We start from the raw sequence: 57671 nt of genomic DNA, 5'->3' as shown, positions 1-57671 counted from the left end.
TCAGCGTCTAATTTCTTGACTTCCTCATCAGTTGGATGATAATTTTCATACTTAAAATTTTGGTGTGTCTTCGCATCCTCAAGTAAGCCTAAGATTTCATTAGTAGACTTTTCTAATTCCTCGCCATCAAGCTTAGCTAATTGGTCGTCTTTTAGCTTAGCCTTAGAATCTTTTATTATTTTATCAATTTTTTCAAATTCTTCTTTAGATTCTTCTGTAGTATTTTTATCTACATTATCCCTTAATACCTTTTCAGCATTGAGGATTTTAGCCTTAAAGTTATACAAATTTGATTGAGAACTTTTTATGAGATTTTGACTTGCATCATGTAATTTCTCAGAAATATCCTTTAAGTCCGAATCAGAGACCGAATTTTTGCCAATATATTCCTTTGCCAAGTCAACAACTTTATATATCTCATCTTTGTATTCTTTGCTGGCTAGACGATATAGGTTTGTATTCTTATATTTTTCATAATCTGCAATACTAGCCTTAATGCGATCAGAAGGTGATATAACTTTGCTATAATCACTTTCATCTGCCCTAGCCTCGCTCACCATGGACCCACTTCCTACTTGGCCCGACACTGGGCTTAGGATTAGGCCTAGGGTCAGAAGGCTTGCAATTAATTTTTTGTTCATAAATCTCTCCCCACAGGCATAGCCTGTTAGTGTAATTATAATATATTTAGGGTGAAATGTCAATAAAGACCTAAATTTCAATACTTACAGCCCGTCAACGAACCTGCTCAAGGCTCGCTTGCTCCTTACTATCAAAGCCTCCTGGTCCACAAGCATCCTCTCAAGTTTGCCCCTCACCTTTGCAATAGTCTTTGGAGAATACTCCATCAACTGCCTACAAGACTTCACAGTAGTCTCAGACTCGCTAATAGCATCCTCAAGCTTCTTAATCACATCTGCGTACTTTTCTCTCTTGTAATACCTGCGCAAAGCCCTCGCCTTATCAAGCTTCTCCTTGCGTTTTGTCATCTGGCCATACAAAGAATCAGTCACCTTGCTAAGATCAGGCAAAAGCACCAAATCAGAAATAGCATTCACATACTCCCTCAAAAGCGAATCATACACAGCCTTATCCTTACCCTTCTTCATCACAAAATGCTTCTTAAGATATAAGTAAAGATCGTTGGCATTATTCTTACGGATATTAAAACCATCAAGCTTGGCACCATTAGCAAAATAAACACCCAACATAGGCTGCTCCAAAGAAGGAGTCACATTATCCACAAACTCATCAAGCTTAGAAGAAACCTTAAGCAAATTCTCCATAACAGCCTTATCATGAGGCACAAAATTGCCACGCTCATCAATATAAGCCTTAGAAGACTGGCTCGCCTTATCAAAAACCTCACCAAAACCCTTATACTCATACTCAAGCTTGTCAATTTCCTTATCAAGCTCCTTAATCCTAGCATCAACGCCAGCATCCGCCGCAAAAGCAAAAGAAGGAGCAATCAAAGAAAAACTTAAAACAAGAGAAAAAACCTTAAACTTCATAACCATAACAAATCCTTTCCGTTATACAATATAATCAACTATTTGTTAGTAATACTATACCATTTAGATTTTTTTATCCGAGATAAATTATCATCTTTTTTTGGTCTATCCGAGATAGAATATCTATCTTATAATTTTTTTCAGTCATCTACATAACTGCTCCGTTCAAAGGGGGAGCCCCAAGGGACCTTCCGCAGGGTCCCTCATCGGGCTCCCCCTTGCACCCCCTCACCGTTACACCCCCGAGCGGCCCCTTAGCGGGGTGCGAATAATGTAGCTTGCCTTTTCGGCAAGCTTCTTTTTTATGGAGAATGGCTTCGTATTAGTTGTTGTATATTCTAACTGATTTCTAATCGTCGGGTTGCTAAAAACTGATAACTCGCTTACGCTCAAACAATCAGTTTTCTTAACGCAACCCTTGATTAGAAATCTTTGCTCGACAAAGTGGAGATTTTTTCTCGAGGTTTCAGTGCAGCAAGGCTCGTTTGGCTTTCGCCAAACATTGCTAGATGAGTATTATGTTTTAGATTCAAGTATAACAAGATTCCTATACTATAATTATTTTATACACATTGCCAGAGGCTTCTCCACTTCGGTCGAAGCGAGGGGACGAGGTCTCTTAACTCCCACAGCACCATTCCGAGGAACATCGTGACGAGGAATCTCATAACTTAAGGATATTCATATACGAAGAAGTTTTTAATCTTAAGACCTTGTCTTTTAAAATCCCAAGCATCCGTTAAGAAAATTGCACTGACAGCTCTTTACAATTAGAAATGCAGTAACTACTGTGAACTAATATTCAAAAGCAAGTCAAAAGTCAGACTAGATTGCAATTTTTAGGAGGCTTGGGATTTTAAAAAGTCAGAAAAATACGTAAACAAAAACGAAGTCGCAAACCCTACAAAAAGAAGATTTCCGAAGGAAATCTTCCTGTTTCGCACTCCGCTAAGGAGCAGTCAGGGGTGTAGCGTAAGGGGGTCTTAGGGGGAACCAGTGAGGGGGCATCTGCCGCCCCCTTGGGTTCCCCCTATTAACGGAGGGGTCATGTAAATGACCTAGAACATTTTAAGATAAAATACATTTTAGAAAAAAAGAAAATAATTAAGTTTTAGTGGAATAAAAAAACCTCCCTTTATCAAAAGGAAGGTTTTTGTCAAGTGAGTACCCGGGTATTTTATTTTTTGGTTGGACCTAAGAGTGCACTCTTAATTTGGTCCTTCCTTTAGAGTCTGTGATTAGTCTCTTTTGCTTGCTGCGTATGCAACTGAAGCTGCTGCTAGGATACCAGCAACGCCTGCGATGCCAGCGATACCAGTTTTAGCGTTTTTGCCTGCTTTTCTAGCTGGTTTGTTTTCTTCTGGTTTCTTTTCTTCTGGTTTCTTTTCTTCTTCAACAGCTGGTTGTTCTTTTTCGTTTTCTTTGATTGTGTTGTTGATGTCAGAAGCTGATTCTTTGTTTTCTTTTGTAAGAGCTTCAAGATCTTCTACTTTTACATCATCTTCAGCAGCGTATGCTGTAGCGATGAAAGCCATTTTCTTTTCTACTTTTGCAAGAGCTGCTTCACCTTTTGTGATAGCTGCTTTAGCTTTAACGATTTGAGCTTCAAGTTTAGCTTTTACTTTAGCAACTGATTTTGGAGCGTTTTGAAGTAGGAATTCAGCTGATTTAACTGCTGCTTTGTTGTCATCGATAGATGCTTTAAGAGCTTTAACAGCTTCTGCTACTGATTTTTTAGCATCTGTTTTACCATCTTTAACAACGATTTTTGATCCTTCAATTGTAACAACTTTGTTTACAAGTTCTGCTGCTGTTTTTAAATCATCCATTGTATCTTTGAATTTTTTAGAAAGTACAGCTTCTTTATCAAGAGCTTCGCCGTATGCTTTGTATGCTAATCTTAATTCTTGGTTAGCATGATCAAGGTCAACGAAAGCTTGAGCTTTAGGACCTAATTTGTTTTTGTCAAGATCTGGAGCATTTTCAGCTTCTTTTCTCTTAGCTTCACCTAATTTTGTAAGAGCTTCATCTAATGCTTTTACTGCTTCATCATAAGCTTTTTTAGCTGTATCAACATCAGATTGTTGTTTTGTACCTTTTTTAAATCCATCTTGAGCATCAGCATAATCTTTTATTGCTTTTGCTGCTTTAGCTTTTAAGCCATTATCTCCATCAAGTTTAGCTTGAATGACATCAGATGTTTCTGATCCAGAACCTGGTTTATCTTCATCAAGGTCTTTGTATTTCTTTTCTGCTTTTTCTTGAGCTTTTTTAGCTGCTTCGTATCTTTCTTTAGCTGCTGCTGATTTCTTTCTAGCATCTTCTCTTTGTGCGAAGTATTTTTGAGCTTCTGCTAATCTTTCATTGTAGTTAACTTCTACTAATTTTGTTCCGTGTTCTGATGCTACTGCTGGAGCAACTGCACCAAGACCTAGAGCTAGTGCTAGAGCACCTGCTGCTAATTTATTCATTTTCATAATTATAATTCTCCTTTGAATTTCTTTGAAATTTGTTTTGTACTTAGTGTACTCACTTTACATTTATAATCTTACAATAGTTTCTCCACATTGTCAACACATTTATGCAATTTGTAAATATTTCTAAATTTTCAGCAAATATATCTACAATTTTTCTACACAATTCATTTCTCTTTCCACACCAGGTGTGGAGTCCTTTTGTGAAGGCCCCTGCCCCCTCCCTCACCATTTTTATTTTGTTTTGGGTGGGATTAAAAGTTTTTTTTAAATGGGATTTTGTAAGATTACACTTATTATACTATTACTTTTTTTCTTATCCAAGATAAGTTATTTTCTTTTTTTCAATCCGAGATTTAATGGTAGTAAAAACTTTGAAATTAAAGTTTTTACGGTTTTCAAAATTTCTCAAGGTGCAAAGCACCGCAGCAGAAATTTTTGAAAAACCTTATGTAATTTTTTACAAGCGATGCGACGAATAGGAGCATTGATTGTAAAAAGATTACGTTCCTTAGCCTTTCAATCCGAGATTGAATTATCTTTCTTTATAATATAAATATTTTTTTGATTTTTAAAAGTATTATTCTACTTACAGTTGAATCTCCGTAATCGGGAGGGACGCTAAGGGACCTTCCGTATGGTCCCTCAACGCTTCCCTCCCGAACCCTCCCTTTCCTTACACCCCCAGACGGCTCCTTAGCGGAGGGCGAATAAAGAAGCTTGCCTTTTCGGCAAGCTTTTTTGTGTAGAGAGAACATCCTTGTATTAGTTGGTGTAACTCCCCACTGATTTCTAATCTGCGAAGCCCTAAAAATCGCAAACTCGCTTCGCTCAGACAAGCGATTTTCTTAACGGGCTTCTTGATTAGAAATCTTTACCCGACAGAGTGGAGATTTTTTCTCGAGGTTTCAGTGCAGCAAGGCTCGTTTGGCTTTCGCCAAACATTGCTAAATGGGAGTTATTTTTTTGATTTAAGTGTTACTAGACACCTAAACCATATTTATTTTATAAAGGTGACAAGAGATTTCTCCACTCGCTTCGCTCGGTCGAAACGAGGGATCTCATAACTTAAGGTTATGTATGTACGGAGAATTAAAAACTTAAGACCTTGTATTTTTGTAAATGAAGGAGGCGTTAAAAAAATTTGATTGTTTGAGCGTTAGCGAGTTATCAAATTTTAGCCGACTGAATGTCAAAAAAGTTAGAAGCTAGTCCAACTTGAACGAAGGCACCTCTATATTAATAGTTTGCCGAAGGCAAACACATTGTCCCCCGAGAGGGGTCGCCCGGAGGGTGTAACGGAATGGGGGTGTAAGGGGGAAACAGATGAGGGAACGTGCGAAACGTTCCCTAGGGTTTCCCCCTTGGAACGAAGATTCAACTGTAAGTGGAATAATACTTTTATTTATAAAGAAACACTTATCATATAAAGATGGATTCAACTGTAAATAAAATAGTCATTATAGATATAAAATAATTATTTAATAATAAAGAAAAGATTGTTTCGTCTCGGACGAAATTAAAAAAAAGATATGTTATCTCGGATAACCCTCTTTTCGTAAATACGCCATAACATATCTCATGCTGGATTCTCTTTCTAGGGTTTTTACTAGGATTTCTTCTAGGTGGAGGGCTTTGGCTAGGTTTCGGTTTTGGATTAGGGATTTGTTGTTGCTTAGGGTCTGGATTTCTTCGCCTGAGACTAGGACTATGGTGGTGTCTTTGATTTTGCTGACGTATTTGACGTTGATAAAGGCTCGGTTGTTTTCTGCGAAGGGGGTGTTTCTGATTTTGAATGGGAAAAATACCTGGTTGGCGTCTATGACGTAGGGGATGTTACGGTAGATTTGGTAGGTCGCCTTGATTTTCTTGTCCATCTGCTTTTTGCTCTTGCCTTTTTCCTCGTAGAGGTTTTTTAGGAAGAGGGCCGGCGTTCTCTGATCCAAGATTGATTCGTCTTCCTTGTAGATGCGTGAATATATTCCCTTGCCCTTAACTTGTTCGGGCATGATTGCAATTATATCTGTGAACATACTTTCTCCTTTCATGTCTATTTGGACTTTTAATGTACTTGTATTGTACATCGAAAACAAAATCCTGGCAAGGGTTTTGAAGAAATTTTGCTAAAAGCCTTTTAGGCTTTTTGATCACAAGGCTAAAATATTTTTAGCAAAGACCTTATTCCATCATTTTTCTCAATTTTTTGAGTGCTAGAGAGTGTCTATTTCTCACAGTTTTTGATGAAAGGCCTATGAGCTCGGCGATTTTTTTGTCGGAGAGTCTTTCCCAATATTTCAATTTGATGATTACTACATCCTTCCTATCAAGCTTTTTAATATTAGCATACAAGTCCTTGTAGGCTTCTTTGGTGAAAAAATCATCCTCGATGTCATCATCGCTTATCAAATTATCCACGAGACTTTGTCCCTTCTCGGTCACTATGTCAAGGGAAGTAGGTCGAGGCTTCTTCGCCTTGTCCCAAAAATAGTAATTAAGCCTGTGCTTCAAATGGTTGCCAAAGGTGCCCTTATCCTCATCATAGGAGACAATCGCCTCTACTAAGACCATCTTAGCCTCATCAATAGCTTCTTCTCTCTCAAAAGCGTCAAATCTTCTAACAGTGGCAAGGATCAAAGGCATATAATCCCCCATAATCCTCTCTGCTTTGTTTATATTAATCATAAAAATATCCTCATTTCATAAAATTCATCTCGAGACTAAATCAATGATAATATAAAATTTTAAAAAAGTTTAATTGGCTAAAAGGGTCTTAATAATAAAAATTCCTTTCAATCCGAGATTGAATCATCCTTTCTTTTTGTTAATCCGAGATTAACTGTATCATCTATATTTTCTCAGTCATTTACATGACTGCTCCGTTCTAAGGGGGAAACCCTAGGGAACGTTTCGTCGCTCTCGGCCGCTAGGGCAGGCTGTTCCCTCATCTGTTTCCCCCTTACACCCCCGGCAAGCCCGTCGGCTCGTGGAGACTTACACCCTCCGGGCGACCGAAAACCCGTTTGCTTCGCAAACTTCTCCGTGCTCCCGCACTACGTTTTCGGCATAAAAGCCCCAAATCAAGGGGCTTTTATGTCCTCTCGGGGGATATTGTGTTTGCCTTCGGCAAACTATTAATATAGGGGTGCCTTCGTTCAAGTTGGACTAGCTTCTAACTTTTTTGACATTCAGTCGGCTAAAATTTGATAACTCGCTATCGCTCAAACAATCAAATTTCTTAACGCCTCCTTCATTTACAAAAATTTTTGGTCTTGTGTTTTTTTAACTCTTCGTATATACATATTTCTAAGTTATGAGATTCCTCGTCACGATGTTCCTCGGAATGACGCTGTGGTAGTTAAGAGACCTCGTCCCCTCGCTTCGACCGAAGTGGAGAAGCCTCTTGCCATGTATATAAAATAATTATCGTATAGGAGTCTTGTCACACTTAAATCAAAAAAATAACTCTCATCTAGCAATGTTTGGCAAAGCCAAACATTGCTGGATATAAATTTAAATTGACTTTAACTTTTTTATAATCTGATATGATATAATATAATTGTCTCCTAACAAAGGAGGTGATTTTAATGGAGATATTCCAATATCTTTTGGGAAATTTATTTTTCCCCTTACTGGTTGCGATTATAGTGATATATATCGAAAAATATTTAGAAAATGATTGCAAAGGTAAGTAAACAAAAAGACGGTAGCTGCAACTACCGTCTTTTTTGATTCTAATTGAGAATCTTCCAATATCTCTATCTTGGTTTGTCCAAGAGCTTTTTTTGAGGTGGCTTCTCTTGTTATCATTATATGTTTTTTTCCTTGTTTTACAAGTATTTTATTTTTTCTATATTATCTATTTATTAGTAAAAAATAAACAAACACAATTACTGCTAATATTATTCTATAAATCCCGAAGGGTATAAAATCGTGTTTTTTTACGTAGGCTAGGAATTGTTTGATTACTATGAAGGCTACTATGAATGATAGGATCATGCCTAGTAGGATTAGTGTCCATTCTGTTCCGGTGAAGTCTCCTAGGTTTTTTATTAGTTTTAGTAGGGTTGCTCCTAGCATGGTTGGGATGGCTAGGAAGAAGGAGAATTCTGCTGCGGCGGGTCTACTTAGGCCTAGGATCATGGCTCCTATGATGGTGGCGGCAGACCTTGATGTGCCTGGGACCATGGCTAGGCATTGGAAGAGGCCTATCATTATGATTGTGGTGTAGGGTACGTCTTTTAGGCTGTCGTATTTGATGGTTTTGTTTTTCTTTTCGATGAAAATTATGATGATACCCCAAAGTAGGAGCATGGCTGCTACTGTGATGGGGTTAAAGAGGTAGGCGTCGATTAGGTCATCGAAGAGGAGGCCTAGGACCATGGCTGGGAGGACACCTACTATGACTTTTAGCCACAAGTTGATGGTGGTTTTGTCTGGATGGGTGGCTAGGTAGTAGGCTTTGGATTGGGCGTTTAGGTCTTTGTATTTCTTTGGGAGTTCTTGTTTGGATTTTGCCCAAGGGTTTAGTTTTTCAAAGTAGATGACTACTACTGATAGGATGGCTCCTAGCTGGATGATGACGTTGAAGGCGTTGGAGAAGCCTTCTGGTTCGAGTTTTACAAATTGGTTGACTAGGATGAGGTGGCCGGTGGATGAGACTGGCAAAAATTCTGTGATGCCTTCTACTAGGGATAGGATTAGGACTTTGATTAGGTTGATTATCATTGAAATTCCTCCATGAATGTGTGGTGTTCACCTTTTATTTGATAGGCTAGGACCATGTCGCAGTTGACATTTTCCGAGCTGCGTAGTATTGACATTTCAACATTTGGGTTGTCTTTTTTTAGGTCTGCTATGAGGTCTTTGACTTTTTTTCTGGTGTGGGATTCGCTTGATTTGGTGACTGTGCAGGCACAGTCTAGTGCCTTTAGCTCTGCGAAGTCTCTCCACCTGATGATGTCTTCTTCTCTCAGATAGTAGAGGGGTCTTATGAGGAGCATGTCGTCAAAGTTTTGAGCAGTGAGTTTTGGCTTCATGGTTTTGTAGTTGCCGGCGTAGAGGACGTTTATCATGATGGTTTCGATGACGTCGTTTAGGTGGTGGCCTAGGGCTAGTTTATTGCAGCCGAGTTCTTTTGCCTTGGCATAGAGAAAGCCTCTTCTCATCCTCGCACAGAGGTAGCAAGGATTGCCCCCATCGGCAAGTGTTTCTGATATGTCAAAGACTCTTGAGTCGTAGATTTTACCTGGGATTTGTAGGTAGGCTAGGTTTTTCTTTAGGAGCTCTAGGTTTTCCTCATCATAGCCCGGATCCATTGAGAGGTATTCGACATCAAAGTCTACCGGTCCATGTTTGTGGAGCTCTTCTATGAGTTTGGCTAGGATTAGTGAATCTTTGCCTCCAGATATAGCGACTCCTACCCTATCGCCTTCTTCAATTAACTTAAATTCTTTGATGGCCTTGATGAAGGGAGACCAGATTTCTTTCCTGTATTTTTTTATGAGGGATTTTTCGATTTCTTTTATGTCTGTCATAGTATTACTTTCCTTGATGGTTCATATCTTTTGGATACTTCGAGTTTGATGTCCTTGTCTGTGTCAAGTCCCAAGCTTTTTAGGTAGGTCTCAACTGTGATTAAGGAGAGTGCCTCGGTGTTGTTGGTGGTGGATAAATGGGATAGGAAGACCGATTCTCCCCTGCCTTCGAGGGCGTCGCCTAAGATTTCTGCTGCCTGATCATTTGACAAGTGGCCCATCTTGCCCATGACTCTGAGTTTTAGGTTGTAGGGATAGGGACCCATTTTTAGGGCTTCGAGGTCGTGGTTGGCCTCTAGGTAGTAGATGTCAGAGCCTTGGATTTGGTAGGCAATTTTGTCGTCTATCATGCCTGTATCTGTGAGGAGGGTGATTTTCTTATTGCCCAAGTAAAGCACAAAACCTACCGGCTCATTGGCATCATGGTAGGTTGAAATGGGATAGATATCCATTGATTTGAAATTTAAAAACTCGTTGGATTTGAATTCTCCTATGAGCTCTTCGCTAAAATTTTTTGTTGTGGGAAGGATGGCCTTCCATGTGCCCCTGTTGGCAAAGAGTGGGATTTTAAATCTCTTGGCTAGGACTGCTGCTCCCTTGGCGTGGTCGGCGTGTTCGTGGGTTAAAAATATACCGTCAAGCTTAGTGGCAGATTCGCCTACACTTTCGAGGAGCCTTTCGATTTGCCTGCCAGAAAAGCCGGCGTCTACCAAGATTTTTGTCCCGTCGTGTTCGATAAAAACTGAATTTCCGGAAGATCCTGATGATAAAACTACAAACTTAGTCATTAAAGTAGTCTTTCAAAAAATTTGCGATTGATGGCTCGTCATTGGATCCTATGACATAATCAGCAGCTTCCTTGGTCATAGTCCTCGCATTGCCCATGGCTACGCCCACGCCTACAGCCTTGATGGATTTTAGGTCGTTGGCACCATCGCCGAAGTACATGATTTCTTCCATCTTTATGCTGAATAGGTCTGCCAGCTCCGATAGGGTCTCGGACTTGCCTGCCGACTTGTTCAAAATTTCTATTATGGTTTTTTCATTTCTCATGTACTTATAGGAGTCTTTGAATTCTTCCTTGTGTCGGTCTTCAAAGTCATTTAGGGTGTCAAAATCGCTGTCAAAGCTCACTCTGGCGAGATCGTCATGGATGTCGGCTAGGCTTTCGTACCTGAGCCATGGCATCTTCATTAGGCCCTGGTCATAGCGGAAGTGTTTGTTGGGGGTTTTGGCTTTGTTGTAGAGGATATCTCTAGTGTGGATGGTGAGGTCAATCTTGTCATTATCAAGTTTGGCTGCGATTTTCTCTACATCTGCTGGGCTGAGGGTCTTTTTGATGATGGCCTTGCCTGTGGCGTTTTGTCTGACAAAGGCACCTGTGCAGGTAATCGAATAATCATCAAAGTCCATAAGGCCCAGACCTTCTCTTATCCAATAAAATCCATTGAAATTCCTGCCTGTGCAGAGGACTATCTTGATGCCTCTTGCCTTAAGGTCGGTTATTATTTTTTTTGTTTCTTCTAGGACCCTGCCGTCTTTGGTGATTATGGTCCCGTCTATATCAAATGCTATTAATTTTATATCTTTTTTCATCATTACCACTTTCTTTTTCTTCTCTCAAACTCCTATTATTTTACTAGAATATAGGTGGGGATTCAATCGTTAAGGCAAGTAAAAAACCACCCCGGCTGAGGTGGTGGCTATAAGAAGGTAGCTCTTTTTTTATGCAAAAATTTATGGACTCTTGTTTATGAGGTTTCTCCTCCATTTGGTTGTCGTAAGGGCGAAGTTGTTCTCGCATTTATGAGGTTTCTCCTCCCTTTGGTTGTTGCAAGGGCGAAGTTGTTCTCGCATTTATGGGTTTTCTCCTACCTTTGGTTGTCGCAAGGGCGAAGTTATTCTCGCATTTATGAGGTTTCTCCTCCCTTTGGTCGTCGAAAGGGCGCGTAGGTTCGGTCGTCGAAAGGCGATGTGGGGTCGCTTGGGGTGGGTGGAGATTTTCCTAGCATATTTTCCTTGTTAGTTTTTATAACCTATTTGATTTCAGCCTTGACTGCTCTGGCAACAGCTTCTGCCACACCTGCTTCAAAGGCGCCCGGAATTACATAATCAGCTGATAATTTTTCCTCGCTTACAAGACCTGCTAGGGCCTTGGCTGCGGCAAGTTTCATGGAATCTGTGATTTCCTTGGCGTGAGCATCAAGAGCACCCCTAAAGATGCCCGGGAAGGCTAGGACGTTGTTGATTTGGTTTGGATAATCTGACCTGCCTGTGGCTACAACCTTGGCTCCTGCCTCTTTGGCAAGGGCTGGGTCTATCTCTGGGACTGGGTTTGCCATGGCAAAGACTATTGGGTCGGCTGCCATGTTTTTGATGTCATTTTCATCAATTACACCTGGGGCAGACACTCCGATAAAGACATCACAACCCTTGATGGCTTCCTTGAGGCTTCCAACGAGGTTGTCTTTGTTAGTAATCTTTGCAAGCTCGGCCTTGACTGGGTTTGAGCCTTCTAGGTGGGTCTTATTGATTGTGCCTTTGGAGTCACAAGCGATTATATTTTTCACTCCCAAATCCAAAAGGAGTTTAGTAATAGAATAGCCTGCTGCACCTGCACCTGAAATCAAAACCTTGATGTCTGCGACATTTTTATTTACGATTTTTAGGGCATTTATCAAAGCTGCCACTGTCACTATGGCTGTGCCATGTTGGTCGTCGTGGAACACTGGAATATCAAGGATTTCCTTAAGTTTATTTTCTATATAAACGCACCTAGGGGATGAAATATCCTCGAGATTTATACCTCCGAAAGTAGGGGCAATATTTTTAACAGTCTCGATAATTTCGTCAGCATCTTGGGTATCAAGGACAATTGGCACTGCATTTACATCGCCAAATTCTTTGAAAAGCACAGCCTTACCTTCCATAACTGGCAAGCCAGCCTTTGGCCCGATATTGCCAAGACCAAGGACAGCTGATCCGTCAGAGACAACTGCGATTGTGTTGGCCTTTGAGGTGTAGACATAGGCCTTCTTCTCGTCTTCGTGGATTTTCCTGCAAGGCTCTGCCACGCCAGGTGTGTAGGCGTAGGTTAGGTCTTCCGCATTTTCGACCTTCGCCTTCACTTCTGTGGCAACCTTGCCCTGCCATTGTTCGTGTTTTTTGAGTGCTATTTCGTAAACGTCCATAAATATTCCTCTCTTTATAAAATCCTTTTCATAGTCTAATTATAACATAGAAAGGTCAAAAATAATATCAAATTGTAAGGAGTTTCCAAAATTTCAAACAAAAACTCCCTTGCTATTGAAGGGAGCTTGTCTAGTTAAAAATAAACATAGAAACTATAGAAAATATGATTATAAGGGCTGTAAGAATCATAATAACTTTACCTGCGGGTCTTCCGATATTTATTGTATAGCCAACTCCAATTCTTTTTGGCACAAAAATTGCTGGGTCATCGGGATTATTGTAAAAACCAGCTCCCAAAATCCAATACTTGTCATCTTCCTCAAAGGAAAAGTCTTCCATCTTATCAAGTCTTGAACCGTCAGTGCCGACCTTGATGCCAAGGTATATCACGCCTCCGATTGACAATATGATTGTAATAATGGTTAGGATATATAAAGGAAGGTTAGTATTTTTTAGGGCTAGGAAATTAACTCCGACTTCAAAAAGTAAGGTCATGACAAAGGCATTTATGCCTATGTAATAGGTCCAAATCTTCTTGGCTTTTCTATTATTCGCCAAAGATTTTTCTGGATTTTCCTTTGAAATTCTTGGTCTAACCTTGATAACCATGAGGTTTATATAATAAAACATGGCAAGGCTAGCAAGGCTTATGAGACTTGGATAAAAGACATTAAGGTAGGTTTTATCACCCATCCTTGTGACCTTGCCCTCAAAATCAGTCTGCATAATGATTTGATTTCCAATTTTATCGTAATTTATAAACAAAAATAGGCTTACCAATATTATTAGTAAAAGGGATGCTCCGTAGAATATGGCCATTATTTTCCTTAAGTCTGCCTTGCCTTCATTGTTGTCGATAACGATGATTTTCCTCTTATCTTGGCTAAGTCCCTTGGTCATGTTTTTTAAATTCTTGTTATAAATAATAAGTGGTAGGGAAAGAAGACCTAGACTTATAAAAAAGAAAAGTGTCAAAAATCCCACTGATTTTGTGACATAAGACAAAAAATATTGACCAAGACCTAGGAAAATGGTCATTGTTAGGGCCATTATCTTATAATCTATTAAAATTTGCTTCATGGTTTCTGTCTCTGTCACATCTTTTGGGACTGATACTCCAAGTGTGTAGCCTTTTTTAGAAAAAGTCTGAACAAAGACCTGAATTATACCAACCAGTATAAGGACAAATGTATAATTTATTGCGATAAATCTTGCTTCAGTCATTTTTATTCTCCCATTTTTTATTGATATGATTTATAAAGTCTTCCTTCTTTAGACCCTTTAACTTGCAAATGGCAAGCAAGTAGTCTAGTTCGCCAGAAATTTTGTCGGCGTCAAAGTCCTTCATGGCGTTTTTTTCCTCGCTAATGAGGCTGCCGTACCTGCGATCCATAGTAAGAACCCCATCGGCTTCCAAAAGCTTGTAGGCCTTGTTGACAGTGTGGAGGTTGATTCCGATGTTTTCCGCCATCTCCCTCACAGAAGGTAGTTTGTCACCTGGATTTATTTGGCCATTGGCGAGGCCGATTATAATTCCCCTTCTGATTTGCTCATAGATTGGCAAGTCAGATTTAAAATCAATTTCTAAAAACATAAGTCCTCCTTTGTCCTATGCGTTATATATATTATATAACAGATAAAACGATTTGTAAAGAAGCTCGCGAATTTTTTTATAGAATCTTTTTATGAGGGGAGTTTATTAGGAATTTTTCATTTCTGAGTTATAATATTTTTGAGGTGAAAATATGAAATTAGGAATAATCGGTGCAGGAGCTGTTGGTTTTGCAGTTGGCTACACAGCCGCAAGAATGGGCATAGCTTCTGACATAAAATACAATGATATTATCGAAGAAAGGGCCAAGGCCCAAGCCATGGATATTGAGGATGCGTCAAGCTTTTACCCACACTATGTAAAAATGAGCTGGGGATCCTACAAGGATATGGCAGATAGGGACATAATCGTCACAGCCACAGGCAGTCTTGATGGCGTGCGTGACAGACTTGAAGAATACGAGATGTTCAAAGACGCCACAGAAGCCTATGTTAAGGAAATTGTAAAAGCAGGTTTTAAGGGCATCTTTATAGTTGTGGGCAATCCTTGCGACCTCATGGCAGACTTGGTCTACAGGGCAAGTGGTTTTCCAAAAGAAAGGGTCATCGGATCTGGTACTGCCCTTGATACTACAAGGCTTAATACCACCTTATGCAAGCTTTTAGAAATTGACCCAGCAGATGTGAGGGGAGTTGTACTTGGTGAACATGGCGAAAGCCAATTTGTTGCCTGGTCAAATATCTTTATCAACAACCTAACCTTTGAGGAATATCTAAAACAAAACCCAGCAAGCTTTTCAAGAGATGACGTGGAAAACCTCGTAAGAGAAAGGGCTTGGAGGGTAATAGACGGCAAGGGCCACACCCAATGTGGGATAGGAAACACAGTCTGCTCCATGATTGACGCCATAGTCAACGACAGAAAAAAAGTCATCCTTGTAGCCACCCTTATGGAAGGCATGTACGGTCTTGATGATATCTACCTATCCACCCCATGTGTCCTAGGCAAAGACGGCATGGAAAAGGCAATCGAGCTTAAACTAAATGAAGAAGAACTATCAAGACTAAAACATTCCGAAAAAGTTTTGAAGGCTAATAGGGAAAAATATAAGTAGGAATTACTAATGTTGAAAATCCACAGAAAGTGGGTATATTAATAGTAACCATGATGTCAAGTAACTGCATGGTGTTACCAACTAAAAAGACGAGCTTAGGGCTCGTCTTTTTGTGTGCTAGTTATCATCTTTATTTAATTTGCTCTCTAGCCACTTATACAAATAGTTACCAATTATTTGTATTACAACAGCAAAAATGATGTCAAGTAACAATCGCATGGTCTCACCTCCTCTCATGCTAATGAGAGCGATGATAACATGACTATTATACTCTTTTATTTTTATACTTAACACCCATTACAAAATTTCAATGCTATAGCTCAAAACCGACTAATGTTGAAAATTTAGAGGTAGTGGGTATATTGATAGTAACCATGAGTTCTAGAAAAAATTAGCATGGTCTCAACCTAAAAAAGACGGGCCTGCACGCTCGTCTTTTTTGTGTTTATGTTTAGAATTAAATATGATATAATACATATGTTATCGCATCCATTCTGGTAACAGAAGGGAGGTGTTTGCATGGAGATTATATTATCCTTCTTAATATCCGTCATGGCAGAAATTGTTGGTTACTACGTCTGCAAATGGCTAGACGGACGCAAAGGCGATAACTAGCCAAATATTAAAAACCAGGAGGTGCAACTCCTGGTTTTTTTGTGCCCACATGGGCTTATATTATCCTTCTTGGTTACAATCATTATACTAACAAGAAAGAACTTTTCAACAATTTTCTCTCTCGCTTCGCTGCGAACCATTCCATGGAGGGTCCTCAACGAGGCGGACAGCCTTGCTTAATACATTGGCATTTGTGGGGCTGGCATAGCTGGTTCTGCTTTTGGAATATCAGCTACTGCGGCTTCTGTTGTGAGTATCATGCCTGCTACGCTTACTGCGTTTTGGAGGGCTGATCTGGTTACCTTGGTTGGTTCTACGATTCCTGCTTCGAACATATTTACGAATTTGTTTTCATAGGCGTCGTAGCCTTCTTCTTTGCCAGAGTTTTTAACTTTTTCTACTATTACAGATCCGTCTAGGCCTGCGTTTTCTACTATTTGTCTTAGTGGTGCTTCTAGGGCTTTTTCTATGATTAGGGCGCCTGTTTTTTCGTCGCCAATCAATTTTTCTCTAAGTTCTTCTACCTTTTCGATTGCTCCTATTAGGACTACTCCACCACCTGCGACTATACCTTCTTCTACAGCTGCTCTGGTTGCTGATAGGGCATCTTCAATTCTGTATTTTTTCTCTTGCATTTCTGTTTCTGTGGCTGCACCTACGTTTATTACTGCTACACCACCTGCAAGTTTGGCTAGTCTTTCTTGAAGTTTTTCTTTTTCGTATTCGCTTTCTTCTTTGGCTACTTGGTTTCTGATATTTTCTACTCTTTCAGCAAGGGCTTCCTTGTCGCCTTTGCCTTCTACGATTGTTGTGTTGTCTTTGTCTACTTTTACTTTCTTAGCAGATCCTAGCATGTCGATTGTGGCTTCTTTTAGGTCCATGCCTAAATCTTCACTTATTACCTTACCACCTGTTAGGATGGCTATATCTTCAAGCATAGCCTTTCTTCTGTCACCATAGCCTGGTGCTTTTACTGCTACTACGTTGAAGGTGCCCCTTAATTTGTTTAGGATAAGGGTTGTGAGAGCTTCGCCATCTACATCGTCAGCTATGATTAGAAGTGGTCTTGATTCTTGAACGATTTGTTCAAGGAGTGGAAGGACTTCCTGGATGTTTGATATCTTTTTGTCTGTTAAAAGGATGTATGGGTCTGCAAGTTCTGCTATCATCTTTTCATTGTCTGTTGCCATGTAAGGTGATAGGTAGCCCCTGTCAAATTGCATACCTTCTACAAGATCAAGGTAGGTGCCAGTTGTCTTTGATTCTTCTACTGTTATAACTCCGTCATTTCCTACCTTTTCCATAGCATCAGCGATTAGCTTACCAATGGCGTGGTCTTGGGAAGAAATTGAACCTACGTTTTCTATAGCTTGTTTATCTTCAACTTCTTTTGAATTTTCCTTGATATAGTCAACTACTATGTCTGTAGCTTTTTTTAGTCCCTTGTTTAATACGATTGGGTTGGCACCTGCTGCAAGGTTCTTAAGACCTTCTTTGATGATTGAGTAGGCAAGGACTGTTGCTGTTGTTGTACCGTCTCCTGCTACGTCATTGGTTTTGGTTGCTACTTCTTTTACAAGTTGAGCTCCCATATTTTCAAACCTGTCTTCTAGTTCGATGTCATTTGCAATTGTAACACCGTCGTTTGTGATAGTTGGGGCACCATAAGCCTTATCTAAAACTACGTTTCTACCCTTTGGTCCTAGGGTAACCCTTACTGCATTTGCAAGTTTATCTATACCTCTTTCGAGACCTTCTCTAGCGTCTGTACCGAATTTAATATCTTTTGCCATTTTTTCCTCCTTAACCTTCTACTACTGCCAAGATGTCGTTGTACTTAACTACGATAAATTTTTCACCATCAAGTTTTACATCTGTGCCAGCGTATTGAGAATAAATAACCTTATCGCCAACTTTTAGCGAACCTTTTTTCTTTTCGTCATTTTCTATGTCAGTGCTTATAGCAACTACTTCTGCGTATTGTGGCTTTTCTTGAGCACTTTCTGGAAGAACTATTCCAGATGCTGTAGTTTTTTCTGCTTCAGCTTTTTTTATTACAATCCTGTCTCCGATTGGTTTTAAATTCATATTATTTCCTCCTATTGAAAATAAAATAATGATAGCTTTGGGTTGTGTTAGCAGTCATTATGTTTGAGTGCTAACTCCTAGTTATAATATACTAAGATGTTTTTTTATTTCAAGAGTAAGACGAAATAAGAATTTATTTATTCATGTAAAAGGCAATTCTCTCCACTAATTTCACTACATCTGCCTTGTTTGTAGCGCAAAGAGCGATTCTTATTCCCTTGGCTGATGGGATGGTGAAGATATTTTCTTTTTCCAAATTTTCTGTTATTTCAAAGGCCCTAGCTGTTGGTACAAAGGCGAAAAATCCACCGAAGTATGGGATGATTTCCAAGTTATGCTTGGCTGCTTCACCTACAAAGACATCTGCCCTTTCCTTTAGCATAGCCTTTAAAGACGCCAGCTCCTTGTCGTATTTTCCCTTATTTTCTTCCTTGGCTAGGTCAACTAGGATTAGCTGAGGAGCGTGAACTCCGTTTGACCAATTCACCCTAGCAGAAGTCGCCATGGCATCCTTAAATTCTTCAATGACTTGCTTATAGCTTGAAATCCCAATCACAGCCCCACTTCTTAGACCATAGGCTGTGTAGGCCTTGGACATGGAAAAGGCAACTAAGACCATGAGATTTTCTGGAAGCTTTGAAAATTTATTGAAAAACTTCTTTTGCTCGCCATCTCCTGCAAATTCTATGTAGGCCACATCTATAAGGAGGGTAATTTTCTTGCCCCTAGCAACAGCCTCTTTTGAAATTTCCAAAACCTTATCCCATTCCTCATCGGAAAGCGAATAGCCGGTTGGGTTATTGCCTGGAGAATTGATTATAGAAACCAAACGATCGTGCTCTTTTAGGGCCTCATCTTGACATTTTTTGTAGGAAGCAAGGTCAAATTTAAAATCTTTGGTGAAAAAATTATAGGTCCTAAAGTCTCTGTCAAATTCCCTGCACATCTTTTGGTAGGGTTGCCAAAAATAATCGTGGCAAATAACGGGATCGCCAATGTCAGCATAGGCAAATATCCCATTTCTAATAGCCCCTGTGCCCCCCGGTGTGGATACAGCTTCGATATAGGCATCTGGCCTATAGTCCTCAAAAAGTAGGTTTATTACTGTATCTCTAAAGGTCTTTTCCCCTTCTATTGGGGCGTAGGACGCGATAAGCCCCCTATCCATGGTTTCAAGTCTTTTATAGAAGGAATCGAGGGCGATTATATTTCCCTCATCATCGGCTAGGGTGCCAAGAACAGCGTTAATTACATTTGCCTTGCCAAACTTGGCTTGGGCTTGTTTTACCTTGGCGTTTATTGCAAAAGCGAGGTCTGGACCAGTTTTTCCGCTTTTTTGTATTGTCATTGTCATGTTTTTCTCCTTTACTAGGGTTTTTTATTATTATACCGAATTTTATTGCCATGACTTGGGTTTTGTAGATAATTTTGGGTATGAATTAAAAACAGGAGGAAAATTTTATGAGTAAATACAATAAAGACGATTTGAAAAAAATCTTAACTGATATTCAATATGAAGTGACCCAAGAAAGTGGCACAGAAATGCCATTTTCATCTGAATATGACAATTTTTATGAAGATGGGATTTATGTTGATATAGTCTCTGGCGAGCCACTTTTTTCTTCAAAAGATAAGTTTAATGCAGGCTGTGGTTGGCCTTCCTTTACCAAACCTATTGATGGCACCGACCTTACAGAAAAGGATGACTTTAGGCTCATGCGAAAAAGAATCGAAGTCAGAAGCAAGGAAGCAGATAGCCACCTCGGCCATGTTTTCCCAGATGGTCCCAAAGAAGCAACCGGCCTTAGATATTGCATAAATGGAGCTGCCCTTCGTTTTATCCCAAAAAATAAGCTAAAAGAAGAAGGCTACGGCAAATATTTAGAAATATTTGAATAAAAAAACTACCAGCGATAATCAACCCCTCACTCTAGGGAATTGGCTATTTGGCTGGTAGTTTTTTAGATGACTTTCATCTTAACAAAGCTAGTCTTTTTTTAGATTTCAAGAGCCTTACATTCATGGCCTGTATCTTTGGCTACAGATTCGATTGTAACCTCGCCCTTGTGGGTGTTGATACCGGTCGCAAGCTCTGGGAATTTTTCAATTGCTCCCTTAAAACCGTACTTGCCAAGCGCCTTAGCGTAGACAGTTGTGGCATTGGATAAGGCGTAGGTAGAAGTCATTGCGACTGCTCCTGGGATGTTGCCTACTGCATAGAAGGTAACGCCATATTCTTTGAATACTGGATGGGTGTGGCTGGTAGCGTGATCTTTTGTGATGTCTGTTGAACCACCTTGGTCGATAGCAACATCGACTACGACAGATCCTTCCTTCATCTTCTTAACTGTGTCTACCTTTACAAGTTGTGGTGCACGTCTACCTGGGATTAGGACTGTGGATATAACAAGGTCTGCCCCACTTACTGCTTCGTCAATATTTAGTGGGTTAGAATAGAGAGTTTCAATCTTGTCTGGGAAAATATTGTGAAGGCTTGTTAGGGCATCAATATTCACATCTAGGACTGTAACCCTAGCTCCCATACCAACAGCGATACGGGTCGCAGCTGTGCCAACAGTACCTGCACCGACTATTACAACATTAGCAGGTCTCACACCTGGCACACCTTGGAGAAGAATCCCCCTACCACCTTCAGGCTTGGTTAAATATCTTGCTCCCTCTTGGACTGCCATCCTGCCAGCGATTTCTGACATTGGGCGAAGAAGTGGGAGTTTGCCATCTTTTATTACTGTCTCAAAACCAATAGCTGTGACTTTTTTCTTCAAAAGCTCGTCAAGTAGCTCTTCGTTGCCAGCTAAGTGGAGGTAGCAATAAATGATGAGACCTTCTCTTAAGTATTTATATTCATCTTTGAGAGGCTCTTTGACCTTATAGATGATGTCGGATTTTTCCCAAACATCAGCCGCAGAATCAAGGACCTTGGCACCTGCTTCTTTGTAGTCAGAATCGGATATGCCAGAGCCTACACCCGCCCCCGCTTCAACAAGCACTTCTATTCCATTTTTAACAAGGTCGGCAACAGCACCTGGTACTGCAGCAACTCTTGACTCTTGGTCTTTTAATTCTTTTGGTATTCCTATAATCATTTTTTCACCTCTTATAATAAAAAACTTAGTTCTTTATTTATATTTATACCTTTTTTTGTATTTATTTTAAAGAGGTCTTATTAATTTTCAAGAAAAAATTTGCAAGCCTTTCCTTCTTTATTATAAGCTTACATACCTTAGGATAGGAAAATAATTAAAATTTCAAAAAGAAAAGTGGCACCTTAGTACCACTCTTACTTCCTATTTGTTTTCATTTTCTACCCTTATATTCTCGTCCATGAGTTTTAGGTAGTAGTCCTTGGCCTTGTCTATAGAAAATATCGAAGCATCTTGGAAAAATCCCTTGATTTCTTCTATTAGCTCCTTGGTTTTGGCATCTTCCCCATAGGCTTGCTTAAGGCTTGAGGCCTTCTCTAGTTGGATATTAATCTTGTTAATAAGGCCCATAGTCCTTGCTTCCTTGTCATTTTCGATCAAAAGCTCCCTCAAAGACCATGTCACATTATTTTGTGTTGTCCCAGCCTTGTGTTGGACACTTGCCCCACTATTTCTAAGCTCGTCCATAACCTTAAACATCTTTTCATGGTCGAAATTAGAAAATAAAACAAAGTCAAAGTCAATATTTATGCTCTCGTTGATACCAGCTTTTTTCTCTTCAGAAAAACCATCAAGGCCCAAAAGGTAGCCTACATAATGGTCTACATGATCTTGACCAACTTCTATTATATCAACGTCATTTTCATTACAAATTTCCTTAAATTTATCGTAGTCTTTCGCAAGGTGTGTATTATAAAATAGTATTTCTGCCATATAATCCTCATTTCTATATTTATATATAAACTATACTAATCATAAAATTAAGGTCAATTTTGAAAAATGGGTATATAATAATAAAGACTAAGGTTATGGAGGAAAAAATGGAAAATAAAATTGTGGATATAGATTTAAGAATAGTAAGAACCAACAAGATGATAAGAAGGGTAAGACAAGTGAGGGCCATGGTCAAGCTTGCTATGAAAAACATGGACAACCAATATGCCTACTCAACATCAGATTGGCTCAGAGGAAATATTTTAGGTGACTTCATCAGAAAAAAAAGAACTGACAAGCTAAACTCACTCATAAATAAAGTCCAACAAGCTATGCTAGACCTAGAAAGCGACCTCCTAGTCTATGACGAAAACCTAGCCAGATCATTGAGGCTGCCTTCCAGGATGGCAGAAGCCGGCAAGGTGACAGGCATCATTGATGACATCGCTCTTAGAAGCAAGATGAGATACAAAAAATTTGACGTCGCCAAGAGCCTAAGAAATTTAGACAAAGTCTTAGCAAGGCTTGAAGAAGACAAAAACAAATTAAAATTTATGAAAAAAGACCAAAAGGGCTTGGTATAAAAAAAGGCAAGGCTTAAAGTTAAGCCTTTTTTATTTGTCCATGTAGAAAAAATTTTTCCCTCTTTTCGGACGAAAAGGAAATAAATAGTATAATAAGATTATGATTAAATTAATTACTATTGACGTGGATGGGACCTTGGTCACTCCACTTAAGAGATTAACTCAAAAAAATATAAAAGAAATTGACAGGGTGAGGGACCTTGGCGTGCACATCGCCCTTGCTTCTGGCAGGCCTTTTCACTCTATGGAAAGATACATAGAAAGGCTTGGACTCATGGAAGAAGGCCATTTTTCTGTGTGCCAAAATGGGTCTTACATAGTAGACAATGCTACAAAAAAACCAATCGCTGGCTCCTACCAAACAGTAGAAGACTTGATCAGACTTGATGAGCTTATGGCAGATTTTGATGTTCAAGTGTCTGCTATGGACGATGTTGGTTTTTATACCAGACACAAAAATCCAAGTATCTATACCCAGATGGATGCCGTTATTAATAGCCTAACTCTTACTACTGTTAATTACAAAGATTTCCCAGAGGATATGCGTTTCGGCAGATTTTTGATTTTGGGGTCTAGGGCTAGTATCAAGCAGGTTTTGGCGAATATGCCTAAGGAAGTTTCAGAAAATTATTACGCCGTCCAAACAGCTCCATTTTTGATAGAAGTGATGAATAAGACTGCCAACAAGGGCCACGCTGTAAGGCAAATGGCAGCAAGGCTAGGGATTAGCGCTGATGAAATCATGTCCATAGGCAACGAAAAAAACGACATACCTATGCTTGAACAAACAGGTTTCCCTGTGGCTATGGCAAATTCAGTGCCAGAGCTTAAGGCCCACGCCAAGTTCATCACCAAGTCCAACCTCCAATCAGGGGTGGGCTATGCAGTTGAAAGGCTGATTGACAATGGGCTTAAGAGGTTTCAGTAATAAGTGATAAAGCAAAACAACTCTCAGTTGGGAGTTGTTTTTTAATTTTTTTTGAAAAAAATTTAAAAAGTGATTTGTAATTAATAAGTATTAGAATAAAATAATAAAATAACATTTTTAAGGAAGATATTATGAGAGAGATTATAGAGAGTTTTAATGACTTCTTATGGGGTCTGCCCCTTATTTTAGGTATAATGGGCACCGGTATATATATGAGTATAAGGCTTAAGGGAGTCCAGTTTAGGAAGTTGGGTTTTGCCCTAAAGCATACCCTTGGCAGAATTTTTGCAGAAAATGATGAGGCTGATGGTGATATTTCACCTTTTTCTGCCCTTGCTACAGCCCTTGCCGCCACAGTTGGTACTGGCAATATCGTAGGTGTATCCCTTGCCATAATCATGGGAGGACCTGGTGCCATTTTCTGGATGTGGGTCGCTGCTATCTTTGGTATGGCTACCAAGTTTGCTGAAGTAACCCTTGCCCTTGCCTATAGGGAAAAAAGGTCTGGCTCTTTTGTCGGTGGTCCGATGTACTACATAGAAAAGGGACTAAAGAACAAAAAGCTTGCCAAGGCCTTTGCACTTTTCGCATCAATAGCCGTTTTTGGGATTGGAAATTCTACCCAATCAAACGCCATAGCTGGGGTTTTGAGAGATAATTTTGGCGTAAGCACCCTCGTTACCGGTTTGGTTTTGAGTATCTTTGCAGGCATAGTTATAGTTGGTGGTATTTCCACAATTAGCAAGGTCACAGGAAAACTTGTACCCTTCATGTCATTGTTTTACATCCTTGGATCAATTTGGATAATTTTTCTAAATCGTGCCAACCTCATCCCTGCAATCGAGTCAATCTTTGTTGGAGCTTTTGCACCAATGAGTGTGGCTGGAGGAGTGGCAGGTATAACAGTTAGATCAGTTATTTCTGCCGGTGTAGCTAGGGGTGTTTTTACCAATGAAGCAGGTCTTGGTTCTTCACCAATGGCCCACGCATCAGCTGCCACAGACCACCCAATTCGCCAAGGTCTCTGGGGAATGACCGAAGTTTTTGTAGACACAATGATTATTTGTAGTCTGACAGCCCTAGTAATCTTGACCACTGGGGTCGACAGGTCAGTAGGAGTAGATGCAAGAAGCCTTGTAGCTAGCGCCTTCGCTTCCACATCTTCAATCGGTGGCTTAATCCTATCCTTGGGTATCAGCTTATTTGCCTTCTCAACCATCTTGGGTTGGGCCTACTACGGCGAACTTGCTAGTTCCTATCTTTTTGGAGAGGGAATCAAAAAATACTACAGGATTGTCTATGTCATCTTCGTCTTTGTTGGAGCAAATATGGACCTAGGCCTTGCCTGGACAGTGTCAAATATCCTAAACGGTCTGATGGCTCTGCCAAACCTCTACGCCATATGGAGGCTAGCTCCAGTCCTAGTGAAACTAGAAAAAGACTTCTTCAAAGACCCAATGAAAATGAGAAAAGGCCCTGAAGAATACAGTGAATTATTAGCATAAATCAAAACCAAAGTCAACCGGCTTTGGTTTTTTTGTTAGGCAAAATGAACAAAAAAAAATAAAGGAACAAAGCCTTTCGCCTTGTTCCTTTTGCCTTATAATTTTATTTTTAGGATTCTCATCGCCCATATTATGGAAATTATTGATACTCCTACATCGCCAAAAATAGCTAGCCACATTGATGCTATACCCAAGAGGCCAAGAATAAGAATAGCAATTTTAACAGTCATGATGAAAAATATGTTTTGCATAACTGTAGAGTTTGTAAGATTTGCTATCTTCATAAGTTTTGCCAGCTGACTAAACTCCCCGTTGGCTACAAGGATGTCAGATGATTCTATGGCAAGGTCTGAGGCTGTTTCGCCCATGGATATGCCCACATTTGCATTTTTAAGTACTGGGGCATCATTGATACCGTCACCTACAAAGACCACCTTGTGGCCCTTGGCCTTAAAATCTTTCATTACATCTAGCTTATCCTTTGGCATAAGCTCAGCATAATAATCTGTAAGGTCTAGCTCTTCTGCCAAGTCTTTTACTGGGCCTTTTGCATCGCCCGATACTATGGCAATTTTTTTGAAATCTTTTTTAAGACTTTGTATTGTATTCTTGCTGTCTTTTTTAATTTCGTCTTCTATAATGACCCTGGCAATCGCCCTACCATCAACGCCTAGATAAACGGCTCTCACTTGGTCATTTTCTATACCAATAAATCTTGCTGATCCAATCTTAACTTCTTCCCCGGTCTTTGTTATAGCTACTACTCCCAAACCACTCTTGTTATCAACTGATTCAAAGAGGTCTGGATTTTCCATCCTATCCATAGAATTTACAATTCCTCTAGCGATTGGGTGGGTTGATAGCTTCTCGATATTATAGATATAATCGAGTGCCCTTTCTCTATCGTAGTCTGCTAAAAATTCTATGTCCTTTACAACAAATTCGCCTGTAGTAAGGGTGCCTGTCTTGTCTGTAAGAAGGATATCTGCTGATATTAGTTCCTCAAAATATTGGCTTCCCTTAATCAAAATCCCTTCCTTGCTAGCAAGGCCTAGGCCCGACATAAAGGAAAGTGGGACTGACAAGACTAGGGCGCAAGGGCAGGATAGGACCAAGAAAGTGGCAGACCTTAAAAGATAATCTGACCAAGCTCCTCCCATCAAAAGTGGTGGCACTATGGCAAGCAGAATGGCAAAGCCAACCACTATTGGGGTGTAGACCTTGGCAAATCTAGTAATAAGTCTTTCGCTTTGAGATTTTGACATGTGGGAATCTTCGATAAGCTCGATAATTTTTGCCGCAACAGAATCGTCAAATTCCTTGGTAGCTTCGTACTTTATTATGCCCTGGGTTATGATTGATGAGGAAATTATCTCATCCCCAGCTTTCACTTCCACAGGCATGGACTCACCTGTGACAGAAGATGTGTCAACCAAGGCGACTCCCTCGACTATAAGTCCGTCCACACCTACTTTTTCCCCATCACGCACCATCAAAATATCGCCTACTTCTACATCATCAAGGTCGATTTCTTCAACTGTGCCATCTTCTAGGACCCTATTGGCTAGGTCTGGCACTAGGTCCAAAAGCCCCTTGATATTTTCCTTAGAAGAATGGGTTGCAATCTCTTCAAAAAGTTCTCCAAAACCATAGAAAACCATAACAGCAATAGCCTCAAGGTAGTCGCCAATGACAAAGGCAGTCACTGTGGCAATGGTCATAAGGAAATTCTCATCCAAGGCCTTCCCACGTCTTAAACCCTCAAAGGCTTCCTTAAGGACATCCCAGGCTGCAAGAAGATAGAGCCCCAAAAACCATAATTTTAGGATATAGCCATTAACCCAAGCAATGTGCGAAGCAAAATATTGAAGGGCAAAGCTAAGAATGACAATCAAAACAAGCTTTAAAAAAGTTTGCTTATGGTCATTTGTTATTGATTTTAGCATCTAGTCCACCAAAATTTTTGATCCTGGTTCAATCTTATCAGCTATTTCATTTGCCTTTGCAAGTAGCTTATCAAGGTCGACATCATCTCTAAGGTCAAACTTCACCTTTTCAGATAAAAATGACACTGTCGCACTTTCTACTCCGTCTAATTTTCCTAAAGCTTCCTCAATTTTTGCTGCACAGTTGGCGCAATCAAGACCTTCAATTGTATATTTCTTTTTCATACTTCCTCCTTATTATTCACAAACGTGTTCTAGGCCAATTTTAATAATTAATTTTACGTGCTCATCAAGAAGTGAATACATGATGGACTTGCCATCCCTTTCGCTTTTAACAAGCTTATTCTTCTTCAAGTTTCTAAGTTGGTGGCTAATGGCTGATTGACTCATATCAAGACTTTCGGCAATGTCGCCTACACTCACAGGCCCATCAAAAAGCCTATACATAATCCTCATCCTAGTCGAGTCAGAAAAAATTTTGAAAAGGTCAGCCAAGTCACTAAGGTCATTGTCCGAAATCTTACCTATATCTACCTTCATTCACACCTCTTTTCACTTCTATATCTTTTCATATGAACAACTATTCATATGAATATTGTATCATATTTTATAATATTGTCAAGATGATAGGGACAATTTTGGAAAGTTTACTACTTACTATTACGGCGCCGATAATAAAACAATAAGGAGATACTATGAAAATTAAAATCAAATTCGAGATTAAGGGTAATGAAGGCTCTGCCAACAAAACCTACACAAAGACTTTTATTCAAGTCAACGAAAAAAGTACAAATGATAATTTAATGAAATTTGCTGCGGCCTACCTTTCCCTAGTCAACGGAAAAGACAACAAGATTGCCTACTCAATCTATAAGGCCAACGAAGAAGAAGTCTACAGCGGATCAGTAAATTAAGGAGGAATAGCGAATGAAAAATACAAATAGCAAAAAATTGAAATTATACTTCAAAGATGCAAACAACACTCAAAGAACTGTTACAATAGATCAAGCAAAAGACACCTACAAAGACGCAGACGTGAGCGCTGCAATGGATAAGATTATAGAATCACAAGTCCTAGAAACAAAAAAAGGATTAATAAATAGCAAGGCAAGAGCAGAAGTAGAAACCATAGAAAAAGCTGCCCTTGATGTAATACAAGCATAAAGAAAAGCTCCCAAGTTAAATCTTGGGGGCTTTTTTATTGAAACTATGAGCTAATTTTTAATTAGCTTCAGACAATCAACAAAGTCCTATATTCATGTCATTCTGACGAACGAAGTGAGGAAGAATCCCATAAATTAGGGATTAGCAAAATTACTATCTATTTATAATTGAATTTGTCTACACTCTGGAGCTAATTTTCATTAGCCCTATTTTTTTGCCCAAAAATTGCCATTAGATAAGCGAGGGACTTCTGCGTTTGTGAGGTATTTCCCTTATGGGATTCTTCAGTCGCTTAGCTCCTTCACAATGACACAAGTGAGTGCTAAATGTTACTTTTTTCCCCATTTGTCATTCCGACAGATAGTTTGCCTCGAGCGTAGTCGAGAGGAGGAATCCCGTAAATCATAGACTCGTGGATAATATAAGAAATATATCCCCCTCGGTTTCTAACAAATATCCTAAATATATCTCCCTATCTCATCAACACTTCTTCTCTTATGGTGGTTGGCTAGTGGGCCTGCACCCTCAGCCCTAAAACCTAAGTCAATAAGGCAAACTACAACCTCATCATCAGAAAGATTAAAAACTTTCTTAACCTCATCAGGATCGATATTATTAATCCAACAAGAATCCACACCCACACTTTGGGCTGCAAGAATAATATGGCTTGCAACAATAGCAGTATCCTCAAAACCAGAATCATACTTGCCACCAGGATAAGTGAAAACTTTAGACTCATCATAGGTAAGGATAAGCACAGTGCTAGCCCCGTAGCGACAAGGAGTCACCTCATCCACCTTATTAAGAGCCTCCTCAGACTCCGCTATATAAATAAGATAATTTTGCAAATTTTTTGCAGTCGGAGCCAAACGAGCCGCCTCCAAAATAAGCCCAAGCTTATCCTCCGGCACCTTCCTGCCATCATAACTCTTGCACGAAAAACGCTCCCCAGCAAGTTCAATAAAATCCATAACCCCTCCTTTAATCATTCTCCCTATACTTATACCCAAAAATTGAAATCTGAAATATTATAAAATGAAACCCACATGGAAAAAACTAAAAACGCCCACCAAAGCCATCCCCAACCTATTACATTAAAACAAAAGTTCATACCCTACACCACTTACTTTTTTTATCCAATCTCTATTAAAAATTATTAACAATAAGCTTTATGGAAAAATACCATTCTCAATAAATTATAACCATCCAAAATAAAAAAACACTAAAAAAAGAGGAGAAAATTCTCCTCTTTTCTTATGATCTCAATCCCCGTACTAGCGATTAAGATTTATTCTTTGTTTTTTTACTTAAGCTTCAACAGCTTGAGATTTTTTGTAGGCGACAAGCCCGTCGGCTCGTGGAGACATGCGCCTATCATGAACTAGGCCGTCGCCTCGTGGAGACCAAGACCTGCAACGATGAAGATTAGTGAACTGATGTCTACTTTTTTCATCGTCAATTTTGCGATTTTCTAATCTTAAATCCTATTAAGCTTCAACAGCTTGAGATTTTTTGTAGGCTATGAATGCGCCTGTCATTATTGCTAGACCTGCTACGATGAAGATTAGAGAACCAATACCACCTGTTTCTGGGATAGTTACTTTCTTGTTCACAATCTTTTGAGCTTTATTATTGTCGTTTCCATTTGTAGCGTCGTATTGAATGTGTTCTGCTGTTACACCTTGAGCTGGTCCTGTGTATGAACCATCAGCTACTGTAAATTTAAAGTTTTCTGGGTTTGTGTCAAGAGCATAACCTGGAGCTGCCTTAATTTCGACTGCTCTGTAGTCACCATATGCAAGACCTGTTACTTCAAATTGACCATCTTTGTTTGTATAGAATTGTGTAGCTTCATCTTTACTTTGAACCCATGTATAATTTAGTTTTGCTTTGACAAATTCTTTATCTCTAGTTTTTTGAAGTTCTGCAACTTTTGCTAGCGCTTTATCTTTTGTATCAAATTCATCTGTTACAATTTTTACTTTGTTTGTTGCAGAAATAGCACCTTTTGCTAGAGCATCATTAACAGCTTTTATAGCGTCATCATAAGCTTTTGCTGCTGTTGTATATGCTGTTGAACTTGTATCTGCGTTAATCTTTAGATATTTTCCATTATTTGTAGCATCAGAAGTATTGTTATTTTCTATTACGAATTGTGCTCCTGCTAGTCTATCACCTGTTTCAGAATCAACTTTTACAAATTTCTTACCACCTACTGTTACTTGTGGAGGTGTTGGTGTGATTGAGTCTGGAGTTTTCTTGTTATTAACGGTTACTTTACCACTGTTATTATCAACTACATATTCTGGTTCATAACCATCAACAATTTCTTTTATTTTATATTGTTTTGCTTTATCTTCTTCATTTTTAAATTTGAATTTACCAGCGAAGTCACCAGTTTTTTCAAAAGTTATTCCATGTCCTAAGTCAGTTTGGTCAACAGTTGATTTATCTGTAAATGTAACATCAGCTAATGCATTATTATTTTCATCTAATAATACATATTTAACCTTAACTCCTGTAGGAGCTGTTCCATCTGCCCATGTTTTTGAAACTGTAATTTCACCATCTTTAGGTTTTACTGTTTCACTTGATGGAGCTGGTGGTGTGTGGTTGTATGTGATAGTTGCGTGGTTGTCCATTGGTCTATCATTAACAGCCTTTGCTGTTACTTTTGCAGAGTATGTGAATGTAATATTAACATCAGAAGTTTCTGCTGCTTTGTTTAACTTATCAATACCTGTTTGATTGAAAGTAATATCGAATCCATTACCAATTGTTTTTACAGTATAGTCACTGGTTGCGTCTAATGCAGGGTTTAATGTAGGATTTACTGCTACAGTAACACCTTTCTTAGAGTCGTATTCAAGACCACCATCCATAGAATCTGCTAAATGTAGTTTTGTAAAAACAGATCCTTTTGGTAAGAACGCTTTAGCTTCGTACTTAATTTCTTTACCGATTTCACCTTTAGCATTTGCTTTTTCTTTGTTGTAGTTATCAAAAACTGCTCCAACATCTTTCAAAGTATTTTTATCAGTGATTTTTTCTAGTCCGTTTTCTTTAGCGAAGTTCTTATCAAATTTTACTTTTTTCTCTGTATTCTTTGGATATAGGTTTAATGGTTCAGTTTCGCTGTAGTTACCAGAACCATCTGGTTTACCTATTGGTAGAACTAAGGTAAATGGTACAGCTTTCCTACCTGTTAGAGTTTCACCATTTTCACCTTTATAGGTTGATTTTGCTTTATCTTCAACTATTCTGTATGTTCCATCAGCTAGACTTGCTGTTGCTATACCGTCTTCATTATCAACTCTTGCTGTTGTGAATACTCCATCAGTAGCACCTTCGGTCACAAGTTTATAGTATTTTGTACTTTCAAGGTCATTTGTAGCAAGCTTATATGTTGTCATAAGCTCAGAACCAAGTGTATAACCGGATGGGTTTGAGTCTTTACCAGTGTAAACTTCAAATATTCTGAAAGCTACACCATTAATTGGTTTTGAATCAGAACCGAAATATTCTCCAACAGTTAATTTTTGACCCTTGAACTCAGTTCCATCAAGACCTGTTAGGCCAGGGAATACTTCTTTAGCTACAGCTTTTTTGTTATCTACTGGTTCGCCTTTGAAGCCTTTTACAAATTCATTATCAGCACTTAATTCTGAATTCATGTTTTTCGCATCGTAATACTTAGCAGAATCACCTTCACCTTTTTTAACGATTACTTTTGACTCACTTGTTTTTGGTTCAGCTGTTGTTGTAAGTGTTACTTTTTTCGCATTCCAATTGTGCTCTTGCATAAGTATCTTATGAATTAACACTTTTGTTTTGTGAGCACCAGGTTCGTTTGCATTGTTTGCACTAGCAGTCGTAAATGGTGCTACTAGGATACCAAATACCATGGCGAATGCTGTTAATAATGACAAAATTTTCTTTTTCATATTATTCTCCTTTATATTTTTTGTCAGTGTCGCTAAAAATATCCGCTAGGATATTTTCCCAGAAAGGCTTGCGACTTGCCTTTCGTGCTGGTGGGCCAGCTGCTTATAGGGTTGGGGTCCTTTGGGATATACCAAGTGGGCCTTCCTATAAATGGTTCGATCTTTTATGTCTTAGGGCCTTTGCCCTTTGTGCTTTGCTTTTGGCTCTTGCCTAAAAAGTAAGCTTTCCTTTACTCTATTATATCATAAAGTGAGGATTTGTGACATTTTTGCTAGCTCAATGAGCTTTTGCCATCCCCCGCCCAGTACTTGCAGCATGGGTCCGGCTTTATAATCATAGGCAAGAGCCTAATAATTATTGTGGGTTGTGGGATCTCTTCGTATGAGGAGTCCCGAGTTTATAAGATTTCTCAGTCCTCTCTACGTGCCGAGGGGCATGATGCTTCCTTCGAAACGGCGCTGAGTATTGAGGATTGTTTCCCTCCGTTCATTCTTCTTCCGACTTTGTGGGATTCTTTCTCTCGACTTTGCTCGAGACAGGCTCCTTTTTCGCTCAGAATGACATCGTGGGTGTTCAGAATTACTCTTAGAGTACATCCCCCAGAGCCAGGAGTCTGGCTCTGTTAGGGTGGGTGGGCCTTTTTTCTTATCAAGGAAATCATGCGACCACCTTCTTCTTCCTATAGTAGACATAGATGCCTAATAGCATAACCGCAAGCCCTGCTAGGGTGTAGGTAAGAGCATCACCAACACCTCGTGCCTTAGGTAGTTCTACCTTTCGGTTTTCTATCTCTACTAGGTTTGAATTATCAGCTTTTGGTTCTTCATATGGTTTGTAGACATATGACTTGCCTTGGCTTGGTGATTCAGTTGTTTCTAGCGCCTTCATGGAGAAGGTGTCGTTGATTTCTATATCTGTGTCATCTACGCCTTTGAGGACGGATTTGACTGTTATGTCCTCACTTCCTGAAGGATGTGCGACATAGTCGATTGTTATCTTTGTCCTACTTGTTGATGGATTATCCTTATTAATTTCTAGGAAGTATTTGCTTAGGTCGATTACTCCATTGAACTTGTCAGTTGAAAGTTCTTCTGATGCGTTACCATATGTGACCTTAAGCGATACAGGGCTTCCTAGTTTTGCATTTTCAAAGATAAGTCTTGCATCTTTGTTTGCTACAGCCTTGCCTTCTGGATTTATCTCAAAGGTGTAATGAACGTTATTGTTCTCCTTTTTCCTAGTTACTTTCATCATTGGCTTTTTAGCTTTAGTCTCGGCTTCTAGGTCATCTTTTTGATAAACTTTACCTTTTTTGATGACAAATTCCTTGACTATCTTATCCTCTGTTAGAGGTAGGGAGTAGCCTTTTGGTGCCTTGACTTCCTTGATGAAGTAGTAGCCTGGTTTGTAGAGGCCGTCTAGCTCGACAATACCATCCTGTGGAGATGTGATTTTATCATTTGAGCCAGTGTAGTCTTGTGGAACAGTTTCCCCATCTTTAAACCACATTTTCTCATCGCCACGTTGGTAAAGATGAAGCTGAACTTTCTTATCGCCTTCTTTTTCCTTATACCATAGCTCAAACTCTGCTCCTTCAAGTGGGGTCTTTGTGCCATCTTCTTTGGCTATCGCATCAATCTTCCTAAATTTAATCTTGTGGATTTCTTCGTTTTCGATCTCGGTCGGACTTGTCTTTGCCACGTTGACATCTACATAGGCTGGGCCTTCTTTGGCTAGGTTTGTCAAATCTAGTTTGTATTTAAGTTCACTAATGACAGTGTAGTCAAGGATGACATCTTCAAGTTGGTCTACAGGAAGTAGGGTTTCTACTTGTGTCTTCTCATCCTTCTTTATACTTTCATCCTTCAATTTACCAGTATATTCTACAACTAGGGAGTCTGTTGTTGAAACCTCGCCATCTTTATTTAGTCCATAAAGTTCTCTTAGGGAGTACCTTGAACCAATGTTATCTCCTAGTGGGCCTGACCTTGCAGCGTAGTGTGGGGCAAAGTCCTTGGCTTCGAGTCCATCTATGGTCTTGTTGCCATCTTTTTTGAGGACTGCGACCATAATCTTACCACCCTTTTGGTCTTTAGTTGTATCGCCTCTAGGCTTTATCTCCCAACCATTTTCCATGATTCTGAGGTAAGACTGAGCTTCCTTCATGGTTAGCTCTTTGTGGTCCGGATTTATTATCAATCTTTGCTTGAAGGTCTTCTTATCCTTATCCACAGATAGAACTTCACTTGTGATATATCCCTTTCCACTCTTGTAGTAGCTTGATTTTAGTGGGTTTGCCACCTTGGCTAGGGTCCTGCCATCCTTGATCATAAATTCATGGATGAAGTCGTTAATCCTAGCATAACCACTAGGTGGGTCGATTTCCTTAAGGGCATAGTAGCCATTTTTGTTTAATTCTAGCTTGAACTTACCATCTTTATCCGAACTAACGACTTTAGGTTTTTCTACTTCTTCATTATTTTCAGTAGTTTTTTCCTTATATTCTTGGTAGGTGTCATTCTCTTTTTGCTTATAGTAGACAGCAAATTTAGCATTGGCTAATTTTTTGGTCTTGTCATTCTTGTCTAGCTTGACAAAGTCTACATTTCTAAAGTTTACGACATCTACTGGAATATCTCCGATTAGTTCATCGATATATTCATCTGGTTTAGCAGGTGTTTCGCTAGTATCGCCTTGCGCATTTCCTACAGGTTTGGCTTTCTTCACCTTCCTAGTGATTATACCAAGCTCGCTTACATTAAACTCTGCTGCATGGCCCTCAATCTTGTTGTAGCCGTCTGGTGCATCCTCTTCGACTAGGGCATAGTCGCCTGGACCTAGTTTTTCATAAGAAATTAAACCGTCTTCTTTAGTAGTTTGTACTGGGTCATTGGTTTTTTGCCAGCTATCACCATTCTTTTTGTAGAGGGCAAATTTTGCACCCACAAGAGCTTTGCCATCCACATCTTGCTTCTTAAACTTGATTTCGTTCTTAGGGTTTATAGCTTGGATGATTAGTTGGGCATTTGCGACTGCCTTGTTTTCCTCAAACCTCGCTAGGTCCCATCTTGCCGCTATGGTATATCCTCTGACTATGATAGAAGCAACTGATTCAAATTCCTTTATTTCAGATAATGGAATCTTACCCTTGACTTCTACTATATAGGAGTCGCCTTCATCACTACCAGCATTTGGCATATAACCATTTGGTTGGTTGCCTTCCTTATAGCCACTGAAGTTGAAGCTTGTAGCTCCCATCCTATCAAATCTCTGGTTATATATCTCAGTTAGGTTTGAATCATTATTGATATCTAGGGCAAAAGACTCTGGCATTGATCTTGCTATATTAGCATCGCTGTTGTCCTTCAATTTCATAACCCTAACATTAGCATAGGACAATCTCTTTGTGTTGGTCTTATCCGAACTGTATGGATTATAACGGAAGGTCCAATTCTTCCATCCCTTATCCTTCATCCTATTGATGTAGTAGTATTGGGTAAACTCACCTGTAGTCTTATCCATCTCGGTAATCTTACCAGTAAGGTTGTGCCAATAATTATAGGTTTGATAATCAGTGCCATACCAATAACGGTAGTACTCTGTATATTTGTAAGGGTGACGTGATGTCTCTGCTGGGATATCATAGACTACATTGTAGTTTTTACTATGCTTCTGTTTGCCTTTTAATCCAATACCAACTTCGACATTTTGAGTAGATTTTTTAATATTATCAAGGTTAATCCAAGTTGCTAGGTTGGTCTTAAATTCTGTGAGTGTATAGGTCTTCGCATATTCTGTGAAGGTATAGGTAATCTCGCTATTTTGCTTGTCATACTTAGCCTTGGCGATTGTACCTACACCATCAGCGAAGATGTCAAGACTGCCTAGTGGTTTGTCTTTGTAGATACCATATAGGTCTACCGACTTAGTAAGTTTTACTGTGAAGTGGTCGCCTGGATTAATTTCCTGATCAACCGGCACTTTAAACTTAGCTGTGATTCCTATACTTTGGGCCTTGTGTGGGTGGACAGAAGTTTCTGTGTCTGTCTTATCATCATCCAAAGTTTTTTGAACCTTAATATTAACATCATCTAGGTTAATTTTATCTGTCAAATCTTTGCCACCGGTGCTTGTGTCGTTGACATATGGGTCAAGACCATCACCACCTACAGTAAATCTCCATTTTTGTCCATTGCTCTTATGGCCTTTTGGAGATTCAATTTCCTCTAGGATGTAGTTACCTATTGGTAGCTTATCAAAGATGGCAACACCCAGTTCATTGATGCTTGCAGTAATGATGTCATTTTCTTTTAGAACAATATCTCTTGGCACATCTACTGTAAACTTACCTGAGTTTGGAGTCTTAATCTCAACTGTTTTACCTCCTGGGAAGGTTACAGTAACTTTCGCATTGGAGATGGTCTCGCCATTAATTTTCTTAGCTCCTACCCTTACTGGGTCGAGAGTAAGCACCTTTCCGTTTTTAACTACTGGATTTACTTCATCTTTTTTAGCTACTGTTGCAGTAGCAGTTTCATTAAGATTTTCAGATGTTGCTATATAGCCACCATCTTCATTTCCTGTTGAATCAGGATTAGTGTCAGCATCGGTTCCAAGTCTAGTTAGTCTAAACTTAGCTCCTTCTAGTGGATGTCCTTCTCCATCTTCTTTGTTTATCCTGACCTTACCTTGGCCCGGTTTTTCGTTTATGATTTTACCCATGTTCTTTGCTGTAGCACTGGTTACATAGTCTACTAGCTTACCTTGTTCTACAGTTGTCGCTGCTGGGTTGTATTCGATAATACCATTACCATTGTCATACTCGAGAGTTATTCTACCTCTTCCTTTTGTGATTTCTCCAGTTTCGACATTGGTCTTTGGTTCTTCATAGGAAACAGTCATGTAGAGGATAGCATCTCTGATTGGTCTGTAGCCCTTTGGAGCTTCAACTTCCACAAGTCTATAACGACCTGGTTTTAATCCTCTAAATCCGAAATAACCATTGAAGGCTGAGGATACATAAGATCCCGGAACGTCTACATAGTCGTTTTGAATGTATTGTTGGAGTTTGAAGATGGCTCCTTCAAGCCTGTTTTCAGTTACCTTCTTACCATTGCTCTCCCAACCATCACTCTTTTCTCCATCACGTCCGTGTTTAGAGAAGGTGATGTTGTATGTTTCTTCATCGTTGATGATGTCCAAACCTTCTTTTGGTATCTCTAGCTTATCTTTAGGGTTATCAGTTGTGTATAGGTCTGAAATGTCGGCTTTTGTTGAAAGGGTCTTAAGTGGTGTTTCATTAGCAAATTCCGGAAGAATTTTACCACCTTCCAAGCCTACCCAGTTTTCGTATCTATCATTGTAAGGCTTATATAACCAGCCTTGTTCTTTGATATTAGCTAGGGCAGCTGCACCTGCTTGGTAAGATGCCTTAGGGAAGGTCTTCCATTCAATCTTTTGAGTCTTTTCATTGTAGATTGCTTGGTAGAAGTTTCTTGCTCCTTCGTAGAATTTGATATCCATTTCTAGTTTAGCAAGGTCTTCTGGCTTGATTTTTGTATTTTTATGAGGCGCAACTGGTTTGCCATTTACATCTTTTTCATTAACAGCCATACCCGAAATGAGTGATTCGTCGTAGTAGCCTTCTATATCTATGAAGTAGACCTCACCTGGGTCTAGGTTTAATTGGTCTTCATCAAAGCCCCAATCAAATGGTCTCCATCTGGCTGTGTTTACCATGCTTACACCCTTCTTTGAAAGGTCGTAGTAGCCTAGTATATAATCTGTATCTAGCTTTGTAGCAGGATTTGATATCTTGTAGGTTGTCCTGTAGGCTGTCTTTAAACCTTCTTCTATTGTATCTGGTTTTACTCCTGGTCTGTCCTTTTCAACCCTCTTATATTTTGGAGTGATTTGGACGTTGACCTTTTCTTTCTTTGTGTAACCTCTTAGGTCTATGATTACCCTTTGTACAAAAGTTTTTGCATCTGGATCTATATGGGTAATCTTGGATGCAGTTCTAATTGCAAGGTTGGTTGCTGTTGAATCATCTTGTAATTTAGATTTTGTCGATAGCAAGTATTGGGAAGGTGTTTGTGATGGACCGAAGTAAGTAGCGTGCATCTTGCCTTGGTCATCCTTAACTTCAATCTTCCACTTAGAAGAAGCCTTCTTATAGCCTAATGGTGGATTGATTTCTTCCAATACATAGTAACCTTTTTGAAGTTTGACTGGTTGGTTGTCCTTATCCTTAAATAAAATCCTGCCATCCAAACCTGAAACTGCTGTTATAGGTGTGAAATTTTTATCTTCTGTTTTGTAATCAGCTTCTGTTTTGATTAGCTTAAATTCTCCACCTTCAAGTGTCCTACCATTTATATTTTTCTTATAAACCTTAAGCTCCAAACCAGCTAGCCTATTTGTAAGCATAGCCTTCTTTTTGATAATCTTGTTTGGATTGCTTGGGTCGTAGATTAAATATCCCAATTCATTATCATCTGGTTTTACATCTGGTATATCTGGGTTTGGAGCTGCTCCTTGTCTGAACGTAGCATATACTGTAACATTTTCAGCTGGCATGATGAAGTATGGTCCTTCATTATCATATTGGACATCTACATTTCCGCCCCATTGTTTAGTAACACTTAAGCTTTCAAGTGAATAGTCTTGTTTTGGTGTTGCAGTAATCCTAACCTTATCATTAGGATATGGTCTTCTAGGATTAGTTGTTACACTACCATTTGTAATATTTGGATTGATTCCAACAAGTAAGGTTCCTTCTGGTGGTTGAACATATTGTACATTAGCGTAAATAGTTACTGCTTGATTTGGCATAATAAATGAATATTTATTGCCCTCTTGCTTTAATGGTTCTACATTTCTTCCACTACCATCAGACAATCTTACATAAACACTTGTTATTTCATAATCATCAAATGGTGTGACAGTAAATTCTACAAGTTTTCCAGCCTCTGATTTATTAGGCTCTGTCCTTGTATAAACTACTACCTTCTTACCATTATTATTACCATCGACACCAACGAAGTAGGATACTTTTGGCTTAACTTCTTTTTTGTTAAAGGTAACCCTTATTGTGACGTCTCTAGCTGGCATCTTGAATGGATATTTACCATCAACCAGATTAATTGGAATATTATCACCTTTTACCTGACCAACCTCATATCCTTCTTTTGGAGTGACAGTTATGGTTACCGTTTCACCTTTAGTAGCTTTTGACTTATCAATGCTTACAGTTCCGCCTTCTGTTTGTTCTTTTGTTATGGTGTACTCAATCTTTTTGAAAGTGACCTTTACAATGACATTTTTGGCTGGCATTGAAAAGCTATTGGATAAGAAATTATATTCTGCAACCTTTATCTCATTTTCATCAATTACATTTACACTTTCTAGCCTATATCCTTCTTCTGGACGAATATCCATACCAATAGGTTGGCCAGCAGTTGCTGATGATTGAGTTGGAGTAGCAGTACCTCCTTCAGACACATCGGTTCCGATAGTATATTTTCGATCGAAATCACGTTCGAAGGTTGGTATTATATAAACCTCTCCATCTGGCATTTTGAATTTATTATCAGTTATTTGAACTCGACTACCATTTGATACTGCAAACCAGCTTTTTAACTTATAACCAGGTTCAGGAGATGGGGTTAGGGTAATCTCTTTTCCAGGCCATGAATGGTATTGACTTGCAGTAACTCTTCCATTGGCAGTATCTTGAATGCGGACTACATATCCATTATTTAGATCAGCTTGTTGGAATTGTCCACTTACAGTTACATCGGAAGCTGGCATGGTGAAGTATGGTCCCTGGTCATCATATGAAACAGGTACAGGACTATTATCACTTGTCCTGACATCCACCTGACCATCCACTAAAGAATAATTACCTACGCCTGGATTAATTTGAATCCTTACAGTTTCATTAGCTTTAGCGTTTGGCTGAGCTATTATGCTACCACCTGTTGTCTTAATTGTTGTGATTTTGTAGGTTTGTGGGACAACTTGTGATTTTTCAAATGTTGCATTTAATCTGACATTTGATTTTGGCATTATGAATTTGTTACCTACTATAGGGACTGGATCGAGTAAATCCTCAGCCTCATATACAAGACTTGCTAATTTGTAGCCAGGATCTGGCTCTACATTTACTGTGACTTCGTCTCCTGCCTTCGCCTTATTTACGTTTGGAGTAATTTTACCGTGTGAGATATTTCCAATTACAGTTACATCATAAATTTTTGGTTGTTGACCAGGTGATTTCATTACTGCCATTACTGTTACATCTGTATCTGGCATTTCAAAGCTTGTGCCTGTAACTGTAACATCTTGTCCATTCGCATCTGTAACCGTTAGGCTGTCAAGAACGTAGCCTTCGTAGCCAGTTTTTGGACTTATAGTTAAGTCAATTTTAGTTCCCTTTTTAGCAAGTGTGCTAGAAGGGATGATGGTTGCTTCATTTGGTTGGGTGATTCTTACGGAGTGCTTGCAGTTGATGTCGTCTGCACTTCCATATTTTTCAGCCGCCCATACTCCATTAGATCTATAGCTTGGGTAATAATCCATACCAAGTCCGATTTCACCACCGGTCTTTGGATAATCATACTCAACTTCTATTGCTATTGGTCTTTTGTCGTTAGTAGCTAGTCTAAATTGAAATCTATGATACTGACCATCTGGGATTACTTCATCACTATTATATCTTAAAGTTTGGTTGCCATCGTATTGTATGTTATCAATGGTAGACGAACTTAATACTGGTCTTATGCTTAAAACTTTAAAGTTTATAGGTCTTCCATAGTATTTTTTACCAATAATGCTAGTACCTAATGGTTCGGAGTGGAATTTATATCTTGGACTATCAACACCGGAACCAGATTTGTTTACCAAGAAGATTTGCCTATATTTTCCTTGACCCTTGTTTATCTCAGTTATTCTGGTCTGGTTATCAGTGGCCCTATTGCTGGTTGTTCTATTTATAGATCTATTTTGGTCCACTTTTTCCCAAACATCCGCAGCCCTTGGGGCTCTGGCAGCTCTTGTTGAGTAGGTCATAGACCTTGGGGCTATTGACCTTGCCATCATTGGGGCTAGGCTTCTAAAGCTATTTAGGCTTGCTGATCTTGCTTCTAGGCTTGATAGTGGGCCTGATAGGTCTGTTACATCATTATCCATAGACCTAAAGGCATAGTTTCTTGCTATGATGCCGTTTTCTCTTGCTAGTAAGGCTGGAGTTTCTTCATTCGCTGTTCTTAGCAAGTTTTGGGCATCGTTGCTCTTGTCCTTGCCGTCTATAATTAGCTTGGTGTTTTTATCGACTGTTGGATGTTCAACTTTCGCAAGGACGAAATCATCTAAGCTAGCATACTTCTCTGCTCCCCAGTATTGGTTGCCTTGGTTGTCATAGTCCATACCTGTACCGATGCCACCAATTTCAGTAGCATCTTTTAGGTCTGTTTCTATCACAACAGCTATAGTTTTTTCTCCTGATATTTTTGGTTTTATTACCAATCTAGTATGGTTGTTTTTGTTTATTATCTCAGTACTATATTGGACGTTGGCTCCGATTTTTCCAAGATTTTCTGGACTTGCATCGTTGCCGACCTCAGTTACAGACATTACATTGGTATTTTTGTCTGTTATATCCCATTTTTCTGGGTAGGAATGAAGCTCTAGTGTAGGGTCTAAGAGGTTTTCAGTTAGTCTATTTAGGACATAGACCTGTCTAATTCTATTTGTCGCCTTGTTTATCCTAACAATATGGGTTTTTATTTTCTTATCAGCTGTCTGCTTGTATTCATCCCTTACTGAATCTGATTTGTTAATCTTATTGGTGTTTGTTACATCTACTTTTTGCCACTGAGCTTCTGGGTCCTTGTTTGGTACTGTGTTTGATGGATTGTTGTCTTTGATATAGACTTTTCCATCTTCAAGTATTGTTACTGTCCAGTCAGTGTTTGACCCTTCATAACCTTGTGGAGCTCCATGTTCTTCAAGTTTATAGCTGCCCGGCAAGAGGTCCTTGAAGGATACCTTGCCGTCTTTGTCTGACTTGCCCCACTTGGTTTCTGTTACCGGCTTAGTACCTGTTAGTTTAAATGTTGCGCCTGACAAACCATCAAGACTTGTTTCTCTTACTTTTGTAAATTCAAATTTGTGTCTTTTTCTCTCGTTAGCTACATCGAGTGAGCCTTCTGATACATAAGCACCGATGATATTTCCTGCTTGGGTATTGGATGTTACTTCATCGCCTTCTGGTATATCTGTTACAGATTCGTAGAAATCTGGTTTCCAATATACTTTTTCATTATAGGTTCCAACATTTTCCCAATAGTCAATACCTAGACCTACGCCCCCATTTTCATTTTTGTAAGGTACTTTTACATCAATTATTATAGGCTTATCTGTTTCTGGAAGATCAAATTCCATTCTTTCTGGAACTTCACCTTGTTTTTCAACTTTTTTTGCTGTTAGGTTTAGTTCTGTTGCTACATAGTGCTCTAGCTTGATGTCTTCGACATTTTCTGTCACAGCCTTATCAAGCTTAAAAACTTTGTAGGCTTCTGCCGCAGAGCCTTGGTACCAATCCGAGTTATCTAAATTAAGTGGTTGTCTATGGATTTGAACCTTTGAAGGTCCCATGTCTTTGGCTTCTGGGTTTATTACAAATCTTTGGATTACATAAGGTTGTGCTGCCCCCTTATTTATACCGATAATCCTAGTACCCAACTTATAAGGATATGGGCTGTTGTTTATATAGCCTTTCCATCTTGGATCATTTAAACCACTAAACTTGGCTGGAGATCTTTTGCTCATATCTACCCAATGTGTTCCCTCTTCATTTAGGAGGGATAAGTTTGCTTTGGAACTGGTTTCTTCATCTGGACCTTCTATATAGTCGTAAACTTTTACCTTATTATCTTTAACTACAAGTACCCATTTTTTGTCTAGTTTCTTGTAGCCTGTTGGTGGGTCAGTTTCTTCTAATGTATAGATTCCATCTATGAGCTTTAAGTCTGCTCCAGTATTGTTTTTGAATTTTACAAGACCACTTGAGTCTGATTCTCCTTTTCCTACTTCGGTATAATTTTTTCCATCTTTTTTCTTTATAACGAATTTTGCACCAGCTAGGGCTTGACCTTGGTCTCCTTTTTTGTAGACTACAAAGTCTTGGCCTTCTGGCTTGTTGGCAACCTCTAAAGTAAGGTCTTTACCAATGATAGATGTTCCGTCGCTATTGAATCCTACTTCTGTGATGGTAACAATGCCGTCTTTTGCCACGTTTACCAACCATCTCTTATCTGACTTTATAAAGTCCTTTGGAGCTTCAGTTTCTTTTAGTCTATAAACTCCTGGTTGTAATTTGTCAAAGGTTAAATATCCATCTTTACCTGTTTTTTTGGTAATACTTTTGCCTGTATCCATATTTGTTAAGGTGAAGATTGCTCCTGCTAGGTTTTGGGATTTGTCTGCTTCGTTATACTTCCTAATTTTGAATTGGGTTGGAACGTACTCTTCGTTCGCCATCATTACCTTTTGCTTGTAGAATTTAGGAATTTCTTTTTTATTTTGTTCGGCTGTGGCTTCGTTGACATTTACCTTAGAAGCAAAGGCTGACTTAAGTGAGTTTTTTGTGTCAGATGAGTTTTGCATAACGAAGGCCCTAAATCTACTCCTAAATGTATTTAGGTCTGTTACCTTGAAAGTTTGATCGATTACATAACCTTCGTTATTCTTACTAATGGCAGGAATGTCAATTTGAAGTGGTCTTGGACCAGTAAGAGCTCCTGTTGAACTTAGCTGGTTCTCATCATATGTCAAGCCTATAGAGCCTTGCCTACTAGAAACATATTTGTCATTAATATCTTGGTTTAATTCCAACCTATATATACTTGGGTCGTTTTCTGGTCTAATACCCATTGACAAAGGCATGTAAGGTTCGCTTGTTTTTTGATTAAAATTATTTACAGTTGGCTGTACAGAATATACCTTTACATTTTGTAGCTTAAAGGCTGTTTTGTAACCTCTACCCACCCAATTTGCTATATTGCCTGATTGCCAGTCAGTTGACATCCAGTTAAAATAAAATGTTCTGGCAATCATACGGTTACCAACTGCATTGGCTTTTGGGTTGTAGTAGGCTATGGCCTTTACATACCAATCTTCTCCTTCTTTATACACTTCCCTAAAATAATAGGCTTGAGGTGGTGCATTACCATCTTTAGGTGAATCATAGTCCTCATAGAAGGCCTTGACATGGACGGTATCCACTTGGTTACCCATAACCTTAACTTTATTTTGACCTGGGGCAACTACGTTTGTAAATTCATAGTCTCCATTATTTTTTGCATAGAATTTGGATGGGATAACACCATCTATTACTAGGTCAAAGATTACTTCACCAGATCCTGATGCCTCTGTGAATACATAGGTCAAAAGATTAGTATCGTAGTTGAAGTATGGTTTGGCTATGACTTGTCCATTATTTTTTATTTCAGGAAATTGGTTTACATATTGGGTAAAGTCAAGTTTTGGGTCAAATTGAATTTCAAATCTCTTTCCTGGTTCTGATGAACTTAATTTAATATTTGCCTTGTAGGTATAAGATTCGTAACGATAAGCTTCCCATACACCTTCTTTGATTCCAGTTTCACCAAAGTTGTTTTCGCTTAAGGTCATTGATTGATTGACTGTAACTACATCAACTTTTGTTTTTTCGTCCGCAATGACCTCATCTTCAATCCAATAATCTACACCGGCAACTGGTGTACCTACTCCATTTTTAAATCTTGGCTTGTAGGTTACTTGGGATGCCTCATCTACATGGACATCAAAAACAAGTTGGGATTCGATATAGCCTTCTGGACCGGCGACTTCTTCTATTATATAATCGCCTGGAGGCATCTTGTCAAAGTCTACCTTACCTTTATTCTCTCCTATACTTACTGACTTAACAGTTTTGAGGATTTCATCAGTGTCAGGGTTTTTGAGAACAAAGGTAGCTCCACCCAAGGTTTCCTTTTTGCTTGTTACCTTTATTACCTCTATTGGTTTGGTTTCAAATTTTTCATCTTTTACTGTTACAGTAGTTTTATTAACCACATTAGGATCTGCTGGTGTAATAGTTTTTTGTATCTTAGAATTATTTCCTGGATTAGTATTATCTACTAACCAATCATAACCAATTTCCCCATTGCTTGTTGAAGGTGTTCCTTTTACTTTTACTAAAAAGCCCCAATTTGTTCCAAATCTTTCATGTGGGATTTTTATTTGATAGCCTGTTTTTTGTGTGTAGGTATCGTAAACTTTAGGATCGCCTGTGATAGGAAACCTGTTTGGCTGGTTGAGGACTGGACCAGCAATTTTACCTTCTACACCTGTTTGAAGCTCCATAGCTTGTCTTAGACCCGATCTCAAGGATGGGCCGACGTCATAAACTTCGACATTTAGATTTTTAGAATTGTCGTATCCTGTGATGCTCAACCTAGTGTTTTGGTTGGTACCACCACCCTCATCTGGTTTTAGGTAGATGTAGGTTGTGACCTCTCCGTTTTGTCCCTTTGTCGCATATGACATTAGGTTCATAAAGAGAGGATAGTCTTTGTCTTTAAAGTATTGGGTCGCACCTTCGTCGCCAGTTTGTTTGGCGTCTGGTCCTGTCGCCCTTACCTTACCATTTTTTTCTACAACAATTTTTGTATCTTCCGCTAATTTATATCCTGGTGGCGCCTTGATTTCTGTTAAGTAGTAAGTGCCAGGCTTGATATTTTTAAATTCTGCCTTACCTTCGCTGTTGGTGATAGCTTCTCCACCACGGAAGAGTCTGAAAGTCGCATTAGGTACGTCTTCCTTATCTGGTCCAACTTTATGGAGAGTGAAGTTTCCAAATTTTTCTTCAGTTTTTACTACTCCCCTGTTGTGGATGTAATAGTCACCAAGATCTTGCCTGTAGTAGTTATAATTTTCTACGAATTGGTGACCATTTACTTCTTTTGGTAGGTCTTGTTTTATCGCTGGTTGGACCCTAGTAGCATTTCCAGAATCGTCAATGTTCCATACCTTTACATTTTGTATAGTGAATTGTCTGTTTGAATCAGAATTAGAGCCTTGTTCAAGGTTAATATGTCCAAGCTCATAGCCATCCTGTCCTTCTTGTTTGTTTGGATTTACAGCCTTAATGGTTTGAGCTGGCATGTTAATGCCTGCTTCAAGACCCCAGTATTGGTCTACATGGATATCCTGATTCTTTGAGATGACAACCCCTCCAATAGATGAAGCAGGTTTACCATCAAGATTTGTAGTATATTCATAGGCTACTATTGAGCCTACTGGTTGGGCGTTTTGTGGCTTGGTTTCTTTGTCTGGAATAGAACTTACACTTTCATCGCTTCCGACTTGGATCATTTGTCCATATGTTGGGCTACCCTTTTTTGTATCCACTCCATAAACTGCCACTTTTCCAGATGATATACTTTGTCCTCCTGCTAGTTGTCTTGATTCTAGAGGTAGTTTGCCATCATCTCCTGTGGAAACTTGGTCTGTTATAGTCCATCTGGCTTCAGTTTGGTTCGGAAATTCTCCCAAGATCGATGTTCTATTGTTCATTCCAACACGACTTGGGGTTAGGACCTCCACCTTTTCTTTTGGATACCCTTGCCTACCAACAACCCTCTTTGCTCCGACCTTGCCATTTGCCATAGCATTTAGGTCTAGCATGTAAGATTCTTGTTTGTTGATTACTGGTGTATAGAAGGTGAAATTTAATTCCCTAGTATTCTTATTTGGTTTGTAGTTTATTGAGTCTACTATACCAGTATGATCTTTTAAGTTGTTGCTTGTTGCTTTAACATTAGCTCCATCCAGTGTTAGATTTTGGATTTCGCCAAGTCCTGAACCTTTTACTGTTGTAAAGTTTACAGATAAGTTTATACCTTTTAGGTCTACTGTTGATAGGACTGTAGCCTTCCAACTAAATCCTTTGAGCTCTCCGTCTACTACATTTGGGATACCATAGGCATCCATGTCTACCTTGTAGGACTTATCGTCAGATTCTATAAGTTCTGGTACATCTCCCCTGCCTGGTTCGATGATGGTACCTGCAAGATTTCCATACCTGTCTACTTTTTGTGGTAGCAAATCTTTTGGTGCTTTGACACCCATACCAGATACCTTGTTAATAACGGTAAAGTTTCCGTCTTGATCAAGGGTAGTTATATTGTCTGTATTGTAGTCTACTGGAATTTTTAATAAGATGCTTATATTTTCTGGTATTTGACCTTGGATATTATATCTTATTTTATTTTCACCCTTATCGTTAATATACTTTGGTTTTGCAATTACTCTTCCGTTGTATTTGATGTCTTCAAGGCTTGATGGGTCTTTTACTGTAAGCTTATTATCAAGGTGGATATCAAAATATTGGTAATCTTGGATAGCTCCTCCTGCGTTTGATGTGTTAAAACGAGTGAGAACTGTAAACTTTTTATTTTTTAAATTTTCTTTTTCTTTATCAGTTAATTGGTTTGCTCCTCTTACTGCGAAGACATGGCCACCTGTGTAGCCTGTTTTTTCGATAAGGGCCCTAATAGCATCGCCGTTGTCGTCCATTAGTTTGGCTTGGTCAGCTTTTGATAGGTTGTATTTGCTCTTGAAGCTGTCTAGGAGTTTTTGGATGTCTGCTAGAGTATTTTTCTTGTCAGCTAGGGCTTTCTTTAATTCCCTGTCTGCTTTTTGGAGGTCAGTTTGGCCTAGTAGGCTCTTTAGGCCTTCAAAGATGCCAGATTTTTTGGCTGGTTCTTTTTTAGCTTCTTCTTTTAGACTTGCAAGGTCCTTGTCAAAAGTTTTTACTGCTTCAGATTTTTCATTTTGAAGTGGTTTATCCTCTTGGTTTGCCTTTGGCTCTTCCTTTTTTACTGGAGGAGTATGCTCTTGGCTTTCCTTGCTTGGTGCTGGTTTTTCTTCAGCTTTTTGACCTTCATTTTTCTTTGCCTCTGGTTTTTTATCTTGAGGTTTTGCTTCTTTCTTTTCTGGGTAGGCATAGGTGATTATTTCATCGTAGTTTATATTGGCTGCCTTGTTGGTTTGTTTGTTTAGACCAGAAAGGATTGCTTCTAAGTATGATTTTAGGTCTGCTTTTGCTAGTTGGTTTCTTTCTGCTAGGGACTTGGTGAAGTCTTTGAGGTCTTGGTCGGTTATTCTTTCCTCGTTGTAGGAGTTTAGGATATCGGCAAGATCAGCTATAGCAGTTTCTAGTTGGTTTGTTAGTTTGTTTTCTGCCTTTAGTCTAGCTATTAGGCTGTCCCTGTTTAGGATTAGGGCAGAAATTTTTGGTTTTTTATTTTCCTCTACCGGCTGATTTTTTTCTTCAATTTTGATTTCCTTGCCTGAGGAATCTGTTGCCACGATTTGTGTTTGAGAATCTTTGCCTTCAGGTTTTGCTCCTGGGTTTGATTCTACATTACTTTCACTTGGTTTGACTTCGACTGTGCCTTTATCTGTTGGGTCTTTTTGATATTTTTTGTTTTCTTCCTTCTGGGCAGGCTCTTCGTCGTCATTTGATTTTTCTTCTTCATTTCCTTCTATATATATAGGGTTTTTTACCACCCCATTATTTAGGGAATATGATTTTACTTTTGTGTTTTTCTTTGATACTTTGGTTTTGAGTGTAAGTTTTGCAAGGTGGCCCTTTGGTATTTCAAACTTAATCTTTTTCGCAAAGTCTATTGTTTGTGAGAATTCTCTCTTGATTTCAAAACCCTTGTCGGTTGGTTCATAATAGTCGATAGCTATTTTTGAATTTGTTGGGTCTTGGTTTTTGTCTAGGTTGAAGTCGTAGGTTATTTCTTGGTTTTCTTCTTCATTTAGGATGAAGGCTTCCCATGTGATGGAGTCTTGGCTTGCAAATAGGCCGCCCAAGATGCCTTCTTTTTTGTATTCACCCTTGATTAGTGGGCTTTCGTCGTCTTCATTTACCAATTCTACCGTTTCTACTTCTTGACCATCTTTGAGGCTTAGTCCTTTTTCTACCTTTAGATTGTAGGCAAGAACTTCGCTTTTAGCTTCTTCGGCTAGGCTTAGGATCAATTTATATGACCTTTGGTCTTTGGCTTTGTTCACATCGGCGCTTAGCTCATAGATTATTTCATCTTTGGCTTTGGATGTTATTACAAGGCTTGGTAGGCCCTCTGCCTTAAAGTCTGGTTCGTTTGTTTGATTTTCTGTATTTGCTGATATGAGTTGTAGGTCATTGAGGTTGGAAGATGGTGTTTTTGTTAGGCTTAATGAAAGTTTGCCTTGCTTATCTTCTGCTAATTTTTCTTTTCTCTTAGCTTTGATAGTGTAGTTTATCTTTGTTAGGCTCGGATCGAGGTTGGCTTTGATTTCAAGATTGTAACTTCCTAGGTCCTTACTTAGTTTTGTTTTGTCTGTGTTTTCAATTCTTGGGAGCTCTTCCTTGTTTTCTCTAATACCCATGATTGAAGAATTTTCAGTATAAACTACTGGCTCATTTGCGTTGGCAAAGGCTGTTGGTGGTATAGACATGGCAACAGCAATGACGGTCGCAAATATTTTTCTTGTTAATAAACTAATTTTTCCTTTCATAATAACCTCCTTTCTCTCTCATACTCCTTATTTATTTTTATCGGAAATTTCATCCGCAGTGTATTTTTTATTTTTAAATGGTTTATGGTTTTCATCTTAAATTCCTTAATTTGATCTAGCGTTTACATATATTTTTTATGTATTTTTGTAATAAAGATAAACAAAATATTTATTATTATATTTGTTGTATTTCTTACTATAATAATATAACATTTTGGCTTTTTTTACAAGAGTTAAAGTGGATTTACTCTTGCTTTAGAGATTTTTCAAAACTTATTTTTTGACTGCCTTGGATTTGAAAATTTTATATTTACAAGTATGTTTCAACCATTTTTTAATTATATTTTTAATTTCCCTGGTTTTTGTAAATAAGTAGATATATTCTCTGTCTTTTTGCCCATAGTTAATAAATAATTTCTAATGAATAATAAGGATCTCATTAAAGAATTTTAAGTGTGAGAAAGGGCTCACACTTGTGTATAAGCCCTTCATTTTTTATTTATTGTCTATAAGCTTGCTTCTTTTATCTAATGATTGAAGGTATTTTATAAAGATTGGTGTATTCACTTTTGGCTCTTCTGTTGCCTTTCTTAACTCAAATGTATGTTCCTTTGGATTTTCTATGTTTGTTGTATCAAAAATAGATATCCTCTTGGTTAAATCTTTATTTTCTTTGCTTTCCTTAACATTAGTTGGTTTGCTTTCAGCTTTTTTGTCGTCTTTTTCACCTATGGTTACTGTGTCGACTTTTTTGATTGCTTCTTCTAATTTCTTTTTGAGATCTTTTGAGAAATTTCTCTCGCTTTGGCGTGGAGAATCTTTTGTTAGATCAGAAATTGTGCTTAGAGGTGTAAGTTTGCCTAAGTTTAGGACAAGTTTTGTGCCTTTGGCTTTGCTCGCTAGTGGGTCTGTGTTGTTATCGATTAAGTTTATTTCATCTAGCTCGATTAATTTTTTGTTTGCCTTTTTATTTAGGTCTTTTGCCTCTTTTACAAGGTCTGCTATCCTTTTATATTCAGCCTTAGCTTCTTGTGGATTATCTTTTTCAAGCTTGTTTAGCTTGTCTAGCTCATTGTCTAGGAGAGCTTGTTGGATTAGCTCTTCAATCTTTTTTGTTTGCTCTTTTAGGATGACGGATAGGGCTCTGTATTCTCTTTCTTCCTCGTCTGGATAAAGTTCTATTAGGGATTTTTTCTTTTCTGCTAATAGGCCTTCCACCTCATCCATGGCATCTCTTAGAGCTTTTTCACTATCAAATTTTGCTTCCTTACCCTTGTTTGCATCTTTTTTTACAACAAAGCTCATTAGCGAAATTGGTTCGCTTGAGTCTTTTGGCAGTTCAAATCCATAGGTAAAGATTTCTGCATCTTTGATTGGGTTATCTTTGTCAGATTTTTCTCTTACATCAAGCCTTACTAGGGAATTTGCTGGGATTTTGTAGGATTCCAGATCTGTTATGTCATCTCTTTTTTCCTCTAGGGTGTTTGGATTGATGTAGTTTACTACGATTTTATATTTGTCGCCGACCTTAAGTCCTGGGTGGATAAAGTCGGTTAGGTTTTTTTCTTCGTCTGTGTCGTTTAGGAGGTATTTTGTAAATGGAAGATTTTCAAACGGATTTACCTTGTCTTCACCAAGGTTGTCATAGTCTTTTTTATCCTTGTCGGATGTGATGTAGTAACTAAAATCTCCGTTCTTGCCTAGGGTTACGTCCATCCTGCCAATAGTAGGTTTTCCACCCCTACTTACTACATAATAAAGCGTATAATCACCAGGCTCTGCATCTCTATCGATTTTTACGACTGCCTTAACATAGCCATCAGAGGTAATCTTAGTTTTTATCCTGAAGCCTAGGACATCTTCACTTTCGATTTGCTCAGCTGCTTCTGCCATTTTTTTGCCGGCAGATGTGACCTTGCCTTCTGTGTTAAAATTGTCTAATTCTACATTTTTAACCTTGCCATCTTTTAGGGCAAAGACTGATATTGTGTAGTCTCTTGGCTCGTCATCTCCCTTAATCGCAAAAGAATAAGCAAGATATGTATAATTCCTCGAATCCTTATCCCCTTCCTTCAATTCTACTGAGTAAGGATTAACTTTAATCTTTTCTTCTTCTTTTTTGTTAGCCTCATCTTTTAGGCTTCGGTAATTGGTGTTGACTAGTAAATTGAGGAATGAATTTGTCCTGTAATTAGTAAGTCTAGGGGTTGGCTGAGGCCTTGTTGGAGTAGCAGGAGTTACTGGATTTACATTCGCAGGATTTACAGTATTTTCCGGATTCGTTTGTATGATTTCGTTATCTTCGATTGGTTTAGTATTTGCTTCTACTTGGGTTTTAGGTCCCTGGTCTAAAGTTTCTGGACTGGTTAGGGTTTGGCCTTCATCAGCGTTAGCATTTAGCGGAAGAGCTAAGGCTAAGGCTAAGGAAAGGATTCCGAAACCAAGGTTGTTTTTTCTCATTTTCATAGTATCCTCCGTTTACTTATATTTTATCACATTTTGCTATAATTACAATGACTACTTTATGAATATTTTTTATAAATGATTAAGTATAAAATTTTCCTTAGTTGTTAAAGGTATTTGCTAGCTTCTCTTGTGGAGAGCCTTGGTAAACGATTATTCTCTACAGTCAAAAAATTCCTGACCCAGTCAGGATTTCTCTTAGAATATTCCCTTAACGCCCACCCTATTGCCTTGGCTATAAAAAATTTTTCGTCCTTATCCTTGCAAGTGACGCTCAAATTTATTTTTATGATTTTTGCCAAAAGGTCGGTGTTTGTTTTTTCCTTATATTTTCTTTGGTGGCCAATGGCAATACGCCTTAGCCAAAAATTTTCGCTCCTAGCAAGGGTTGTGATTTTCTTTTCGAAGTCCTTGTTCGTAAGACCTAGGCTACCTATGATGGTGTCGATATTATCAATGGTATCCCACCATGGGCGCAAGCTTGCAAGGCCAACAAGCCTTTCAAAATCTGAAAGGCTTAGGAGCTTGGACTGGGTCTTCAAAAGGTCGAGACCCAGGTAGTTTATTTCCCTGTAATTATGGGAGAAGAGGTCGGTTAAAAGTTGCCAATTGATGGCTCCTTCCTTTTTCGCTTCCTTCAAAAAAGGCTTGGTTAACTCGCTTCTTTTGCCTGCAGGTATCCCATAAAAATCAAATTTATTTCTCATATAGGCAGCCATTTTTTCTGCCCTAGGAGGATTGGCGTTATTTTTAAAAATATTTTCTATTTCTTCGATTTCAAACATCACTAAAAATTTTCCAGCCTGATGTAGCCACTTGGTCCATAAATCGCCCACTTAGTTGACCTTAAGAGGTCGGCGCCAAAGACTACTTGGATGTCCTTGCCTTCTAGGTCTGGCTCAATTTGAGTCGAACCGAGGCTAACTTCCTTGTTGTCATTAGTGAAAACAAAACGGTTAATGCTTGTGATAGCATCGGTTGATTCGCCCATCATGGCAAGGGTATCCTTGGCATTTGGGTCATTTTCCAAAGCCTCCTTAGCTAGACTTGGTGAAATGATAGTAAAGGGTCTGGATGTGTCTATGGCGGCCTTTATGATTTTGTCATTAAAGCCGATATTGATAATTGGTCGGTTGTTTTTTTCCTTGCTCGACTTAAAATCGGAAGTTTGCACCTCAAAACGCCCCTCTCTTGGATTTGCCCTCCAAGCAAATTGGGAAATTACATTCCAACCAAGAACCATATCACAGTCATTAGTATTGCCAAGAGAATCTGTGCCAAGATCAAAGGCGCTATCCTTGGCAACAAGGACAGGCACCTTGGAAAGCCTTAGGCCTCCGATTAATAAATCTCCAAGAATAGCTCTCTTGTAAGTTTTTTTATCATCTATGTAATCTTCATCAAGTAAATTTATATCAAGCTCAGAGGCCACAGACTCCTTAACCATAGTATTGCCCCTAGTATTGAACAAAGCAATAAGCCCCCTACCATTTGAACCTAGGCCGAGGTAAATATAGTTAAAAAATGTCTTGTCAGCAACTGGCACTAAAGAAAAATCCATAAAAACTCCTTTTTCTAATTATTTATAATATTATACCACATAGGCTGGGCTTATCCGAAATTAAGTGTTTTTTCTTTTCCAAGATAAGTTATCAATTCAGAGTCATACCCAGTGAAAAAGCAAGGAATCGGTGAAGAAACACATGAAACAACCAACCAACGCCATTCCGACAGAGACTCTGCCATATAATTTACCTCAAGCGTAGACGAGAGGACAAACAATCTCACAAAAAGAGAATTTATATTGGAAATCTTTTTAAATACGGAGTTTCTACTATTTTTCCTTGATCTTTAAATTATTTTTCAATATTAAGTAGGATGAAATTATCCAAAAAAATAAGCACTTCTTAAAGAAATGCTTGGTGGGGCTTTATAGACTTGTCCTGACGAGATGAAATCGAGTCATGGAAAGCCTTATGCAGAGGCTTAGTCTTATCCTAGCAAGCGATAGCGAGTTATGGAAAGACTTGCTGATGTCAGGGACTCGATACCCTGGACCTTTTGAAAGCCCCTTGATTTGGGGCTTTCAAGGCTGAAATATAGGGCACTTAAACATCCTTTGATTTTGGATGTTTAAGGAGAAAAAGTAGTGCGAAAGCACGAAAAGCTTACGAAGTAAGCGATTTTCTCAAGCCCGAAAGAGTCTGCGTAGCAGACGGGTTTCAGCTCGATTATGACATAACCGGGAGGTCCGCCCCCAAATTTCCCAAAAAAATAAGCACTTCTCAGGGAAATGCTTGGTGGGGCTTAAGGGACTTGATACCTGTGACCTAGTCCCACGCTTGGGTGAAGCGTACAAAGTACGCTTCATTTTCGAGACGAACATAGTGAGTCCGAAAAACTGTTATGAGCTTGCTCATAACCGGTTCTATGTACAAAAAAAGCACTTCGACGTGGAAGTACTTGGTGGGGCTTTATAGACTTGTCCTTGCGAATACGTGGTATGAGCAATGGAAAGTCTTATGCAGAGGCTTAGTCTTATCCTAGCAAGCGATAGCGAGTTATGGAAAGACTTGCTGATGTCAGGGACTCGATACCTGTGACCTAGTCCCACGCTTGGGTGAAGCGTGCAAAGTACGCTTCATTTTCGAGACGAACGTAGTGAGTCCGAAAAACTGTTATGAGCTTGCTCATAACCGGTTCTATGTACAAAAAAAGCACTTCGACGTGGAAGTACTTGGTGGGGCTTCAGGGACTCGATACCTGTGACCTAGTCCCACGCTTGGGTGAAGCGTACAAGGTACGCTTCATTTTCGAGACGAACGTCGTGAGTCCGAAAAACTGTTATGAGCTTGCTCATAACCGGTTCTATGTACAAAAAAAGCACTTCGACGTGGAAATGCTTGGTGGGGCTTCAGGGACTCGAACCCTGGACCTCTTCAAAGCCCCTTAACTTGGGGCTTTGAAGGCTGAAACATAGTGCGAGAGCACGGTAGAGTCTGCGAAGCAGACGGGTTTCAGCTCGGTTGAGCCGGAAGGCTCATAACCGGTATGTATGCACAAAAAAAAGCACTTCAACGTGGAAATGCTTGGTGGGGCTTCAGGGACTCGAACCCTGGACCTACCGGTTATGAGCCGGGCGCTCTAACCGACTGAGCTAAAGCCCCATATAACTGGTATGTATTTATTTTTAAAATAAATTAAGCCTTAAAGGCTTGTAAAGTGAGATTATGGTGGACCTGAGTAGACTCGAACTACCGACCTCACGCTTATCAGGCGTGCGCTCTAACCACCTGAGCTACAGGTCCATATTATAAAATTTAATTTTCAAACTCATTAGAATTTGTTTTGGCAGGGGAGACAGGATTTGAACCCGCGACATCCGGTTTTGGAGACCGACGTTCTGCCAGCTGAACTACTCCCCTATATCCATCACCGTAATATTTTAAAGCTTTGAAAATTTTGGTGCCCAGAGGCGGAATCGAACCACCGACACGGGGATTTTCAGTCCCCTGCTCTACCGACTGAGCTATCTGGGCATACTTGGCGGAGAAGGAGGGATTTGAACCCTCGCATCCCGTAAATTGGGATCTACTCCCTTAGCAGGGGAGCCTCTTCAGCCACTTGAGTACTTCTCCATATATAATTATAACCTTTTTGGCGGAGAGGAAGGGATTCGAACCCTTGTGAGCCAATGACTCTAACGGTTTTCAAGACCGCCCCGTTATGACCGCTTCGGTACCTCTCCTTATTTTATGTAATTAAAGTATTCAAATGGCCTTTCCTATTATCCATAAGATAATAAAAGTAAAATCGTTGAAAAAAATCAACGAGTTGTCCTTATTAGATAAGACCTAAATAAATTAGGTCTATCTAAATAATTAATTGGTGACCCATCGGAGATTCGAACTCCGGACGCCCTGATTAAAAGTCAGGTGCTCTACCGGCTGAGCTAATGGATCATATTGGCTGGGATAGCAGGACTCGAACCTACGCATACCAGAGTCAAAGTCTGGTGCCTTACCGACTTGGCTATATCCCAACAGTCACGTACTTATATATTATAACACAACTTTGACAATTTTGCAAGTATTTATTTGCGAGTGCCTATTTTCTTGGCGCGCCTTCCAGGATTCGAACCTGGGACACACGGATTAGAAGTCCGATGCTCTATCCAGCTGAGCTAAAGGCGCATATAAGATTCAGTTACTTATATGAACTTTTTATGGAGCGGGTGAAGGGAATCGAACCCTCGCAACCAGCTTGGAAGGCTGGGGCTCTACCACTGAGCTACACCCGCATATTGGTGGGGATGAGCGGATTCGAACCACTGAAAGCTAAGCTAACGGATTTACAGTCCGTCCCATTTGGCCAACTCTGGAACATCCCCATATTAATTTGTGGAGCTGATGATAGGACTTGAACCTACAACCTATTGATTACAAATCAATTGCTCTGCCAATTGAGCTACATCAGCACATTGGATCACTATTGCAATCCAAATGGCGACCTGGATGGGAATCGAACCCACGACCTCCGCCGTGACAGGGCGGCATTCTAACCAGCTGAACTACCAGGCCATAATCAAGGATTAAATAATCCCCAAAAAATATATTAATTATAAATGGTGGAAGTAACAGGGCTCGAACCTGTGACCCCCTGCTTGTAAGGCAGATGCTCTCCCAACTGAGCTATACTTCCATAAACAGAACGAATTTTATAAGTCCTCGGACTTCGTCCTGCGGTATTTCGTCTTAAGGTTTTTATTTTCCGTACATCAGCTATCTCGCTTCGCTACGAGGTGCTCCACACGGGCCCTCCATGAGCTGGGCAGGCTTGCTTTTGGTGACCCTACCGGGATTCGAACCCGGGATACCACCGTGAAAGGGTGGTGTCTTAACCGCTTGACCATAGGGCCGTATTTCTAGTATTATTTTAAGTTTGTATTGATTTATGTATGGTTGCGGGAGCAGGATTTGAACCTACGACCTCCGGGTTATGAGCCCGACGAGCTACCAGACTGCTCTATCCCGCGACATTGACCAGGAAAGATAATCCTTGTACCCTTAGACCAAAAATAATATGGTGCCGAGAATCGGAATCGAACCGATACGGTGTTTAACCACCGCAGGATTTTAAGTCCTGTGCGTCTGCCAGTTCCGCCACCCCGGCATTGTCATATTAAAGCTTTGTGGCTTTAAGCTAAAAGCTAATGGCGCTCAGGGTGGGACTCGAACCCACAACCTACCGGTTAACAGCCGGGTGCTCCACCATTGAGCTACCTAAGCATTATAGTGCTAATATCATAGCATTAAAATGTGATTTTGTCAATATTTTTCTAACCCATTCCTAACCCAACCATAATTTGACTGGGTAGAAATTAGTTATTTGGCGACTTCCTAACCTCATACAAGGTCTCCCGACCTCTACTATCTCGTAGACACTTTAGGGAAGTCTTTTTATTTGTCGATTTCCCACTCTACCAAACGGTAGAGCGACCTCTACTATCTCGTTACAAGGTTATGGAAATCTTAAGTTATTTGGCGACTTCCTACT

At 39.3% G+C, this 57671-nt stretch carries 33 protein-coding genes and 18 tRNA genes (1 of these 51 running past the window's edge); 7 read left to right on the top strand and 44 right to left on the bottom strand.

The annotated features are described in order from the left end of the window. The 12 genes from HMPREF0072_RS04880 to HMPREF0072_RS04820 all read right to left on the bottom strand — a co-directional run. A protein-coding gene (locus tag HMPREF0072_RS04880; protein WP_004827847.1) for a hypothetical protein crosses the window boundary here: on the bottom strand, positions 1–641 show its 5' portion. Its footprint begins 2308 nt before the window's first position; 641 of the gene's 2949 nt are visible here — the first part of the coding sequence; its start codon is at positions 639–641; its stop codon lies beyond the left edge, outside the window. Positions 642–725: 84 nt separating this feature from the next. Continuing rightward, positions 726–1514, bottom strand: coding sequence for a hypothetical protein (locus HMPREF0072_RS04875; RefSeq protein ID WP_155811872.1), 789 nt, complete (start codon positions 1512–1514; stop codon positions 726–728). 1238 nt (positions 1515–2752) lie between these two features. Then, entirely contained in the window at positions 2753–3991 is a 1239-nt protein-coding gene (locus HMPREF0072_RS04870; protein WP_004827842.1) for a hypothetical protein, read from the bottom strand. A 1532-nt stretch (positions 3992–5523) separates the two neighbouring features. Beyond that, positions 5524–6021, bottom strand: a complete 498-nt coding sequence (locus tag HMPREF0072_RS04860; RefSeq protein WP_050755265.1) for a hypothetical protein — start codon at positions 6019–6021, stop codon at positions 5524–5526. A 145-nt stretch (positions 6022–6166) separates the two neighbouring features. Then, positions 6167–6670 (bottom strand): sigma-70 family RNA polymerase sigma factor, encoded by a 504-nt coding sequence (locus HMPREF0072_RS04855; RefSeq protein WP_004827836.1) that lies wholly within the window; start codon positions 6668–6670, stop codon positions 6167–6169. A 1170-nt stretch (positions 6671–7840) separates the two neighbouring features. Then, entirely contained in the window at positions 7841–8713 is an 873-nt protein-coding gene (locus HMPREF0072_RS04850) for an undecaprenyl-diphosphate phosphatase (protein WP_004827833.1), read from the bottom strand. Beyond that, a complete protein-coding gene (locus HMPREF0072_RS04845) occupies positions 8710–9522 on the bottom strand; it encodes a tRNA 2-thiocytidine(32) synthetase TtcA (protein WP_004827831.1) in 813 nt (270 codons plus the stop codon). Before HMPREF0072_RS04845 ends, HMPREF0072_RS04850 begins: the two co-directional genes overlap by 4 nt. After that, on the bottom strand, positions 9519–10310 hold the full coding sequence (locus HMPREF0072_RS04840) for an MBL fold metallo-hydrolase (protein WP_004827829.1): 792 nt from the start codon (positions 10308–10310) through the stop codon (positions 9519–9521). The genes HMPREF0072_RS04845 and HMPREF0072_RS04840 overlap by 4 nt, the downstream gene beginning before the upstream one ends. Further along, complete coding sequence (locus HMPREF0072_RS04835) at positions 10303–11118, bottom strand: Cof-type HAD-IIB family hydrolase (protein WP_004827828.1); 816 nt, start codon at positions 11116–11118, stop codon at positions 10303–10305. Before HMPREF0072_RS04835 ends, HMPREF0072_RS04840 begins: the two co-directional genes overlap by 8 nt. 440 nt (positions 11119–11558) lie before the next feature. Next, entirely contained in the window at positions 11559–12713 is a 1155-nt protein-coding gene (locus tag HMPREF0072_RS04830) for an NAD(P)-dependent malic enzyme (RefSeq protein ID WP_004827825.1), read from the bottom strand. A 130-nt stretch (positions 12714–12843) separates the two neighbouring features. Next, a complete protein-coding gene (locus HMPREF0072_RS04825) occupies positions 12844–13938 on the bottom strand; it encodes a DUF5808 domain-containing protein (protein ID WP_004827822.1) in 1095 nt (364 codons plus the stop codon). Beyond that, complete coding sequence (locus HMPREF0072_RS04820; RefSeq protein ID WP_004827820.1) at positions 13931–14308, bottom strand: GntR family transcriptional regulator; 378 nt, start codon at positions 14306–14308, stop codon at positions 13931–13933. Before HMPREF0072_RS04820 ends, HMPREF0072_RS04825 begins: the two co-directional genes overlap by 8 nt. A 151-nt stretch (positions 14309–14459) precedes the next feature. On the opposite strand from HMPREF0072_RS04820, the gene HMPREF0072_RS04815 reads away from it, so the two are divergent. Further along, positions 14460–15380, top strand: a complete 921-nt coding sequence (locus HMPREF0072_RS04815; RefSeq protein WP_004827818.1) for a lactate/malate family dehydrogenase — start codon at positions 14460–14462, stop codon at positions 15378–15380. Between the two features lie 791 nt (positions 15381–16171). Here the strand turns inward: HMPREF0072_RS04815 and groL are convergent. The 3 genes from groL to HMPREF0072_RS04800 all read right to left on the bottom strand — a co-directional run bounded on the left by groL (position 16172) and on the right by HMPREF0072_RS04800 (position 19437). Next, on the bottom strand, positions 16172–17788 hold the full coding sequence (gene groL, locus HMPREF0072_RS04810; protein ID WP_004827815.1) for a chaperonin GroEL: 1617 nt from the start codon (positions 17786–17788) through the stop codon (positions 16172–16174). Positions 17789–17798: 10 nt separating this feature from the next. After that, complete coding sequence (locus tag HMPREF0072_RS04805) at positions 17799–18083, bottom strand: co-chaperone GroES (protein ID WP_004827814.1); 285 nt, start codon at positions 18081–18083, stop codon at positions 17799–17801. 133 nt (positions 18084–18216) lie between these two features. After that, positions 18217–19437: a pyridoxal phosphate-dependent aminotransferase gene (locus tag HMPREF0072_RS04800; protein ID WP_004827812.1), complete on the bottom strand. Its 1221-nt coding sequence runs from the start codon at positions 19435–19437 to the stop codon at positions 18217–18219. A 107-nt stretch (positions 19438–19544) separates the two neighbouring features. On the opposite strand from HMPREF0072_RS04800, the gene msrB reads away from it, so the two are divergent. Continuing rightward, positions 19545–19982: a peptide-methionine (R)-S-oxide reductase MsrB gene (msrB, locus tag HMPREF0072_RS04795; RefSeq protein WP_004827811.1), complete on the top strand. Its 438-nt coding sequence runs from the start codon at positions 19545–19547 to the stop codon at positions 19980–19982. A 98-nt stretch (positions 19983–20080) separates the two neighbouring features. Here msrB and ald read toward each other — a convergent pair whose 3' ends face one another. Beyond that, complete coding sequence (gene ald / locus HMPREF0072_RS04790) at positions 20081–21190, bottom strand: alanine dehydrogenase (protein ID WP_004827808.1); 1110 nt, start codon at positions 21188–21190, stop codon at positions 20081–20083. A 201-nt stretch (positions 21191–21391) separates the two neighbouring features. Continuing rightward, positions 21392–21961, bottom strand: coding sequence for a DUF3783 domain-containing protein (locus HMPREF0072_RS04785; protein WP_004827807.1), 570 nt, complete (start codon positions 21959–21961; stop codon positions 21392–21394). A 107-nt stretch (positions 21962–22068) separates the two neighbouring features. Between HMPREF0072_RS04785 and HMPREF0072_RS04780 the strand changes: the two genes are divergently transcribed. From HMPREF0072_RS04780 to HMPREF0072_RS04770, 3 genes are all read left to right on the top strand, one after another. Then, entirely contained in the window at positions 22069–22545 is a 477-nt protein-coding gene (locus HMPREF0072_RS04780) for a hypothetical protein (RefSeq protein ID WP_039931156.1), read from the top strand. 100 nt (positions 22546–22645) lie between these two features. Then, on the top strand, positions 22646–23473 hold the full coding sequence (locus tag HMPREF0072_RS04775) for a Cof-type HAD-IIB family hydrolase (protein WP_004827802.1): 828 nt from the start codon (positions 22646–22648) through the stop codon (positions 23471–23473). Between the two features lie 131 nt (positions 23474–23604). Continuing rightward, the gene (locus HMPREF0072_RS04770) at positions 23605–24978 is read left to right on the top strand and encodes an alanine/glycine:cation symporter family protein (RefSeq protein ID WP_004827801.1); all 1374 of its coding nucleotides are present in this window, start codon (positions 23605–23607) and stop codon (positions 24976–24978) included. Between the two features lie 95 nt (positions 24979–25073). On the opposite strand, the gene HMPREF0072_RS04765 is transcribed toward HMPREF0072_RS04770, so the two are convergent. The 3 genes from HMPREF0072_RS04765 to HMPREF0072_RS04755 are packed head-to-tail and all read right to left on the bottom strand — an operon-like array spanning position 25074 to position 27464. Further along, on the bottom strand, positions 25074–26924 hold the full coding sequence (locus HMPREF0072_RS04765) for a heavy metal translocating P-type ATPase (protein WP_004827798.1): 1851 nt from the start codon (positions 26922–26924) through the stop codon (positions 25074–25076). After that, a complete protein-coding gene (locus HMPREF0072_RS04760; protein ID WP_004827796.1) occupies positions 26925–27149 on the bottom strand; it encodes a heavy-metal-associated domain-containing protein in 225 nt (74 codons plus the stop codon). Positions 27150–27161: 12 nt separating this feature from the next. Further along, entirely contained in the window at positions 27162–27464 is a 303-nt protein-coding gene (locus tag HMPREF0072_RS04755) for an ArsR/SmtB family transcription factor (RefSeq protein WP_004827794.1), read from the bottom strand. Positions 27465–27619: 155 nt separating this feature from the next. Here HMPREF0072_RS04755 and HMPREF0072_RS04750 point away from each other — a divergent pair, with 155 nt between their 5' ends. Then, positions 27620–27838 carry a hypothetical protein gene (locus HMPREF0072_RS04750; RefSeq protein ID WP_004827792.1) on the top strand — a complete coding sequence of 73 codons (219 nt, stop codon included), beginning with the start codon at positions 27620–27622 and terminating at the stop codon, positions 27836–27838. 13 nt (positions 27839–27851) lie between these two features. Then, positions 27852–28088 (top strand): DUF2922 domain-containing protein, encoded by a 237-nt coding sequence (locus HMPREF0072_RS04745; protein ID WP_004827790.1) that lies wholly within the window; start codon positions 27852–27854, stop codon positions 28086–28088. A 458-nt stretch (positions 28089–28546) separates the two neighbouring features. On the opposite strand, the gene HMPREF0072_RS04740 is transcribed toward HMPREF0072_RS04745, so the two are convergent. From HMPREF0072_RS04740 to HMPREF0072_RS04620, 24 genes are all read right to left on the bottom strand, one after another. Then, a complete protein-coding gene (locus HMPREF0072_RS04740) occupies positions 28547–29059 on the bottom strand; it encodes a nitroreductase family protein (RefSeq protein ID WP_039931153.1) in 513 nt (170 codons plus the stop codon). 516 nt (positions 29060–29575) lie between these two features. Continuing rightward, entirely contained in the window at positions 29576–32032 is a 2457-nt protein-coding gene (locus tag HMPREF0072_RS04735) for a pilin N-terminal domain-containing protein (protein WP_004827787.1), read from the bottom strand. Between the two features lie 658 nt (positions 32033–32690). Next, positions 32691–49652 (bottom strand): SpaA isopeptide-forming pilin-related protein, encoded by a 16962-nt coding sequence (locus tag HMPREF0072_RS04725; protein ID WP_004827783.1) that lies wholly within the window; start codon positions 49650–49652, stop codon positions 32691–32693. A 495-nt stretch (positions 49653–50147) separates the two neighbouring features. Then, a complete protein-coding gene (locus tag HMPREF0072_RS04720; RefSeq protein ID WP_004827779.1) occupies positions 50148–52118 on the bottom strand; it encodes a hypothetical protein in 1971 nt (656 codons plus the stop codon). 104 nt (positions 52119–52222) lie between these two features. Then, on the bottom strand, positions 52223–52900 hold the full coding sequence (locus HMPREF0072_RS04715; RefSeq protein WP_004827777.1) for a DNA alkylation repair protein: 678 nt from the start codon (positions 52898–52900) through the stop codon (positions 52223–52225). A 2-nt stretch (positions 52901–52902) separates the two neighbouring features. Further along, a complete protein-coding gene (locus HMPREF0072_RS04710) occupies positions 52903–53676 on the bottom strand; it encodes a hypothetical protein (protein WP_004827775.1) in 774 nt (257 codons plus the stop codon). Positions 53677–55205: 1529 nt separating this feature from the next. After that, a tRNA-Ile gene (locus HMPREF0072_RS04705) sits at positions 55206–55282 on the bottom strand. Between the two features lie 64 nt (positions 55283–55346). Then, positions 55347–55423: transfer RNA gene (locus HMPREF0072_RS04700), tRNA-Ile, on the bottom strand. 41 nt (positions 55424–55464) lie between these two features. Continuing rightward, positions 55465–55540, bottom strand: a tRNA-Trp gene (locus HMPREF0072_RS04695). A gap of 38 nt (positions 55541–55578) precedes the next feature. Then, a tRNA-Phe gene (locus HMPREF0072_RS04690) sits at positions 55579–55654 on the bottom strand. A gap of 5 nt (positions 55655–55659) precedes the next feature. Then, a tRNA-Ser gene (locus tag HMPREF0072_RS04685) sits at positions 55660–55753 on the bottom strand. 20 nt (positions 55754–55773) lie between these two features. Next, positions 55774–55863 (bottom strand) — tRNA-Ser (locus HMPREF0072_RS04680). Positions 55864–56001: 138 nt separating this feature from the next. Further along, positions 56002–56077: transfer RNA gene (locus tag HMPREF0072_RS04675), tRNA-Lys, on the bottom strand. A 4-nt stretch (positions 56078–56081) separates the two neighbouring features. Beyond that, positions 56082–56157: transfer RNA gene (locus HMPREF0072_RS04670), tRNA-Gln, on the bottom strand. A 74-nt stretch (positions 56158–56231) separates the two neighbouring features. Next, positions 56232–56308 (bottom strand) — tRNA-Arg (locus HMPREF0072_RS04665). Positions 56309–56341: 33 nt separating this feature from the next. Next, a tRNA-Gly gene (locus HMPREF0072_RS04660) sits at positions 56342–56415 on the bottom strand. 4 nt (positions 56416–56419) lie between these two features. Beyond that, positions 56420–56505 (bottom strand) — tRNA-Tyr (locus tag HMPREF0072_RS04655). Positions 56506–56516: 11 nt separating this feature from the next. Then, positions 56517–56592 (bottom strand) — tRNA-Thr (locus HMPREF0072_RS04650). A 26-nt stretch (positions 56593–56618) separates the two neighbouring features. Continuing rightward, positions 56619–56695 (bottom strand) — tRNA-Asp (locus HMPREF0072_RS04645). A 45-nt stretch (positions 56696–56740) separates the two neighbouring features. Beyond that, positions 56741–56816, bottom strand: a tRNA-Val gene (locus tag HMPREF0072_RS04640). 142 nt (positions 56817–56958) lie between these two features. Further along, positions 56959–57033 (bottom strand) — tRNA-Glu (locus tag HMPREF0072_RS04635). Between the two features lie 40 nt (positions 57034–57073). Further along, positions 57074–57150 (bottom strand) — tRNA-Met (locus tag HMPREF0072_RS04630). A 48-nt stretch (positions 57151–57198) separates the two neighbouring features. Beyond that, positions 57199–57287: transfer RNA gene (locus HMPREF0072_RS04625), tRNA-Leu, on the bottom strand. 41 nt (positions 57288–57328) lie between these two features. Then, positions 57329–57403 (bottom strand) — tRNA-Asn (locus HMPREF0072_RS04620). Positions 57404–57671: the final 268 nt, after the last annotated feature.

The sequence above is a fragment of the Anaerococcus lactolyticus ATCC 51172 genome, from assembly GCF_000156575.1.
Lineage (GTDB): Bacteria > Bacillota > Clostridia > Tissierellales > Peptoniphilaceae > Anaerococcus > Anaerococcus lactolyticus.
This window is presented reverse-complemented; position numbering and strand designations above follow the sequence as displayed.

Coding starts and splice junctions, on each gene's coding strand:
- HMPREF0072_RS04735 (WP_004827787.1), bottom strand. CDS start 32,032: ATGAAAAAGAAAATTTTGTCATTATTAACAGCATTCGCCATGGTATTT.
- HMPREF0072_RS04770 (WP_004827801.1), top strand. CDS start 23,605: ATGAGAGAGATTATAGAGAGTTTTAATGACTTCTTATGGGGTCTGCCC.
- ald (WP_004827808.1), bottom strand. CDS start 21,190: ATGATTATAGGAATACCAAAAGAATTAAAAGACCAAGAGTCAAGAGTT.
- HMPREF0072_RS04815 (WP_004827818.1), top strand. CDS start 14,460: ATGAAATTAGGAATAATCGGTGCAGGAGCTGTTGGTTTTGCAGTTGGC.
- HMPREF0072_RS04845 (WP_004827831.1), bottom strand. CDS start 9,522: ATGACAGACATAAAAGAAATCGAAAAATCCCTCATAAAAAAATACAGG.
- HMPREF0072_RS04870 (WP_004827842.1), bottom strand. CDS start 3,991: ATGAAAATGAATAAATTAGCAGCAGGTGCTCTAGCACTAGCTCTAGGT.
- groL (WP_004827815.1), bottom strand. CDS start 17,788: ATGGCAAAAGATATTAAATTCGGTACAGACGCTAGAGAAGGTCTCGAA.
- HMPREF0072_RS04775 (WP_004827802.1), top strand. CDS start 22,646: ATGATTAAATTAATTACTATTGACGTGGATGGGACCTTGGTCACTCCA.
- HMPREF0072_RS04825 (WP_004827822.1), bottom strand. CDS start 13,938: ATGACTGAAGCAAGATTTATCGCAATAAATTATACATTTGTCCTTATA.
- HMPREF0072_RS04715 (WP_004827777.1), bottom strand. CDS start 52,900: ATGTTTGAAATCGAAGAAATAGAAAATATTTTTAAAAATAACGCCAAT.
- msrB (WP_004827811.1), top strand. CDS start 19,545: ATGAGTAAATACAATAAAGACGATTTGAAAAAAATCTTAACTGATATT.
- HMPREF0072_RS04850 (WP_004827833.1), bottom strand. CDS start 8,713: ATGATAATCAACCTAATCAAAGTCCTAATCCTATCCCTAGTAGAAGGC.
- HMPREF0072_RS04800 (WP_004827812.1), bottom strand. CDS start 19,437: ATGACAATGACAATACAAAAAAGCGGAAAAACTGGTCCAGACCTCGCT.
- HMPREF0072_RS04820 (WP_004827820.1), bottom strand. CDS start 14,308: ATGTTTTTAGAAATTGATTTTAAATCTGACTTGCCAATCTATGAGCAA.
- HMPREF0072_RS04840 (WP_004827829.1), bottom strand. CDS start 10,310: ATGACTAAGTTTGTAGTTTTATCATCAGGATCTTCCGGAAATTCAGTT.
- HMPREF0072_RS04780 (WP_039931156.1), top strand. CDS start 22,069: ATGGAAAATAAAATTGTGGATATAGATTTAAGAATAGTAAGAACCAAC.
- HMPREF0072_RS04855 (WP_004827836.1), bottom strand. CDS start 6,670: ATGATTAATATAAACAAAGCAGAGAGGATTATGGGGGATTATATGCCT.
- HMPREF0072_RS04830 (WP_004827825.1), bottom strand. CDS start 12,713: ATGGACGTTTACGAAATAGCACTCAAAAAACACGAACAATGGCAGGGC.
- HMPREF0072_RS04860 (WP_050755265.1), bottom strand. CDS start 6,021: ATGTTCACAGATATAATTGCAATCATGCCCGAACAAGTTAAGGGCAAG.
- HMPREF0072_RS04720 (WP_004827779.1), bottom strand. CDS start 52,118: ATGAAAATGAGAAAAAACAACCTTGGTTTCGGAATCCTTTCCTTAGCC.
- HMPREF0072_RS04835 (WP_004827828.1), bottom strand. CDS start 11,118: ATGAAAAAAGATATAAAATTAATAGCATTTGATATAGACGGGACCATA.
- HMPREF0072_RS04765 (WP_004827798.1), bottom strand. CDS start 26,924: ATGCTAAAATCAATAACAAATGACCATAAGCAAACTTTTTTAAAGCTT.
- HMPREF0072_RS04740 (WP_039931153.1), bottom strand. CDS start 29,059: ATGGATTTTATTGAACTTGCTGGGGAGCGTTTTTCGTGCAAGAGTTAT.
- HMPREF0072_RS04725 (WP_004827783.1), bottom strand. CDS start 49,652: ATGAAAGGAAAAATTAGTTTATTAACAAGAAAAATATTTGCGACCGTC.
- HMPREF0072_RS04750 (WP_004827792.1), top strand. CDS start 27,620: ATGAAAATTAAAATCAAATTCGAGATTAAGGGTAATGAAGGCTCTGCC.
- HMPREF0072_RS04755 (WP_004827794.1), bottom strand. CDS start 27,464: ATGAAGGTAGATATAGGTAAGATTTCGGACAATGACCTTAGTGACTTG.
- HMPREF0072_RS04805 (WP_004827814.1), bottom strand. CDS start 18,083: ATGAATTTAAAACCAATCGGAGACAGGATTGTAATAAAAAAAGCTGAA.
- HMPREF0072_RS04875 (WP_155811872.1), bottom strand. CDS start 1,514: ATGAAGTTTAAGGTTTTTTCTCTTGTTTTAAGTTTTTCTTTGATTGCT.
- HMPREF0072_RS04785 (WP_004827807.1), bottom strand. CDS start 21,961: ATGGCAGAAATACTATTTTATAATACACACCTTGCGAAAGACTACGAT.
- HMPREF0072_RS04745 (WP_004827790.1), top strand. CDS start 27,852: ATGAAAAATACAAATAGCAAAAAATTGAAATTATACTTCAAAGATGCA.
- HMPREF0072_RS04760 (WP_004827796.1), bottom strand. CDS start 27,149: ATGAAAAAGAAATATACAATTGAAGGTCTTGATTGCGCCAACTGTGCA.
- HMPREF0072_RS04710 (WP_004827775.1), bottom strand. CDS start 53,676: ATGGATTTTTCTTTAGTGCCAGTTGCTGACAAGACATTTTTTAACTAT.